The following is a 54309-nucleotide window of genomic DNA, read 5'->3' as shown; positions in this document are numbered from 1 at the left end:
AGAACCGGACCGATCCAGCACGAAATACATGGACAGGGCCGCAATTTTTTTTGCCGAAACGGTCGTTCCGCCCTTTGCTGTGCTGCTGGTTTGTATTTGTGTCGACGCAGGGCCGAACAGACCGGTTGAGGCCGTTGTATAACTGCCGGTTATTTCTACCGTGTCTGGCCCGTCGGTTCCCGTCCTGACGGAAATGGTGACAAGATCAGGCGAGATGCCCAGAAGTTCGGCAAACTGTGCCTTGGCTGCAGCCTGTACAGCGTTCGAATTCTCGCCATCCATCAACTTCTTTGCGGTTGCCAGCGCTACGGCGTCCGTCGCGGCCTGCGCGTCACTGCGTTTCACATAGGCTGAGGCGAATTCCAGAGCAAACACACCGCCTGACAGCAGCAGCGGCATAATAAGCGCCGTCAAAACGGCAAAATTCCCAACTTGATCTCGCCAGAAGCGCAACAAAATAGCCATTTGGAACTCGCAAGAAACCTGCGTTTTCCAAAAAAGTTAGGGCTGTATTTACAATTTCAAGGTGTATTTTAACAAAAATACACGTAAAGATTATTTCGTGAGGCGCGTGGTTGGTTTGACAGTCAATGTTCCGATGACATTGATAGCATCGATAAAATTGCTACCGCTTGTTGCTTCGAAATATGTGTCCTGCGAGTAAGCGCACCCTTTCATCAATTTTTTCGCTCTGGCTTCACTTTGTGCGGTATTGGGGTTTTGGTAGACGTTTGTCATAAAGATTGTGTAAACCTTAATTCCTAGCGCATAGGCTTCCTTGCAGCTCCGTAAAGTTTTTGGATCGTCATCCTTGCCGGAGTTTGCACCATCAGAGACGAAGATTATGTATTTCTGTGGATCAACGAGGTTGCCCTCGCGATCCTTAAATTTTTCGAGCGACCTGAACTGGTGAACTGCATAGCTGAAAGCTTCGCTCGAACTTGTGCCTCCTTCATCTCTGAGTTCGCCGACGTACGATTTTACGAGTTCGATATCATGAGTGAAATTTAGTGGTGTATCCATCTGATCATTGTAAGAAACTGCGCCCACCTTCGCGATCAACGCCTCTTCAGCAGATTGCATTTTTTCCAACTGTTTGATCAAAGTATCTTTTAAAATCCACATCCTATTTCGAAAGCATCTTTTACGATACATGTAGATGTGGTCGGTATTAGCGTTACTTGGATCAAGGCAGTAACTGTCCTCGTTATTTCGTACCTCTGTGTTATCGAACATCGACCCTGATCTATCCATAACGAAATACATGGCCAAATAAATCGGTTTTCCGATACTTGCGAGGCTGGTCTTGGAAGTGCTTTTTGCTTGGATATCGATGGTTGGATTTATTAAACCCAACGTCCACCCGATCGTACTGGCCTTTGTGGTGGCAACCAGCTGAACGCTTATGCTCTTGCCGGCAAGGGCCAGCTCGTCCTGCAGAACAAAATCCGTTGTAATATCTGCAAGGTCAACGTTTAATATCGTCGCTAGCAGTTGCTTTGCGGCGGTCTCTGCTTCTTTTTGACTCAAGCGTCCGGCCATGTCGGCAGACATTCTGGTTGCAACGATATCAGTTGCATTTTGCAGTTCTGCCCTACGAATGACGATTGTAGCGTAGTCCATAGCCAAAACCGTGCCGACCAGAAGAATGGGCATGATTAGGGCGAGCACCACAGCGTATGCTCCGCTACGATCCCTTAGGAAGTCCAAAAGGATACTTCGGAATGTGTTCATCGCAAACTCATTAATTTAAAATATGAGAATGTCCGAATATCACGAGATCTGGTGATTGACCACTGTGCCTTGGCGGATGTGAGTAGATTGCACACCATATAAAATGAGCGAACTGGCTAAGCAACCAACAACACATCCACCGCCTGATCGGTCGTGTGGCTGCCATAACCCCGCACGCGGCCAATGACAGGTGCCACGTCGGCGTAGTCGCGGCCGTAGCCGACGACGATGTGGTCCGTACCGGAGGGGATGTTGTTGGTGGGGTCGAGCTCTACCCAGCCGAGCGCCGGGCCGCACCACACCCGCACCCAGGCGTGCATGGCGTCCGCCCCCTCTAGCCTGGGTTTGCCCGGTGGCGGTATGGTGCGCAGAAAACCGCTGACATAGCCCGCGGGAATAGCCAGCGCGCGTAGCGCCGTAATCATGATGTGGGTGAAATCCTGACACACGCCGCGCTTGAGGTGAAAGGCCGCCGAGGGCGTGGTATCGACCTCCGTGGCGTCTGCGTCGTATTTGAAATCTTTATAGATACGGGTGCAGAGCGCCCACGCAATTTCATAGGCAGTCATTCCCGGCGCCACGGTTTCGCGCGCATACTTGGCAATATCGGCGTCGGTGGGCAAAAGCGGGCTGGGGCTGAGGAAATGATGCGGGGAGTTTCGGTCGACCGACCAGCAGCCAATGAGCGCCTCGGCCAGCCCGGGCAGTTCGGGGGAGAGATCGGCATCCAGCTCTACGGCATCCACCTGTACGCGGGCCTGCATACGCATAACCAGCTCTTCGTGGTGGTTGCGAAACAGAAAATAGGTGGTGGCATTGCCGAAGAAATCCACGCTGTCGCTGCGTTCAGTGGCATCCGGTGTTGCCGTCACCGTACCCGCAATCAGCCGCTGACGGCCCGGAATGGACAGCGGCAGCACACGCACCAGTTGCCGACCGCCCGAAACCGGCACTTCATAGGCATAGGTCAGTTTCAACGAAATATCATAGAGCAAGGGCGTCACGTTCTTTCATCTCAACCCAGGTAAGCTTGGGCCAGCAGGTTGGAGAGCATTTCCAGATCGCTTTCCAGCCCGGCATAAACAGAGGGCGTCAGTTCCTCAGGCGTCATGACGGCAAGGCGGGCCTGAAGCCGGTAGGTGGCCCGGTAGAACTCCGACATCTGGCTGTGGACGATGCTGCCGGGTAAAAGCTCCGCCTCCCGTTTGATTTCGTTGAGCTGGTACAGCACCGAGCGCGGGTTGAGCGGGTCCAGTGCCAGAAGATCGGTCACGGTCAGGTGCGCTGTGCTGACATTGTAGCGGCGACGATGGGTCATGACACTATCGCCAATTTCCAGCAGCATATCCAGCGCGCCATCGGGCGCACCGGGCTTTGACAGGTGGCCGAGGAGGCGGGTCATATGCAGGCCGCGCTCCAGCGTGCGGCCAATGGTCAAAAACCGCCAGCCGGTGAAGCGGTACATGTTTTCATGCACGAGACCCGCAAAGCCTGCCAGCTTGCGCAGCAATATTGTCATGGCCTGCGTGGCATCGTCGCCCGCTTTTACATCCGCCCTGAATTTCTTCGCCGTGGTCGAAAGGTCGTTCAGCGCCATCCAGCCATCGGGCGAAAACCGGTCTCGAATATTGCCGGCGCTGTAGAGAGCGCTGCCGATGCTGGCGACAAGGCTTTCCGGCACGGCCTGCGTGGAGTCGATATCAACTTCGTGCAGATAGTTGCTGACGTCTTTCAACAGGGGCTCGCTGGCGTCAGCGGCTTCCGCGTAGCGTGAATGCCACGCCCGCAGAATGCGCAACGCGCCCTCTGCGCGCTCGATATAGCGGCCAAGCCAGTAGAGATTATCGGCGGCACGGCTGGGCAGACTGCCGGGCATGGCGCGGGCAAAGCTGTCCTCGGTCGCCAGAAGCGTGGTGCGGGCGACAGGCTTGCTGTTGACGATCCAGACATCGGCTGCCGAGCCGCCCGCCTGCATGGCCATGGCGGCGGCATCCCGCCCGGTGCCGATGCGGGCAAAACCGCCGGGCATGATGGTCCAGCCGTCTCTGGTGCGGGCAGCAAACACGCGCAGGCTGATCGGGCGCGGTTGCAGACGTCCATCCACCCAGGCGGGTGTGGTGGACAGCGTAACGGCTTCTTGAGCGACCAGATTTGGCCCCTGCGATGCCAGATAATTAACGATATCGGCGTGGCTTTTGCGCAAGTCCGTGCCGCGTTGCGACTGGTCCTTATCGTCAAAAAACGGTGTTGTGGAAAAAGCCCGCCCTATGATCATACGGTCGAGATGGCGGGCCACATGCTCACGCTCGCTTTTCTGCCCACACCACCATGTGGCGATGGACGGCAGAATTTGCTTTTCCCCTAACAGATGGCGGCAGATCGCGGGCATGAAGGCAAGAAAGGCACGGGTTTCGACAATGCCCGCACCCATGGCATTGACCACAGACACGGAACCTGCGCGCAGTGCCTCCACCATGCCCGGCGTGCCAATGCGGGAGCGGTCGTTCAGTTCCAGGGGGTCGGCAAAGGCAGCATCCATGCGCCGCCATAACACGCCCACGGGTTTGAGGCCGGAGACGGTGCGCACCATCACCTTGCCGCCCACAACACTCAGGTCTTCCCCTTCCAGCAGCATGAAGCCGAGATAACGGGCAATATAGGCGTGCTCGAAATAGGTTTCGTTGGCAATGCCGGGGGTGAGAACAGCTATGCGGTCCTCCGGGCTTTGGCGGGATGCCTGCAACGTATCGCGAAAATCCCGGAAGAAGCCCGCCAGCCGCTCCACATGGGTTTCGCCGTAGATTTCGGAAAAGGCGCGGGCGGTCGCCACACGGTTTTCCAAAGCAAAGCCTGCGCCGGATGGTGCCTGAGTGCGGTCCGCCAGCACCCACCATTTGCCATCCGGCCCGCGCCCGATTTCAAAGGAGCAGAAGTGCAGGAAATGGCCGCCCGCCGGTTTGACACCCACCAGCGGGCGCAGAAATTCCGGGTTGCCAGCCACCAGACCGGGCGGCAGAAAGCCCTGTTTCACCAGTTCGTTCTCGCCGTAGATATCGGCGGTGATGTGTTCCAGAAGTTCGGCGCGCTGCACCAGCCCGCGCGACAGCGCCTGCCATTCCGCATCGTCGATCAGCACGGGAATGTGCGAGAGTGGCCAACTGCGTTCGGTATTTCCGTCCTTGTCATAGGCGCGAAAATAGACACCGGCATCACGCAGATAGCGGTCAGCGCGGGCAAAACGATTGGCAAGCTCTGCCTCATCCATTCTGTTCAAAGCCGCAAGCAGCGGCTTCCAGACGGGACGCACGGAGCCATCGGCGGCCACCATTTCATCGGCAATGCCGGTGAGCGGCTGATAGCCGGATGAATCGGACCCGGTTCCCCCCGACCTGTTGCCCTTTTGGGACTGACTTTGATTTGCGATGGTCATTTACACTCCTGCCGGACGCCTGAGATCGAGCGTCAGGGGAAATTCTGGCGAGGGTCGTTCCTCCACCGGATCATACTGGCCTGCTGTGTGGCCTGCATGTTCGAATCGCGCAAGGCGTCTTGCCTCCGCTTCGTTACCATTGACCGGGAATGTTTCGTAATTACGACCGCCGGGGTGGGCAACGTGGTAAATACACCCACCAATGGCGCGCGATGACCACGTGTCATAGATATCGAAGGTCAGCGGTGCATTGACCGGCAAACGGGGATGCAGGCCGGAGGCGGGTTGCCATGCCTTGAAGCGGACACCGGCGACGGACACGCCTTGGGTCTCGGTGGCCCGCAGCGGCACGGTGCGGCCATTGCACAATACCTTGTAGCGGCCGGGATTGTCCGTCTCCAGCAGCACCTGCAGGCGCTCCACCGAGGAATCGACAAAGCGCACGGTGCCGCCGATGGCCCCTTGCTCGCCCATCACGTGCCATGGTTCCAGGGCCTGGCGCAGCTCCAGCCGGTTGCCCTCGTAAGAGACTTCGCCGCAGAAGGGGAAGCGGAACTCCAGTTGCGCGGCAAACCATTCGGCACGCACATCGAAACCGTTGTGCTTCAGGTCCGACAAGACGTCCATGAAATCGCGCCAGACGTAGTGCGGCAGCATGAAACGATCATGCAGGGTTGTGCCCCAGCGGGTAAAACTGCCATCGGCTGGCTGGTTCCAGAACCGTGCGATCAGCGCCCGCACCAGCAGTTGCTGGGCAAGGCTCATGCGGGCATTGGGCGGCATTTCAAAGCCGCGAAACTCCACCAGACCCAGACGTCCCGTCGGCCCATCGGGGGAGAACAGCTTGTCGATGCAGATTTCAGCGCGATGCGTATTGCCGGTGACATCCACCAGAAGGTTGCGAAACAGCCGGTCCGTCAGCCATGGCAGCGGAGCCTCCCCCTTGGCGGGATGCGGCACCTGCGCCATGGCAATTTCCAGCTCATAGAGGCTGTCATGGCGGGCTTCGTCCAACCTCGGTGCCTGGCTGGTGGGGCCGATGAACATGCCGGAGAACAGATAGGAGAGCGACGGGTGACGCTGCCAATGCAGCACAAGGCTTTTCAAAAGGTCCGGGCGGCGCAGAAACGGGCTGTCGCCGGGGTTCTTGCCGCCCACAACCACATGGTTGCCCCCGCCGGTGCCGGTATGGCGTCCGTCGATCATGAATTTATCGGCACCCAGCCGCGTCTGGCGCGCCTCCTCGTAGACGGCGGTGGTGATATCGACACACTCCTGCCAGTTGGAGGCGGGGTGAATGTTGACCTCGATGACGCCGGGGTCGGGTGCCACGCGGATGACGTTGATGCGCTCATCCTGCGGTGGAGAATAACCCTCGATATGCACGGTGAGACCGTGTTTGGCGGCGGCGGCTTCTGCGGCGGCGATCAGTTCGAGGTAATCCTCGATGCGCTCCACCGGCGGCATGAACACGGTCAGGCGACCGTCACGCGGCTCCACGCTGATTGCCGTGCGCACGGTGCCTTCAATATCGCTGATCGCCTGTTCCACGCGGGTCTGCTGGCCTTCCACAGCGGTGAAGGAGGCTTCTCCCAGCGTGCGACCTTGCTCGGATGCCGGCGCACCATCAGGGGATGCAGGCGCGAAATCAGGCAGCGGACCGCGCGGCTCGGAGGGGTCTGCGGTGTGGATATAGGGATACTTGGCGGGGGGCACGTAGGGCAAAGTGCCAAGGGGTAGACGATAGCCGACGGGACTATCTCCCGGCACCAGAAACAGGCGCCCGCGGCGGGTACGCCATTTCTCGCTGATCCAGCGCACACCCTCTGTTCGCCCGTTCCCTGCCCGCGCATTCCACGCCTGTACGGGCAGCACGTAGCCGCTCGGCTCGGTCAATCCCCGGCCAAAGACACGGGCAATGCGGCTACGCTCCTCCGGGTCTTCCAGTTTGGAATTGGATGGATCGACATTTTCAGGCAGGTTGCCTTCCTTCAAAATCCACTCAGCGGGATCCTCATAGGCCGGTGCCACCATGTCGGCCCCAAGGCCGAGTTCTTCAGCGATTGTGCTCAGCAGTGTCTGCGCGTGCGCGTGCGTTACCGGCGCGGTGCTATCGGCCACTTCGGGGGCGACCAGATCGGCATTGTGCCAGATCGGCTTGCCGTCCTTGCGCCAGTAGAGCGAAAAGGTCCAGCGCGGCAGGCTTTCGCCGGGATACCATTTGCCCTGTCCGTAGTGCAGAAAGCCGCCGGGGGCGAAGCGGGCGCGCAGGCGGCGGATCAGCTTGTCGGCCTTTTCGCGCTTGGTCGGGCCAACTGCATCGGTGTTCCATTCACCGGCCTCAAAATCATCGATGGAGACGAAGGTGGGTTCACCGCCCATCGTCAGGCGCACGTCTCCCGCGTCCAGCGCAGCGTCGACAGCCAAGCCCAGCGCATCAAGCGCCATCCATGATTCCTCGGAGAACGGCTTGGTGATGCGCGGATGCTCGGCCACGCGCGATACCTTCATGTCGAAGGCAAAGGTCGTCTCTGCAAAGTCGAATATACTGCCGGAGATCGGCGCAGCATTGCGGTAATGCGGGGTGGCGGCCAGCGGCACATGGCTTTCGCCGGTCAACAGGCCGGAGGTGGGATCAAGCCCGATCCAGCCCGCGCCGGGAAGGTAGACTTCTGCCCAGGCGTGCAGATCGGTAAAATCGTGCTCTGTTCCAGCGGGGCCGTCCAGTGCCTTCAAGTCCGGTTTCAACTGGATCAGATAGCCGGACACGAAACGGGCGGCGAGGCCGAGGTGACGCAGCACCTGCACCAGCAGCCAGCTCGAATCCCGGCAGGAACCGCTTTTCAGGCCCAGTGTTTCTTCCGGTGTCTGTACGCCCGGCTCCATGCGGATAAGGTAGCCGGTTTCTGCCTGAATGCGGGCATTCAGGCCCACCACCATATCCACCGTGCGCTGCGGCGACTTGGGAAGCGTGGCAAGGAAGGCAGTGAGATGCGGCCCCGCAGATTCTGGTGTGCGGTAGATGGCCAGATCGTCGCGAATATCCTCCGGATAGTCGAACGGCCAGACCTCTGCACTCTCCTCCACGAAAAAATCGAAGGGGTTGTAGACCGTCATGTCCGCCAGCAGATCAACCTCGATCTTCAGCTCCGTAACCGGGTCCGGGAAGACGAATCGCGCCAGATAATTGCCGTAGGGATCCTGCTGGAGATTGACGAAGTGGTTGGTAGGGGAAACTTTCAGCGCGTGGCTGATGACGTGGGTTTTGGAGTGGGCGGCGGGCTTCAGCCGAATGATTTGCGGACCCAGCCGCACGGGACGATCATATTGATAATGCGTCAGATGGTAGACGCTGGCCTTGATTGACATGCTGTTCCCGGTCCCTTTGCGGCTTTTTTGCAAGTGTGTGCAATGGGGCCGGAGAAAGCAAGCACTTTACGATTCTACGCGGACAGCCTTGATGATGTTGCCCAAAAGGGCGTGAAGACTATCGCGGTAGCCGGTTGCAGCCGATGGGCTGCCTTCATCGGATGTCATGACCACGGTAAGGTCGCGGGCGGGAACGATGTAGAGCATTTGCCCGCCATAGCCCCAGCCGTAATGCACGGTTTCGCCTTCAATATCGCGCTCGAACCAGCCATAGCCGTAGCCATCGCCACTGTGGATGGAGTGCGTGCGGGCTTTGAACGATTCTGCCACCCACGCAGCCGACACCAGCCGTTTTCCATCCGGCAACAGGCCGCCCATGCGGTAGAGCTCGCCGAAGGACAAGAGGCCGCGCGGCGTCAACGCCATCTGATTACCGCCCATGTAGATGCCCTGAGGATCACGCTCCCAGCCGCCAATGCGGAAATCCTGCAAGGGGCCAAGCCACTCCTTCGCGAGAGCCAGCGTCGGCTTGCCCGTGGCGCGTGTCAGGATGGCCGAGAGCAGATGGGTGGAGGCGGTGGAGTACAACATGCCGCCGCCGGGCTGATCCACAAACGGTGCGGCAAGCGCTTCGCGCACCCAGTTGCGGCTGGAAATCCAGCGCCCGTAATTTGGCCCGGACATGGGCTGTATGCCCGATTGCATGGAGAGGAGATTGCCGATGGTGACCGTGTTGAGACGCGGATCCGGATTGGCGGGCAGATCCCGCGCCAGCAGCGGCGCAATCGGCTGGTCCACCCCGGTCAGCACACCCTTGTCAATCGCAATACCGACGAGCGCTGACATGACTGACTTGGACGCGGATTTGATATTGGTGGAGCGATCCGTGCGGTTGCCATGATAGCCGCGCTCGGCCACGACAGTGCCCTTGTGGGCGACCATCACAACTTTCAGATTGTCGAGTGCGGCAGCCTCGGTCAACAGCCTGTCGATTGGCTTCGGCGGTGCGGGCGGGCCGAACGGCTCACCAGCGCTGACCGCAAACGATGGCGCTGCAAAAGGGAGGGCGGCGAGGAGGAGGAAGTGGCGACGGTTCATGGGGCATCAGTTAAGGTGCCGCACGGCAAATGTCACCGGGTGCTGATCGATTTCAAAAGGAAAAGGCCAAGCACGGTATGCCTGGCCCTCTGCCTGTTCACCGCTTCCCTGCCAGTACATCCGTGGTCCGGGCTCAAGGTGAATGGTAAGAGTATGCGGGCCTCAACCTTGCGCGAAGCTTGAGCCTCACGCTGAGGAATGCCGCCCAAAAGAAGATTCCAGTGCCTCAGTTTCCCCGCTTTAGCAACCGCTGATATTTTTGAATGAGAGAAAACCGCACGAAGGCAGAAAACTTCGCTTGACTCCGTATAGGAATTATTACCTACTACAGTAACGAGATAGGATTTTGAGGATAGTAACATGGAAATGCAGGAATGGTGTGTAACAGCGCAGATCAAACGAAAGGGGCGGCGGCACCGCGTGTCCTTTGGAGGGAGTGAAGCGGCCCATGCGCTTGCCATGGAAGCTGCAGACTGGAAGCACCGTCGCAAACGATTGAACGCGCAAACACCAGCTGCGCCGAAAGGCAATGCGCTCGATGCATTGTGCCAGGCGGGGGAGGCGTTTCGGGCAGACCACCCGGACAAGCCCAATCCCTATCAACTGGCGCTGGCGGAAAAGCGGGCCCTGCTGGAATTTGCGGACCTGCATCGTTCGACGCGGGACCCCGCAAACGGCCAGTGCAAAAAGGCGCTTTATAATCTCTATCGCCGGCGGATGCTGGAGGCGGGGCAACTGTGCCTGTTCGCGGTTGAAACCATTGTGCTGGAAAACCGACCAACGGCTGGCTTGATCGGGGATCTGCGCCTTGCTGCCAATGCCATTCTGGCTGTTCAGAGCGCCACGCGTTCGCTGCAAACTCTCCGTTAAACCGGATATGACCAAAGGAGCATTGTGATGAATGTAAGCACGCAAGGGCTGATCGCGCTGATCGGGCATGAGGGCATCGTGCTCAGCCGCTACAAGGATTCGGTTGGCGTGTGGACCATCGGGGTCGGCCACACTTCGGCGGCGGGTGGTATCGACCCACGGACATTCACCAGCCAACTGACCATGAGGCAGGCGCTCGAACTGCTGCGCACGGACATTGCCAAATATGAAGCCGATGTACGCCGCGCCGTCACCGTGGCGGTGGAGCAGCATCAGTTCGATGCGCTCGTCTCGTTTCATTACAACACCGGCGCCATTGCGCGCGCCGAGCTCACGGCATCTCTGAACGCAGGCAACCGGCAAAAGGCAGGCCAGCAATTCCTAAACTATATGAAGCCGCCGGAAATCGGCAAGCGACGACGCGCCGAGAGCGCGCTGTTTCTGACCGGCCAGTATCCGCCTGCGTCCATCACTGTTTATCCCGCGAGCAGGGACGGCAAGGTTCTGTGGAGCCAGGGCAAGGCGCTGGATGCCACTGAACTGTTGCGGGACCTGCAACGGCCAAGCGACCAAGGCTTTCCATCGGCGCTCAGCAACGGCGTGCGCCGCTTCCTCAACGGTTTGAGAGGACTGAAACCATGAACGGGCATCTCACAATTCCGCTGTTGCGGCATGTACTGCAGGTCTGCGGCGGGGCCTTGCTGGCGCGGGGTTATCTCGATCAGGCTGCGCTGGATGCGTTGACTGGCCTGATCATCAACGGCGCAACGTTGTTCTGGTGGCTGTACGATCACCGCAAGAACAGCCCTGTCAAAAAGGAAACCGGCTGATGTCTTTTTCGGACTTCCTGAACTCGGCAGGCATCAACACCAATATCGTGTTGGCAGGCTTGGGCGGCGGCTTGCTCAGGGTCCTGTCTCGGCAGGACTATAAGTTGCGGGAGATCATCGTTTCCCCGCTGTGCGGCACGCTGGCAGCGGTCAACCTGACCGCTGTCGGCATCCACGTCATTACAAAGGCCGTGGAAGTCGTGGGCTGGGACATGCCGGAGGATAGTATGTCCACCGAACGCGCGGTTGCATTTCTGATCGGCGTCAGCGCCATGTGGATATCGGATATGGTGTTTGATCTGCTGGCACGAAGGCTGCGGCAGGCGTGAAAGGAGTACCAGCCCTGTGGCCAATTCAGCCGCAGGGCTGCCAAATCAAACGCATAGAAGATGCTCTCTTTCAATCTTTTGCAGATTCTCCCATCTGTCTTTCACAAGACTGTCGAATAAGACCAACGACATATGAGAGATCTTCAATCTTTGAGAGCGCTACCTCGACATCACCGTTGCCCCAACGCCCTACATGTACCCCGCAATTACGTATGGCGATAACCGGGAATGTCCGGGAATATCTGGGAACACGCGAAAACTAAATGTAATCAATGCGGTAGGGTGGAAAACTTTGAGCGTTGCCGGAAAGGGTGCGCAAAATCGGTTGGCAGTGGAACGGCGAGAACCGGATTTGGGTTTTTTGCTAAGTGATTGACATTCAAGATATGCCGGGTCGAAAGTGGAAAGAGAGTTTGGCGATAATTTTCATACTTTCCACTTCGGTTTTTATCTTTTAAAAACAATAACTTAAACAGAAATCTGTATGCTCGAACCTCTAGGAAAATGGAAAGTTTCATTCTTGCGTTCTGACTTGTTTCGGAGGATATTTAGGTCGCTGTGACGCAGTAGCAAATCCTGTTTACGCCAGGTGTTAACGATGTTCGCTTTGATAGGTTTGAGAACGAAATTTTTGCGTTCTCAAACTCGCATGTTTCAGCAGGCGAAATTATTTCGTTTGCTGATTGATGACGGTCGCGATTTTGAAAAGGAGAAATCTCCGTTTCAAACAGCACTGGCAATCGGTGTGACGCATTTTCGGACGGTGGGAAGCTAGCCTACTGCCCCACAACGGACGGTGGGAAGCTAGCCTACTGCCCCACAACGGACTGTGACCAACTGTGATGCGCCAATTCAAGCATCGGAGGTGAAAATGCAGCCTCGCAAATATCAGTTTTTCCTTGCCAAAGACGGCGGATCAACGGTAAACAGTATTCAGAGCTTCAAAACTCTGTACGTGGTGGGATGCGCCACCAAGGTTCGGTGCAATGTCTGGTTTGCCAGAACGGAAAAATTTCGTTCTGCCTCCTTCCCCAGCCCGCGCCTGAACGGCGCTTTTTTTATGCCCGATTTTCGGGTGTCGGTCGTCTTTATAGCAAGGGAAAACATTTCCGTTGCTCATTGCGGCCGGGAGGGTGTGGCGCATGTCCAGGGCGAAAGCCTAAAGGCCCCACTGCCGTCCACGTACGGTTTTGAACTCCCGGCTCCTGCGCCGCCCGCAGGATCAAACTGCCTTCAAAAGCAGACGTGGAGACCGACATGGCTACAAAGCTCAACCGTACTTTTAACGATATGTCTGAAATTTTCGACTCCTTCGAGGATACCATATCGGCGCTCAAAGGTTTTAGGCAACTCTTATGTTTCGCTCTGGGTGAAGCCGGGGGTGATTTGAAAAGAGACGCTTACGGCATATCCCTGCTTATCGAACAAAACATTTTCGACCTTGAGCAAGTTTTTGAAGGCATACACGAGCAGGTCAAAATAGAAAACGCGCCCGAATTTGAGATAGCGGATTTGGAGTTTATCTCCCGCTGGGCTGGGACATCGACCGCTAACGTTGCCCGCGTATTATGGGTGACCTCGGGTTACAAGCCAGCTTCCATCGAAAATTTAAAATGCAATCTCGCCCCAACAGTTCCAGCTGACACAAGAGCTCGTTACCTCCTCAAGATCCTATATGACGGGCTTGATCTTCAACCCATTGCCGAAAAGGCGGCTGTTTCCGTGGAAGCGGCTCAAACCGTTCTGAATGCAGTGTTCACGCAAGACACCGGTGACACCACAGTGCCGTATAACTCTTTTTACTCCCAACCGATTGATGAAGACGAGCAGGGCAGCGAGGTTAGCGCCACCCGCGCCGATCCGAGGCAACTACGCGCCCAGTTTATTGCGGAGCGCATTAACGAGGGTGTTGACGCTGGCGATATAGCCGGGGCGCTGAACCTCAAGCGAACGACTGTAGAGAAGGTCATTGCCCGCCTTCTTGCTGGGAAGGATGGGGACCCGCAGCCGGTTGCAACTTTGGAAACGCAACCACCAGCCAGCATCGCCAGCTAGTAACCCGTAGGGTGCGGCCATCAATGCCGCGCCCATTCTATTTATGGAGTTGCATAAATGCGTAAGGACGAAAACTACCGCTTAAAAACACAACAGGTTCCGGAAAGCCTCTTTTCGCTTGCGGCTGAAACGGGGATAAAGGTTGGGAAATCCGCACTGACCACAGTAGCCATTGCAGACCGACAGGCTATTGCGTCGCGAAAGGTTTTGACTGAGGCTCAGTCAAATACGCTGTTAAATTGGATCAAAACCACACTGCATGATTACCCCGGTCTTTCAAACTCCGGCGTTCGTGAACGGTATATCCAGCATTATTACAATCAAAATCTGAAACATCAGGTTCCGCCTCATGCTGATTTTCAACGTGTCATTCGGTCTTTAAAGAAGGATGGATCGATATGACGAACAGCTTTGACTTTACAGTTTCGGTTTCATCTGAGGAATGGGCGTACACACAACGCCGCCTAATCTACTTGGAAAGCGTATTGCTGCGCGTGGTACGGGATGAGAGCAAAGTGCAGGAATGGTTTTCCGCTGCTGATCTTGCTCGCAAGGCGCTTCCTGGTTTGCCACCAACGAAAGCCGCGATAACCAGAAAGGCAAAAGCGGAGCAATGGAGGCGGTTACACAACTGCAAGAATGGCCGCTGGCAACTGGCCTATCATGTGTCCAGCCTTCCAGCCCGCGCTTTTGATGATCTCGTTGCCCGTATTCTGGACCTGCCTGAAATTGATGTCGTCGTTCCTGATTTACCGGATTTGCCCAATGTTGAACCGCTGCCGGTTGCCGATCCCGGCAAAACAGCACCGCCATGGGTATTGCCGCTCATGCGGATCATGAAGGTTGAAACCGCAGGCGACATAGGACAGGCGTGGGACATTCTACCCGAACGCCTTCCTGCCGGTGTGCTATTACCCAGTGTCGAGGAAGCGGCAAATGTGCTTGTCCAGCTTGGTTTGGCCGGAAAATAAAAAGAGAATGGTGGAGCGGCTTACAAAATCGATTTCAAAGCCGCTTCAAAGCCCGTGTAACGCGATTTGCGACTGCATGGCGAACGGGACAAGTGAAACGGATTTGCAACGTGGCGGGGCTTCTGAGCGTTGCCTTAATCTGAAAATGCTGTTATTCATATTGTTGCGTGGTGGTGCAATCCGTTGGCCTAGATGCCCGATGCGAGGATGCCCGGTGAAAGTCCGGGAACGCGGCCCTCCCTGCCACGCACCTTTTCCCGGTTCAAACTGCAACCGATTTACCCCTTTCCCCCTGACTGCCGTCAGGGGCTGACATGTGTCAGTCGGATGTAAAGTGCCTGCATCATCCGATTGAACGGGACGGCAGGCATGAATAAGCGGCTTCATATCCTTTTTGTATTCCAGCACTCGCCACGACACATCGCTTAACGGTGAAGGTCGATGGCCCATCAGCGTGAACAATCATTCATTGAGTTTGCAGAAGACCTTATCGGTCCTGAGGCCATTGATCGGCTAAAGGCATCATTTGGTGGCAGAGAGATACACATTCCGCGCCCTGCCGGACTGAGCGAAGACCATGAACTGGTCGCCTGCCTTGGCTGGGACACCGCGTACAAGCTCGTAAGAGAGTATTGCCTGCCGAGCATCGGCTTCAAGATTTATGTGCCGGTCGGAGAACGTTCCCCTTTGTTTGTGGCACGACAGAACCAGCGGGACGCCGTTGAAGCTCTTTTGCGAGATGGCAAAAGTACCCCGGAAATCGCGTCTATCGTTGGTTGTTCTGAGCGAACCATATGGCGGCGCAAAGCTGCAATGCGTCGGGACGAGGAAGCACTTGCCCGCAAGGCCAAGGCTCTCTCCAACCGTATCCGCACACTTTTGCTAAGCGGATGTTCGGTTGCTGAGGTTGCCGCTGAAACCAAAGCAAAAACAATCCTGATTCTTTTCCATAAACAAAACTTGATCAAGGAAGGTAAACTGAATGCTGATTAACGACCCCAATCTTGAGCTTGTCGCCAAGGGCTTTCAAACCGTCTACAACGAGGCTTTCGATGCGACCGTGACGCATAAGGACACCATTGCCATGGTTGTCGGAAGCACGGCGGCAGAGGAAAATTACGGCTGGCTGGGGCAGTTCCCGGCCTTGCGCGAATGGATTGGCGACCGACACGTCAAGGAACTGTCGTCGCATGGTTTTAAAATATCCAACCGCAAGTTTGAGAGCACAGTTCGCGTCAAAGCCGATGATATTGCAGATGACCGCTACGGCGTTTACAAGCCAATGTTTTCGGAGATGGGCCGGGTTGCGCGGCAACATCCTGACACGATGATATTTGAGCTTCTGGCAAAAGGTTTTGAGACTGATTGCTACGATGGGCAGAATTTTTTCGACAGCGACCATGCGGGCGACAAAAACAAACTGGATGGCACCGCAACGTCTGTATCCAATATGCAGCAAGGCAAGGGCTCACCGTGGTTTTTGCTGGATTTGTCCAAGGCCGTGAAGCCGATCATCTGGCAAGAACGGGAAAAGTACCAGTTTAAAAGCCTGAACAATCCGAACGATACCCATGTGTTTATGCGCGATGAGTTCATTTACGGGATCAAGGCGCGGGTCAATTGCGGCTTTGGGCTTTGGCAGCTTGCGTTTGGCTCCAGGGCAGAATTAAACGCCGCCAACTACGCCGCCGCTCGTAAGGCGATGATGAACTTTGCAGGCGATCAGGGGCAACTTTTGGGTATCATGCCGACACATCTTGTCGTGCCGGGAAATCTGGAAAGCGATGCCCGCAGCCTGTTGAAAGCAGACCAGACAGGCGGAACAACCAATATCTGGAAAGACTCCGCCGATCTTATTATCACGCCGTTTCTGAGATGAGACCAGTTATGAAACCCTCATTAACGTGCACATTGTCAAGTGAGCTGCCGGAACTAAAAGCAGGCGGCAAGGTCCAGACAGTCCAGCTTACACCATCAGGCGAAGGCTTGGCCCGCGACGGTCGCCGATTCATTTTCGATAACCTTGAGCAGATCGTTGCCCGCTCACTGGAATATGCCGGCACGACAGAGCCGGTCATCGACTTCGACCACCAGACCGAAAGAGCCAAGGAGAACGGCAAGCCAGCACCCGCCGCAGGCTGGATCAAGGCGTTTGAGGTTCGCAGTTCCGGCATTTGGGCAACTGTGGAATGGACAGAAGCAGCCGCGCAAATGATCGAAAAACGGCACTATCGCTATATCAGCCCTGTTATCAAAACGACCCGCGACGGGCGTGTCGAGCTGATTGCTCATGCCGGACTTGTCAACAATCCTGCGCTCGACATGGCAGCGCTTGCCTCTACCGAAGAAGGAACACACGACATGCTTCCCAAAGCCTTGTTGACCGCATTGGAGCTTGATGATGCGGCGGAACTGGATGACGTTATCGCCGCGATCCTTGCTATGAAAACCGCCATTGCCAACCGTACAAAGGAAGAGCAGCTTTCCAGTGTGTTCTCCGAGCTTGCCACAAATCTTGCGAAAGAGCGACTTGAACTGCATGGCGAACGGCAGGCGGCCAAGGTGGAGGAAGCCATCCGGCAAGGTGTTATTCCGCCAGCCATGCGTGACTGGGGCCTGCAGCTGGCAAGTACAGATGAAGCCAGCTTCGACACTTTCTGCACCAAAGTCGGCAAACCCTTGGCACACCTGTTTACGCCCGCCATTCGTGAAGAAACGCTGGCTACCATTACCCGAAACGACCCTTACAGCGTGGCTTTGAAGTCCGAGGCCGCGAACGTGGCCCGGAATTTGGGCCTTGATGCAGTTCACTTGATCGATGGGACAAAATAAATGACCGACCTTGATGTTGCCCTGCGCCTGCGCCTCGTTAATCAACTTTCCAAGCCCGCCGAGGAAGCCGAACGCGACCTGAAAGACCTTGCCAAGGCCGCGCATCAACTTGGTGTCGTGCGTGGCGGTGATAGCCTTGCTGCCGACATGCGAAAGCTTGGCATTCAGGCCGGGGACGCAAAGGGTAAACTTCAAGGTGTTTCAAAAGAGGCTGACGATCTGCGCCAAGCCATTGGCATGGTCAACAAGGAGGGATTTGACGGTCTTAAAACCGATGCCGAACAAGCCAGACTGGCAATCGGTTCGGTTTCATCCGAGACCAGAGAGGTAAAGGCATCATTGTCCGCGCTGGACAGCGGTAACTTGCGGACCATTCACGCAGATGCAGCAAAGGCGGAGGCCGCAATTCGGGGTATTGGCGGCGCTGCCACCGATGCGCATCAAAGATTGGGCAGAGTACAAGTGCCATCCGCCGCCTACAGGAAAGCAGAACGTGTCTTAGGCACAACGGTGCCTGGTCAAACAGGCGGCGGGTTTATGGCGGCAGCGGATGGTGCGTTCGACCAGTTCGGCGTTCCCATTGCATTGGGTGCGGGCGCTGCCTATGCCGCGGGTGCGGTTCCGGCCGCCGCACTGGCGATTAGCGGCGCTGCTATCCATTCGTCCGCTATTGACGAGCGTCGTTCTGATTTTCTGCGCAATATGGGAAGCTACGGTGCGGAGGAACAGGCCGCGATCTTGAAACGAATGCGTGATGTGGGCGCAAAGCGAGGGATTGGCACACAGGGCGCTATGGATGCGTTTGCGGGCCTACTTGCCGGTGGTATGGACTACACGGACGCGCTCGCAATCTTTGATGATGCGATTGTCTTTTCCACCGCCGCCGATGCCACGCCAGCCGCAGCCGCCGATACGACTGTTGCCCTTGCAGACAATATGGGCATATCACCCAAGGATATGCCAAAAGCCTATGATGCGATGGCGCTTGGCGGCAAGGACGGCAAGTTTGAACCCAAACACATGGCCGCGAACTATCCGTCCATGCTGGCACAAATGGGCAGTATCGGGGATGGTGGGCTACGCGGGGTACGGTTTACCACCGCTGCCGCGCAAGCTATTCGCAGGCAGACCGGTACGGCGTCCGAAACCGCAACGCGGTTTGAAAATATGATCAAATATCTCAGTTCAACGGAAGGGCTGACAAACTTCAAGGAAGCCGGGATCGATCCAAGCGCGATCATGAAAGCCGCTGTTGCAAAAGGCGACAGCCCTATTCTGGCGATCCTTGACCTGATGAAACGCAAAGTCGGAACAACACCTGAGGACGTTGGCAAGGTCGTTGGCGAAGATGATGCGAAAGCAGGCTTTGTTGCGGTCTTGAACAGCCTTCCAAAGATTGTGGAAGCCATGGAGAAGATGGAGAACGCTGACGGTACAGTCGCCAAGGACTATCAGGCTGCGATCGACAACGTGTTATCCTCGACAGACAGGCTGTCAGCCAATATCGGGGCGGGCGTCAAGAACATCGCCGATCCTGTTCTACCGTTTCTGAACAAGGTCATCGGCGGTCTTGCCAATATGATGGAGGCAAATCGCGCGTCAAATGACTGGCAGGAAGAAACCCGCGAATTGGCTGCAAAGCTGGCATCGGAAGGCAAGACCAATGCAGAAATCCGCGACCGGCTGATAAAGCGTGAAACTGAGGCAGGCGGAGCGCCGCAGGATGGTTTTGGCTGGCTTATGTCCGACACAGCCGACGGTAATCCAAGCACTATGCGGCGTATCCTGTTCGGTGACGCAGCAGATAAGAACTTCGACGTGCAAAAGCATTTCGCTATTCAGCTCGGGTTGCCACGAACGCCGAATGCCCACGCCGCCATCACTGGGACAGCCAGCGGGAATCTTGGAAAGAGCAGCGGGCCGGATTTTGTCCCGACACCGTTGTCTCGTCCAGGACCGATGCCGCTGGGAAAGCCTTTGTCGCTTATGACGTTCGAGGCGGATAAAGTCGCTCAGGACAACATGGCCGCTTATGTCAACGGCTTGCAACAAGGTGGCGACAAGGCGGAAGCAGAGGCCGATAGCATTGCAGACCGCATCAAAGCGGTTTTGGGTTTCACAGTCTCTCCGACGATCTCTCCCACATTCGTGCCACCGACATTCTTGCCGCCTGCGCCAGCCGGTGCGCCAGCGGGACCCGGCTCTGGAATTGGCAGGCAATCCTCACTTGGAACGACGAGCAACACCAAAGTGACGCAATACATATCCAGCCCGAATTCGAGGCTTGCAGCGATGAAGGCCAAACGGGAACTCAACCGCGAGGTTCGCCTTGCTCAGGCACGCAGCTATGGCGATGTGGGTGGACGGTTGGCATAGAACGATTACAACTAAGTTTGCGGCGACAGTATTGAATATTGCTAAAAATCTGTTGCCAAACGACCTTGCGCGAAATGCCAACCGAAATTGCGCGCTACACTACATTCGTCATGTCCACACAAAGGCCCAGGGGATCATCAATATCATGATACGGCATGTTGAGATAAAGTTTTAACCGTCTCGCTTGTGGGACAACGTCGACGAAATTCGTTTCAGCCTTGTATACAACGTAGCGCTTCAGAAACTCTTCACTCACGCATGCGTCAAGGGCAAGAACAGCCTTTCGGACAGCATCAAATATCGCCCAAACCTGGCTATTTGCCAGATGCGGATGATCGTCCACACCGTAGACTGTACTGTCCCGCCCGCATCAAGTCTGCCCAAAGCTGCTTGCACTGCTCCGCCGTCCACGAATAATTGCGCTGGTATATGGGATAAGGAACTGCGGAGACTTGCGGATGAATTTCAGTAGGTTCGCTTCAGTTGCCTTCATATGTCCCGCTCCTCGAAGGTTGCATCCTGACCAATTTTCAGGATAATCGGCAATCTGTGGTTTATTTAGCGAAGCATAAAGGTTTCGTCGAGTGAAGAGATGCAGGCTGGTAATGGAGGTTTGATTGATCCCGGAAACGAAAACGGCTTTTGCGGCCGGCCGCTAGCAGTTGGAAACAATGGTGGTCGTGACAGGGATTGAACCTGTGACCCCTACGATGTCAACGAATGGCCCGTACGCGCAATGCCTGCAATACAAGGAAGCGGGCGCTTCGTAAACGGCATTTTCGGAGCTGCGTTTACCCTGTGTTCTTGTTTGCAGGTTCAAGTGAACCGGAGGGAACTACGTATAGGCCAAATTCCAGCGCAGATGCCGCTTTGCGCAGATGGTCAGGCGAGTAGCGGGCATAAACGCGGCGGGTAATCTCCACTGTGCTATGCCCGAGATACTGGCTTATCTCTTCCATCGGTACACCTGCCTCTGCCATCCATACCGCGGCAGTGTGTCGGAACACATGGGCTGAAACATCATCGACCCGCGCTTCACGCGCGGCGGTGGCAATACCACGTTTGAGGCTCTTGACTGGCTGGCCTGCCCACTCGACTACGTAATCAGTCATCGCGCCAGCCTTTGCGTCACGCAAGGCCGACAGCAACGTGGTATTGATCGGGACAATAGCGCGACCCTTGCGCTTAACCTTGTCGGTTGGGTCGCGCAGGTAGATAAGCTTCCTGTCGAAATCAACCCGATCCCATCTCAATTCCAATAGGGCTGTAACGCGGGCAGCCGTGCCAAGCATCAAGTGAATGGCTACCTTTAAATGGGGTGTCTTGGCTGCGGCAAGAATGCGCTGCGCTTCGTCGCGAGTAAGGTGCCGGTCCTTTGGGTCTGGCTTGGTTGGTCGCTCGATGTCTGGCGCTTTCGCTATCAGCTTATTGGTTTCAGCCCACTTTAACACAGTTCGCAAATGGCCTAATTCGGTGTGGATGGTGCCGTCCGAAATGCCTTTATCTCGACGTTGCGCGGTGTGGGCGCGGCAATCCTCTTTGACGATGCTTTCACCGTCACGATTACCGAACCGCTCTTTAAGAGCCTTCCATGTGTGTTCCATTGTGATCATAACGGCCTTGCCTGCGTTATCCAGGCAATAGGCCTTCCATAGGTCATCTACGGTTCGGCCCTGGGGCCGGGTTATCTCTGCATAGACTGCTGGCGCAATGAGGTGAGCTTGGCGCGCATCATCGGTTCCGAGCGAATAGCGATGTCGCTTACCATCGCGGTCGAAGGTGAGGGCGAACTTGCCTCTGAGTCTGGTAATTCGCCATTCTTGCATTCGAAGCTCTCCACATCGCTCTCTTTTATTCTTACCAGTTTCCCGCCCAGACGGAAGCAGCCAAGTTCGCCTTTCGCAATCAGATTGCGGACGTGCCGCTCTGAGCATTCCCATCGTTTTGCAAGGGTGGCCGGGGTGTATATTCTTTGTCCTGTCATCCCTCTTTCCTTTCCCTGCTGCTGGCGTGTGTCTGGATATGATCGTTGGCATTCTCGACCGCTTCATAGGTGCCGAAATGGCAGGGGTCAGACAGGCCGTAAGGATTGATCTCAATGAGAAGAAGACCCTCAACACCGATCATTGCGACGTCGAAAACAACGGTATCAAGATGAAGCGCTGGCCTAATTTTCTCCGCAAAGTAGCAATCAATGGCATTTCGAATAGTCTGCTTGCTTTCAACGATCCATGTCGGCGCGGGCTTGGTGTAGTCGTAGTGTGTGACTGCAATCAAATGTCCGTCCTTCACAAAGCATCTGAACTCCATGTCAGGTCGGATGGATGGCACATATTGACGTAGGCAAACGTATGCTGGCTGCTCTGGTACCCAGCGAAACTCCATAAGATCATCCATAACGCGCATGGAGCCTACAAGCATATGAACAGCTTCTTTGCCTGAAATGGTTGCAGGTACTTCGAACGGCCATGGGGCATCTTTTGGGGATCGGCTATTGAGACGAATGAATTTCCGATCCCATCGAATTTGCTGGTCAAGTTCAGCCGCCAAATCCTTAAGGTAATCCGAAATCCCCCTTTGGTCGTGCAGGTCACAAAGGCTTTGCCAAGCGGCATCTACGTCGATCTTGACCATATTTGTAGGAACTGACAGTGCCATTAATTCACTTGGCCATTGATCAATCAATGTTGGCTGGACCCGCTGCAACCATTGCAGTGAGGCCTTTCTGTGCTGTTCTGGCGTTGGCATAACAGGCTCGGGTATCTGGAACGCGCTCATTCCCCTCCCTCCGCTCTGTCTGTCTGGCTGGGTGCTTGCCTGCCAAGCGCGCCATGTATGGCGCTTATCGTCCATTCATCACACCCAGCAGTTTCACAATCTTCGAGCGTGTAACCGCTTTCCTCCCACATGTTCATCGCAATATCTTCTTTAGGAGAGAAGGATATTAGCCACGCGATTGCAGACGCTTTTCCGGCAATGCAACCTTTCTGATACTGCGACATTCTCATGCTTCACCCCCTGCGATGACGGGCCACTCAAGACCAGCATTACGGATGGCTATCTTAAAAGCGTCATCAAGACTTACATCGCTTTCGCCATGCCCAATTTCAGTGCCTGACGCGGTTGCGATTATTGCCCCATAAAGGGGTTCGCCCGCTGATACTTTTCCTCTCCCAACATGCCAAAATAATTCAGGGTAAGCCTTCTCGAAGGCGTCCAGCACCTTCTCTCTATCCGTAGGCTGTGGTGCTGGTGGGGCTATTGCTAGCGCTATTTCGTCGGTCATGATAACGAGCTCATACTCACCGTCGGCGATGCTCACTCCTTCACCGTCCCGTGATACGAGATCAACGAGTGGGTAACCTCCGCCATATTCATCTATCATGTTGCTCATGCTGTAATGGCGTAGAGTGTCGAATATTTTACACCATTGTTCTCCGCGCTCTACTCTGTATTTCTCTGCTTCTTCCCCCACGGTGGTCAAAGGCCGGGGCTGTGGTGCTGGCGGGGTGGTGAGGGAGAGCCAGATATGGCGCAACACCCTCTTTTGGAAACCGTGGGTTTGCCCCGTCTGGTCGTTTGTAGGAACACCGAACAACGTCAACAGCTTTAAACGATGTTCGTCAAGAATATCGCGGAAAAACCACAACTCAAATCGTTGCTTCGCGATATCGTTGCCCGGCTCGACTTCCTCCCCCTGCGCTCTGGCAGGCTCAATACGCTCCAACCATTCAATATCACCCCATCCACCCATGCTTGACATATCAGCCGGTCGTATCCAGTTTGTCGGCGCTATCCATCGGTCGCCATTGCTGCCCATGCCTATAGCAGCGAGAGAATTTCCTCCTGATTTCCAGTGAACCCGATAAAGACCAAGCGGCGCAACATTAGGGCTTCCAAATTTTTCAAGTGGGTGTAATTCCGCCCCCTGCGCTCTGGCAGCGTCGGCGCGAAGTGATACGACTGCCGTTTTTAAAATCGCTTTGTTGCCGATTGACACGTTGGACCAATCCGCCGCTTCAATTGCATCGGCTATTCTTTCGGGCCGCTCAATCGCTTCCGCCCCCTGCGCTCTGACATCGTTGGCAATGAATGAATGGCCTCGATACACAAGCACAGGCATCTCGCCATTCTTGCCGTAAGATGCGATTTTTGCTGCTTGGACACAGGCTTTATCGAAATCTGGTTCCCGCTTAATGGTAACGCCTTCGGCCATGAGGACGCCATTGATGTAGCGATCAAATTCAAATTTTGGCGGGTTACTCATGACTGGTCCCCCGGCACATCAATTGCATAGCGTTCGGCAATTTCCCGTACCCGTTCATCTTGCCAAGGTATGTCGTGCATCGCGTCGCCTGTTCGGTCAGGACCAGCTTGAAACCAGTATTCAATTTGGCTTAAATAACATTTTGAGGCCATACTTTTGGTAGGAGTTCGGAGCATTAGTCTCAAATCTTCCTGATCAACATACCCCCCGGTCATGTCATGCGCGGGCGCTATATCCCAAAGGTATTCATGGTCGGAGCGGACTTGCTCATAAGGTATCTTGCTCATGACTGTGTTCCTTCATGCGGAGAGGCGGGGAGAGGCATCCAGTGGGTTGGCTCATCTTCGGAGTATTCCCAATCTTCACGCCAGTGGATGCTCGTAGCCGTGTATTCATTGATGCGGCCGGAACCTCCAAACACCAGAACCGCCTGCATCAGTGGAATTGTCTCTATAGGCTGCCACTGGCGCTCTGCTTCAAGCTCTGCGATGCGCTGCTTGGCTGCTGACAACTCCAGCGTTAGTGTCGTAAATTCTCGGTCAATGGTCTGCATGTTATAGGGATCGCAGCGGGCAATGTGTTCTGCCATGTCAGGAGAGCAATATTGCGCTACATAGCATCGGTATTGCTTACCAAGCCTATTGGTTTTGTGCGGGCTAACCACGCCCCTAAACCCGCCCTCTGGATCGCCATTCTGATGCGATACTTCCCACGGAGCTTGATCTAATCTCTCAAGCCCTGCCGTGATATCCGCCAGCAATTGGCGGGCGTCTTTGTAGACGGTCATTGATTGGAGAGAGGCGGGGATGTCTACGGCATCTGCTTCTCCTAATTCCGCTTCATTGTCTGACTGACACCGACGATATCCAGCCTTGAAGCCTTCTTCATACATTTGCATTTCGCAACCGGGGCGAAAGCCAAAGGCCTGCCAGCCTATGGCTTCGGCGATGTGGTGACGAAAGCATTCCGTCAGTTCGTCGCTGGCACATCTGCCATTGGTCATGGCAGCAGATCGGCGGTTCCATTCTTCTATTGCCTCACAATCAGTGGCGTATCCGCTGACAACGGCATCACAGCCAACAGCAAAACAGCGAACGACACCAGGGCCAGGATCACCTAAGTATGTGCTGGCCTCGTCAGCACCACAGACAGGGCAGGGAAGAATATGGAAGCTTTCCTGTTTCGTCTCTGCCGCTTCCACAGCAACAACGCCGTTGTGCTCAATCTCGGTCATGTGTTTACCCCTTCGGATTGATTGGGCTTGAAGAGAGGGCGGGCGAGGCGCAGCGCATTGAGGCAGAACGGCTCCGCATCGTGGCGCAGATCGCACCACAGGCCCCACAGGACGAGGCACAGCTCGTGCGGATCGATGCCGACTGACCGCCAGTATTCCTGCTCGTTCATGCTGTGCTGCTTGCGGTGTTCCTCTGGCGACAAGGGCAGTACCCACCGGTCATGGGCCTTGGTTCCCTTGCCGCGTCCGGTGTGACCCTTTGCCAGATTGGCGAAGGATACGTGTGCAGCCTCAACTCCAGCTCTAGCGGTAACGACGCACGGCAGGCGACGGATGAAGTCCAGGTATGCTGGTTTCTTCTGTGCTTTGACCTTTGCCACCGGCTGGGAGGCTTCATAGGCGAAACGATAGGCTGCCATCATGCACCGCCAATCTGATCAATGTTGCCGCGCATCACAGTGAAGGTGTAGGCGACCACCCACGGGTTAGCGTCCCATGCGCCGGGGCCGTTGATGTGGTTCCAGAGGTTCCGGTACCGGAGTTTCGATGTCTCGCATTCAGCGCAGTCGACTTCAATCACGCCGTAGTTTTGGCCGAAAGCTCCGTGCAGGCCAGATCCACCGCAACGATGGCAATACTCCTTGGCGAACGAACCCGCATAATTATCGTCACTTGGGACGCCTTCCGCCGCCGCATCTTCCTCGCTGATATCCTGCAACCGCTCTACCCGAACGTCCGTGACAATCAGCGTGAGGCGTGATGCCCAGCGAGGCATGTGAATGCCGGGGCGGGGCTTTTCCCAATCTCCAAAATCGGGGGTGCCGTCAGCCCAATACCAGATTTCATCGCGGAGCACGGGGCCAACGGGCGTCGTGTAGCTTTGACGTTCTGATGGCGGAGTTTCCCCAAAATCATGAACTCCGCTCCATCTCTCGCGGACCCACAGGCGGTCACCCTTATAGGCGTGAAGACGGACAATATGCCATTTGCATGTAGGGATAGGTTGTCGGGTGAACCCGTAAAGCGGAGCATCATACCAGCAATGGCGATCAAAGCCTTCTGGCGGCTGCGGCTTGATGATGCGTCTCGTCTGTGTCTTGCTGCCGTCAAACAAAGCGCGAACGATCGGCGCTGAGAATAGGATTGGTTTGTCAGCCATCACGCACCGCCGATCTGCGAACGGCTGCATTCCAGCGCCTCCGCGAAGAAGTCCGCGGCTTCCTCCAAGGTGATCTTGCCGTTGGCAATTGAGCGCATCGACGCGCTGATGCTGCGAGCCTTGGCCATGTTGTCTTCGGACAGGTTCACCAGTTCGCTCGCGAGCCAACGTTTTTCGATGGCTGTCAGTGCTGCGGGCGGGACTGTTTGATCCGCCGCCTTCGGCAGAATGTCAGCCGCATACCGGATCAGGATTTCGCGCTCTGAATTTGATGAGGGCGACAGCGCGGGGGATTCACCATCGCCCTCTACCGATGACGCAGGGGATTCGTCATCGGTCTTTGGCTCACTCGATACATTCGAGCCGGTAGCTGTGTTGTCCATGATTTCGCCCGTCAGCGCGGTTTCCACCTCGTTCTGGACGTGGGCGCGGCTAAAGCCTTCCTGCGTGTCAGAGGCTTCCCCTTGCGATATTTGAGCGGCTTTTAAGCGCTCTGCCAGCGATGGTGCCATCTGCTGGTGAAGCGCATCGGTATCAGCTCGCTTCCCCTGAAAATCGTAAAGATCATCATCGCGACGGATCAGATCATCCAAATCGCTTGATGTAGGCAGGCGCTTGGCCAGACGGCGGATAACCGTCTTTTTAGCCATTTCGTCCCACCAGTCTTTCCAAGGGCCGGAGTTGCCGGTCTTTGAAACGCCGCGAACCTTCTCAACTTCCTTGAATGTCATGATCTCGCGGTAAACGCCGCCGTCTTTTGTTTTTGCTACGGCATAGACAAGGCGAGGCCGACCGCGATCATCATCCAAGCAAGGCTTGTGCACGATGCTTTCATCATCGCCTAGCGTGTAGTTGAACTCGTCATTTTCATAGGCGACATAGGCAGAAATGGTCAGGAGTTCGCCAGAGTTGCGGACCTTCTTGAGAATGCCGCCAACCATGGGCATCCACTGGACCTTCTTGATCCATATCTCTTTGCCCTTGTCGTCTTTGACCTTGGCATTGAAAATAACCAGAGCGCCATCACGACCATCCGGCAGCAAGCCATCCTGCGCCGCCTTCATTGACGCTTCAAACAACGAGCGACGATCAGCAGCGAGCAAATCAGGCGATGCGTTTACGGCAGTCATAACCACGCGCATAAAGCGCTCGACCGGGATGTGTGGGGGCAAGGCAGCCATGATCTGCTGCTCTTGCTTTTTCCACTGGTCGTGAAACTTCTCAGGTGGTGGGTTGTTGTTTTCGACTACGGTTACTTGGTTCATCATGCAGCCCTTTGCGATTTGTCAGACGGCGGCGGGACTTGCCCTTCAACACCGGTGAGGAAGTCCAGGATTTTGTTCTTCTGGAATGGGAGCATTGTGATTTTGCGCTCCCCAGACTGGAAAGGCTCACGGCCCGGCCAGCGCTTTTCATCCAGGCACTTGCGGATCGTGCGCAGACCCCAGCGGATCATTTCTTCACCGGCATCCAATTCGCTTGGAAGTTCCGTACCGCCTGGCAGAACCGTTGACTGGTCGTTGATCTCGACGTGCGCGGTATCGGTGATCTCGTCTTTCAGGACGTACACCAGCACGAAGGTTTCAAACGGGATTTTCAGGAGCCTGCAAACCATGCGGGTCATTGCCGCTTGCAGGTAATAGCCAGCGTCGAACAGTTGGCGGGACATGAAGTCCTCATCAAACGAGCCGATTGTTTTCAGGTCTGCAAACACACCGTCAGCGTTAGGCATGGCGTCGGGACGGACCTTAAGCCAAATGCCTGTCTCAGGATCGCGCGCCGCCAATGTTCGCTCTACACGACCGTTCAGAATGCCATCGCGGATCAGCGGGTACTCGGAGGCGTCTTCCGACATCTTCTCGACTACCTTTATCTGGTCTTGCGTCAGCACCAGCCGTCCGGCTTCCTTCTGTTCGACCAGCCACTTTTTGCAGTAGTTGTTCGAACCATGCCAATCGCGCTTCTGTGGATCGCCTGGGGCTTTCGCCGGCCGCACAATGAAGTTTCGGTCGAACACCTCATCGCCCAATAGGAGGCAGTGCGCCGCCTTGCCGAAGATCAACGCGTCGGTCGGGTCACCCGGCTCAATGTGGTTCTCGTTCCAATTCCAGCGGCCCCAGAACTGCTTAGGGCTGCCGCCATGCACAGGCAGCACGTGCTTGAGGCTGGACTTCGAAACAGCCGGTCCGTCAAACAAATCACGGTCATGGTGATAGGCTTCAATCGGCACGTTGCGGTAAACACCATCCTCGGTGATAGCGCCGCCGGTGTAGATGCGCTCATCGGACTTCTTCGCGATCTGCTCACTAGCCTTTGAAACAATGCTGGACGCGAGCGAACCAATGGATTCTTCTGTGCCTTCAATTTCAATCAGGTCGCCCACGTTGGCCTCCTAGATGTTGGTGATTTAAATCTGCGCGACCATCGCCGCAGCGAGCGCAACCACGGTCACAATCAGCGCCGCCAGTTCAAATGCGCTATATGTCGGGGTGCGGGTGGATAGGGTTTTGTGAAGACCGAGGAATGTGCCGAGGTGGGTCATGGCGAACGGCCTTCGGCTTTGGCGATGGCCTCATCTATCAATTGGTCTGGATGCTGGATTTGATTGCGGGCATGTTTCAGCGCTTCCAGCAGTTCCGGAGCGGCGGCGAAAAGTTCTGGCCCGTAGCTGCCAAAGTAGCCAGAAAAGGACACGTAAATGTCTTCCCATTCGCCATCGAGCCCATGAGTGTTATTTTCAATTCGGAAATTTCCCGGATATTTTGGGGACGTGTCCACTACGAAAAGCGGCCCCGGCGTGTGCTTTGCTTCGCTCATACCGATGCACTCCCGTCGCGCGCGGCAAGCATGGCGTCGGCGAAAATGTAACGGTAACGTGCTTCCGCATCGGCCCAGAACGCCAGCACTTGTAAAATTTCGTCCGAGCCCAGCGCGCCAATAGTCTTATGCGGATGTTGACGTCCACAAAGTGCTTCAGCGTACTCAACCGAGAGCTGGCTCGGTACTGTTTGGTTACCGGCGAACCAGTCCCGCATGCTCATGCCGGTGGAATATGCTATACCGTCTACAGCAACAGGAAACGCCGTTCCGCCATCGTTGATCTTGGTCATACCGATGCACTCCGGCTTTCCATTCTCGCCGCATGGCTAGGGTTAGGATTGACGCCGGTGGCGGGGATGAAGGACGGGCCGGGGATATGAGCGGCCTGCTCGAATGGCCGGTTGCTGATCATGCGCCGGTGGCTTGAATGAATATCGCCAACCATCTCGGATACGATTCGGTCAATCTGATCGTCTGTGAAGAACGACAAGCCTTCGTCTGTCATGATGTTTGCCAGCGCCATATTCATCAGGCTTTGGCGACCGCGCACATCGTTCTGCGCAATCCAGTTCTCTTTTTTCTGGCGAGTGGCCATGATTAAAACCCCTGCTGTGCGTGGTTGAGGGTGCCGTGGGCAATCTGCGGGTTGAATGGAGCGCTACGCGCTGCAACGGCCTCGGCGTGATTGGTGTCGATTTCGATCTCGTCCACCGTGCGGACGTCAAAGCGATCGGTCATGTCTTCTGGAGCGGTGGGAACGCCATTCTTGTCGAGTTCCACCATCCACACCGCTGTGACGACTTCCCGGTCATCAACAAAGCTGTCGATGATGTTCTGAATGTCGGCCTGAGTGCGTGGCTTCTGCTCTAGCGAGTGGGTCCAGACCCGACCGCAAGACAGCTTGGATTTGATAATCAGCGTGTCGGTCGAACCGACGATGAATGCTTCTGCTCTGCCCATTGCTCAACCCTCACGCCGCTTTGCCGGGGTTGATCTGGATTACGCCAGACTTGATGATTTCCAGAGCTTCGCGCTTGCTGAGGTTGCCAATGCAGGATCTGACTTTGGCTTCGATCAACTGACGATTGGCTACAACCGCGTTCATTAGGGTCGTAAATGCGGGCGTCGGACGACGATCCCACACGTCTGGTCCTTTGAACACGGTGAATTCAGACAGGGTGTCGATCAGGCTGATAGCTTTGGCCTTGATCTTCTCATTTGCATCATCGCCAAGCGCTTCCGCGACCATGTCCGTAACAACGGTATGAGCAATGTTCCCGATGATGCGCTCGCTATGCCCGTTGCATGCCTCACGGCAAACCTTCCGCCATTCTTCAATGGCAATCTCGCGCAAGTCAGCTTCTGATAGGTAATCTGTAACGTTGATTTCCATTGCTTATGCTCCGGTTGATCTCTTTGGATATCCGCCGCAGACGGGCGGATGCCGAAGGAGGTCAGGCGGTTTTTGGGGTTCCATCGCACCAGACAGACAAGGCCCATGCGACAGTCGCTTCTTTGATTTCGTGTTTGGGAGCGAATGAGCAAAGAAGTGCGCGGATCGCAGTCATCGCTTGCCCTTGGTCAATTTCAGCTTTGAACTTCAATCCAAAGCTTTCCAGGCTGCCACCGCGAAAAAACAGAGCAGAAACAACGGCATTGTAGGGTGTACGGCCTCGGTAAAAGTCGTCGGGAATAATGTCGCGTGCAGGGTAATCACGAATGTCGGCACCAAACGCTGCTGCTAGGCCATCAAAAGACGGGAACTGATGGCTGCCAAGCGACAAGCCTTTTGCAGGGAGATCTCTCGTAACAAGGGTACCGTTCAGTTTTTTCTGCTTCCCCATCTCATCCTCCGTTGGACTGACAGTCGCTCGTGGCCCGGTTGTCAGTCCTGTTGCCGGGCATCGCGGTTACATCGCTATCTCCGGGGTTTGGTTGATCCCGGCAGATCAGCAGTGCGTCTTCGTGCCGGGTTGATGACAGCAACATGTCACGCAACACGCATCGTGTCAACACAAGGCGTGTCGAATTATACGCAAAACAACACAAATCGTGTTGACGTATGACGAATCAAAGGCGTATTCGTTGCGCTATGGAAAAGAAGAGATCACCCGCAGAAGAGCGCTATTACATCGACCGGGAACGGTGGATTGAGCAGATTTTCGAATATCCCGACATCTCGCATGCCGAGTTCAAAGTACTGTATTTTATCGCTAAAAGAAGCAGTTACGAGAAGCTTGGGAGCTATTGGACTGTCGCACGAATTGCTGACAAATGCCGCTGCAGTACGAAGACAGTCAGCGAGGCTACGGGGAAGGCCTCACGTTCAGGATTTCTCCGAGTGAAGCATACTTTGGGTAGGGAAAACTTTTACGCGCCGCTATTTTTTTGGCTGTAAGGCTGCGTACTCACTACGTAGGTACCCACGTACTCACTACGCACAAATACATAAAGCTAATCCATAAACGTTTTATTTGTTTTTAAGATTCTGCTCTTGAGATAGTAGTAATAGGATACAGGAGGTAGGTGGAACTCGTTATCCACCGTTCCCAGCTAGAGCGATGTAGTGGACCGAAACCACAGATTCCGCTTCGAACCGCAGCTCTTTCGGCGGATTGAACTGCTCTAAAATCAACTCTGCAGCGTTATGCCGGATGAATTTTTTCACGAACGCCAACAGCGGCCCGTGCTCATCCGTCTTGATTTGAGCAATAACGTAATCGCCTTTTTTCACCCGACGCTTTGGATCAACGAACGCCAGCTCGCCGTCCTCGTAACGAGGCGACATCGAGTCACCAGCTATGCTAACCCCGTATGCGTTTGATACGTGGGATAGTACCGGAGGCGCCATGACCTCGTACAAGATGTTCCCGTTCATTTCGAACTCACCGTCAACGCCACCAACGGCCTGACCGTACACAGGGATCAGGCGTCCATCGCCGACGATCCTATCAAGCACTTTGGCGTTTGGCGAATCAATGGGAGGTTTTATTCCGTTGGTTTTTTGGGGCTGTTCGGTCGGCTCGCTGCCGGTCATCAGCCACAATGGACTCACGTTGAAGCGCTTGCCGTAAACTTCCGCCTCTTCCAGTTCGAATTTGTTCTGCCCATTTTCGTGAGCACGGTAGGTCGATGCTGTAATGCCGAGCGCGTTGGCAGCAGCAGCGGCGGTTTTATACCCTGCATCGATGCGCGCCTGGCGCAGTCTATCGTGTTTTTCCATCATAAAAACAATCATATATCAACTTACAACACGATGCATGTTGACAACACGACACGTATGGTGTTGAGTGCGTGTTATGGAAACGATCAACGCAATCAACAACATTCCCGATGTCTTCGACATCTTCACGACGAACGTGAAGCTGGCCGCCGTTTTAAGCGTTGGCCCTTCTGCAGTATCTGAAATGAAACGCCGAAATAGCATCCCGGTTGAGTACTGGCCGACCTTGGTTGATGCGGCGCGTGAAATCGGCGGCAACGATCTGACCATTGAGAAGCTTGCAATCATCAGCGCAGAGGCGGCCCGCCAGCGCTCGGCATCAAAGGTATCAGCATGAAGCCTTGGCTTTCCGAACCCCGCGGGCGTCAGCTCGAAGCATTTGTTGGTGTCTGGGGCATCAAGACGAGCCGCTATGAATCGACTTCTGACTTGGTTCTTGATGCACGCCTTTTGTTCGGTCTGGCACAAGCTGGAGATGAAGGATTTTGGAGCGTTGAGGAAACGGCGGAGGCCATTGAAGCACTTGGCAAAAAAGAGCGCGTTAGTCGTGCTTGGAAAAATCTCTGCTTGGTTGCAATCGACACAGATGATGCACCAACAGTCAGCGCCGTAGATGCCCCAATCACTTCGGAAGCTCTCGAAAAGATGATGGCCGACAGCAAGCCAAAGTTGATTGATGGGGCTGACATGGATTGCTCTGGGGAGCTTGATATTGATCCAGCCAAGCTGCTCCGCAAGGTCGTGTCGGCGGTCATAAGCGGCGGTCAGGGGCATATCCTTTATGACTTCCCGGAAGTGTTGGCATTCTTTGGTTCGCGTATTCCAAGCCGATCAGAGTTGTCCGGGCATACCGCTGTTGATGAGCGGATGTTCGAAGCTAAGGCCAACTGGCCCAACCTTAAACCGGGAGCGCTGATATGACCCCAGTCGAGCAAGTCCTGACCCGTGCGCGTGATTTGATCGGACGCGCTGACCGTTGGTCGCAAGAGGCATTGGCCCGCGATGAGCACGGTAACGAATGCAAACCAGAAGACGACAAGGCAACGTGCTTCTGCATGGTCGGTGCGCTCGTAAGAGCTTCTGCGGAGCTGCACAGCCAGGAAGCATTCCATCAAGGGGTCAAGGCGTTGAAAGCCGTTTGTGCCCCCATGCCATGCTTCATTTTCAACGACAGCCACGGTCACCGAGATGTGGTGCGCGTATTTGACCAAGCGATTGCGCAGGTGGCGGCATGAGTCCGACAAACTTCATTCTCCTATCGTTGATCTGGATGTTTTTCTTCGGAACGATCTTTCGGATTCTGGTTCAGAAAATCCGCGATGATCGTGAAGCTGATGCCCGGTTAACGGGCAAGGATGATCGTGACTCCGAGCGGGGTGGTTCCCGTGATTGGTGATCATTCCAATGCTTTGCGGCTATTCCGCCGAGGTTTGAACACCTCCGAGATAGCCAACGAATTACAAATTAGTGAGAGCTTGGCGCTTTCCCTTGTGACCAAACAACGAAGCGCCTCTCTCCAATTACCCAATCCCTATCCTTCCGATGCCAGCCGGGCTTCCAACCCGGATGTGCTGCGGAGAGGTGCGGCTTAACTCGGTCTGTTCTTTCCAATTTCGCGCCGCGTTCTGCCGATGGGTTCAACCTATCAGCAGCGGCGGACAAAAAATGGAAAACCTCAGACCAATTTTGGCAAACGACAACAAGGCGAAAGCAAAGAGCATGCATTCGATAGACGCATTCAGTCCAGAACTAACCGCCGCATATGCGCGGAAGATGGTTGAGCGTGAAAGCCGTGGGAACGGCGATCAGTTGAACGCACTGGAGCGGGTAGGGCGCCGATGCGGCCTGACCTCCCGTTCGCTCCGCCGATTGATCAATGGAGAGGTGAAAGACCCTGGCGTGTCGGTCTTCGCGAAGGTCCGTATGGCCTACCTCGAATACTGCGCACGCCAGATTGCAGAACTGAAACACGAAATAGAGGCGGATAAAGCGAGGTTCGGTAATGCCGCTGTTCTTAAGGATTTTGATCACGAGGTGGAAGCGCTGGAGAGCAAGCTCCGCGCTGCGAAAGGAGAGTTGCGACCATGACGACAGGGCATAACAGTGGAGATTTGACGGAGAACGAGGAGAAAGCTCTATTCTTCCATCATACCCGAAAGAACATGGCCACGAAGGCCAAGATTAAAGCGCTACAAGCGGAAATGAAGCAGGACCGGAAGCTTGCTCAAGCCGATGGAATCGTTCTGTCACGCATTGATTTCGCTGAAAAAGCACTTGCAGCCGAAGACAAGTCCACGATCACACAGAAGGTCAACGACCAACTGAAAATCATGGAATGGCTGCACATCATCCCGGCCTACAACGAAGACCTTCTTGCCGACCGCGCGCCGCGTGAAGAAAAGATCGAAGGGCAGGGCGAGATTGCCGGTCTGGCTGCCGTGGACCGTGTGTCAACATATGCCGCAAATTCCGAAGATGATCGCGCATGGCTGCGCGGGTACGACCGTGGCCAAGCCATCATGCGCGACAATCTGGAAAAAGCGCTGACCAAAAAGCAGGCCAACCGGACCAATGAAGAACCGGAAGGCGACGGCTCCGATCCATTCCCGCAGGACGAGGAATAGGCCATGGGTTTCGAGCGCGCAAAAATCATTGTCAAAGCCGCATCGGTTGGCACCGGCCTCAAGGTTACGGTATCCAAGCGCGGCAGCAACCCAGCCACTATCCGGTTCGTGGCGTCTAAGCCGGTAGCAACGTCATTCGGCTGGTCGGACGGCGATAAGCTGGAAGTACTCATCGGCACAGAAGGCGATCATGGCCTTATCCGCCTGCGCAAGAACAACAGCATCGGTGACGTACCGGTCCAGTTCAAGCGCACTGCCAAGGGCGAATGGGTTTCGCTCTCACTTGGCCATCAGCCAATGTTCATCGACCAAGCCCAGGAACAAGCTTGGTGCCGCTTTGAGCAGTTCGAAGACGGGTATGTCGAGATTGTCTTGCCACGGTGGGCTGATCTGACCGCACCGAAGAAGGCTCTCGTTCCGCCGGTAGTTGCCAAGCAGACTGCGCCAGCAACGACCCAACGAGGCACGAACGTAACGGCGAGCATTATGGGCGATCCGCCAGCCAACCGGCGCGAGATGATGGCCAAGGTTGCCGATCTGAAAATCTAAGTTCCCTCCCACGACTGCCCAGCCGCGAATGGCTGGGGCTTTTTCAAAGCGAGGCGCTGATGCGAATTCTCTCTCTCGACATTTCCAAGACCGCCGGCTTCGCATGTTACGACAGCGACCGGCACATATCGGCCATCAAATGCGATGTGCTGGAGTTCCCTGAGAAGGCGACAATCGAATACTGCGCCGACCAGATGGGCAACAAGGTCAAGGCCCTGATCCGCGAGTTCAAACCTGACTTCGTGGTGGTTGAAACGGCGCTTAAGATGAGCCCAGGCGGCACTAAAGCAACCATTGTTTCATGCATGCTTCATGGGGCAGTCTTGGCGACGGTCGGCAATTTCAGCATCCCGTGGGGCACAATCGCACCTAGCACGTGGAGAAGCATTTTCTTTGCCCAAGGGTTCAAGCCAGCTTTCAAAATCGTGAAGCTTAAAAAGCCGGACAAGCTCGGGCGGACGGAGAAGAAGGAATACCTCTGGAAAGAGGCTGTCGTTGCCCAGTGCGAATTGGACGGCATCAAGTTGCCTTCGCGCAAGACAGTCAGCCACAACGCCGCAGAAGCCGCAGCTATCGCTATTTGCTGGCACAAGTCGGAAATCCATGCAGGTCGATACCGGCCCGCGTTCCAAGGCTTTCTGGAGCGCCGCAACAGCCGCGCCGTGCCTTCTGCTTACGCCGATTTGTTCACAGGAGCAAGCGCATGAAGAAAAGCAAAATCAGTTCACCCAACTTCGCCAATGCAAACCGGATCAAGCTTCCCGAATGCCATGCGACCGCTGACACCATCGTTCAGATGATGGTTGAAGGTTACCGTGATGGGTTCACCGCAAACCAGCGGGCAAAGCAGGCTGATCGGCGTGAATCAGGGGTGAAGGTATGACAGCAGCATCTGCACGCGGCCTTTTCCGCGCCACTGGAAAACAAAGCAAGCCCGTTGCCACGCGGTTGCTTGATGGCACGTACACGAAGATCGATGCGCTGGAACGTGAGCCTGATGAGTTCTACCCAACGCCTGTAGAGCCGATCCGTGCATTCATCCATGCCGAGATGGACCACCTTCGCGCTTTTCCCACTATTTGGGGGCCAGCTTGCGGGACCGGCGTAATTGGCCGTGAATTGCGCACCAATGCGTTCGACACCATCGACAGCGATTTAATTGATCGGGGTTGTGGGGCCGAAATCCGCAGCTTCTACGATTTCGATAAAGCACCGGCGACGGCCATTGTTGAAAATCCTCCCTTTGCTGAATGTGGATGGGGAAATGGCAAAGCGCGCTGGCTGTATCACGCGCTTGATACGCTCGGCGTCGAATACATGGCGCTACTGCTGAATTGGGGCTTCCCCGGCGCGGGAGGCTTGGCACCATTCTGGGCAAAGTACCCACCAGCTCGCGTATACCTGATGCGGTGGAAGATCGATTTCACCGGGCAGGGCGCGCCGCCAATGCTGAACGGCTGGTTCGTTTGGGACAAGCGCCACGTTGGTGAAACCGTCTTGCGGATGCTTGACCGCCACCAGGACGCCAGACAAGGGGAGTTGCTTCCATGAACGCCCACGCCGCCCCACTCTCTGCCTATGAGCAGGACATGCACTCCGGGCCGCAGCGTGAACTGCCCGCCAACATCGAAGCCGAGCAGGCATTGCTTGGCGCGATGATCATCAACAACGACGCACTGGAAGCTGTCCGCAGCAAGGTTGTTTTAACCGGCGCTCATTTCTACGAACCGATCCACCGGGAAATATACGAGGCGATCACGTCAATGGTCGATGCTGGTCGCCATGCCACCATGATCACGATCCGCGACCGCGTAACCGAGGGCCGGATCGGTGACATGACCGTATCGCAATATCTGGCGCGGTTGGCGTCAAGTGCGGTGTCTATCGTCAATGCCCCAGACTATGCCCGCGCCATCCTGGAAGCCTCTGCGCAGCGGGCAATCATCTCTCTTAGCTATCGCATGGAAGATGTGGGGTTCTCGAAAGAACTCGACATCATTGACAGCTTTGATTCCCTGCGAGCGGTGTTTGATGACGTATCGAATGCACTGCGCGGACATGACAACGAGGGCGTTTCATTCGCAGACGCTGTAGACGGCGCGCTAGACCAGACGCAAGCAGCCTACAAGAGTGCAGCGCCAACCGGGTTTGATTGCGGCTTCACGCCACTGTCGAGCATGATCGGCCCGCTCGGTCCCGGACAGCTTATCATCATCGGCGGCGCTACCAAGCAGGGCAAGACAGCTCTCACAGGCCAAATCGTTGCCGGTGTGGCGCGGTCGGGTAAACCAGTCTGGTTCTACTCGGGCGAGATGTCAGCAAAGGAACTGGCCATGCGTCAGATTTCCACGGTTGCCGATGTTCCTGTCTGGCGCCAGAAGCGCGGCAAGGTCAACGACCACGACTATGAGCGCATGATGATCACATCAAACCCAATGAAGTCGTGGAACGTCCGGGTGCAGGAAAAGCGCATGACGCTTGAGCAATTGCGCCGGGCAGCCACAACGTTCGTTAAGCGCTACGGCCCATCGCTTATTGTGGTTGACCATATCGGCCTCATAGAGCGCGACAAAGAAACCCGTAGGCTGGCGGAATGGGAGTTCGGGCAAGAAGTTACCCGAGCACTGAAAATGCTCGCCAGAGACCTTGAGAGCCCGGTTCTTGCCTGTGCCCAGTTGAAGAAGAACACGCTTACGGCGGAAAGCGGACGGCTGAACGATGCAGCCTTCTTCCAGGCTATCAGCCGCAAGCCTCGCTACTCGGATCTGATTGGAGCATGTGAGCGCGATGCGGACCACGTGATCATTCCATTCCGCGCCGAACCAATCCTACAGGAACTGGAGCCGCCGGAAACAAGTGACCTGCACATCAAGTGGGAAGGCGTCATGGAGAACCAGCGCAACAAGGGTGAGATTATCCTGGCGCTCTCGCGTGAAAACCAATGGCCGCAGCGCCGTGATGTGGGTTGGAACGGACCCAAGACGGTCTTTGTAGACCAGAGCGCTACCGATCAGGGGAGGATGCTTTGATGCGGTACGGTTCTGTATGCTCCGGCATTGAAGCCGCAAGCCAAGCTTGGGTGCCGCTCGGATGGACACCGGCATTCTTCTCCGAGATCGAGGCGTTTCCAAGCGCCGTTCTCGCCCACCATCACGGCTCCAATCTGCCAGGCAAACCGCTGTCAAAGAACGGCGTACCCAACCATGGCGACATGACCAATTTCGAGGAGTGGCCCGACTATGCAATTGACCTTCTTGTCGGCGGACCCCCCTGCCAGAGCTATTCCGTCGCAGGTCTCAGAAAGGGACTGGATGACGCGCGTGGCAACCTCATGCTTACCTATGGTGCAATTGCTCGCAGATATAGGCCCCGATGGCTGGTCTGGGAGAACGTCCCCGGCGTCCTTTCAAGCGATGGAGGACGAGACTTTGCAAGCCTTCTGGGATTGCTCTCAGGAAGACGGGTCGAAGTCCCATCAACAGGATGGCGAAATGCGGGAATTGTCGAGGGCTACAAAGGCGCATACGGCCTCGCATGGCGCGTGCTTGACGCTCAATATGTCCGAGTGGACGGCTTTGCCCGTGCCGTTCCCCAGCGACGGCGGCGTGTGTTCGTTGTCGGATATCTTGGAGACTGGCGACGTGCCGCAGCGGTTCTTTTTGAGCGCGAAGGCTTGTGCGGGAATTCTGCGCCGCGCCGGGAAGCGGGGCAAGACTTTACCCGGGATGTTGCACAGTGCCTTGTCAGCAGTGGCCGGGGAGTTGAGCGGACCGGAGACACCAGAGGGCAAGACAACGTAGCTGCTCATGCGTTTAGTGGGGGAAACACATCCGGTCCTATCGAAGCCGCCGCCTGTTTAACGGCGAAGGGGCAGCGAATTGATTTCGAAGTCGAGACGTTCGTTGCGCAGGGATTCGCGCCTATCGCATTTGACTGTAAAGCATCCGGCCGCAACGGCTTTGGTGTTGGCGAAATCGCGCCCACCCTACGTGCGATGTCCAGCGCCAAGAGCAATCAGAACGCTGGCGGTCAAATCGCGTTTGCCACGCAATGCGCCGTCCGCCGACTGACACCAACAGAGTGCGCCCGCCTTCAAGGCTTTCCAGATGACCATTGCCGCATCCCATGGCGAGGCAAGCCGGCAGAGCTTTGCCCGGATGGGCCGCAGTACAAGGGGTTTGGAAACTCAATGTCCGTCAATGTCATGCGCTGGATCGGGCAGCGGATACTGGCGGTGGATGAAATCTATGCAGAGGAAGCAGCATGAGCAACGGTTTTGATTGCGGTGTAATGGAGCGGCCGACCGGCTGGATAGCATGGTATCGTCGGCTGACCGATGCCCAGAACATTGTGTTACGTGATGGTAAGTTGGATATCATTTACGCGACAGAAGGCGAGGCATGGGCAGCAGCAAAGGACAAGCTGTGCTCGACTGTCAATTCGCCTTGTGAAAGCTTCCAAGCCAAGCCGCCGAGCGTCAAAAGCCTAAAGGCAGCGGCTGCGAACCGGGCGTTTAAGTCTGGCATGGTGGAAACGATTAAGCAGAAGAATTCCGAACGGCGGGTTATCATCGAGAGACGAGGGGTGCGGTAGCATGAGCAAGCGACCGAACGTATACTTAGACCTCGATGGCGTGATGGCCGACTTTGACGCGCATTTCCCGGCGCTGTTTGGTGTCGATCACAAGTCTATGCTGGATGATGACATGTGGTCCACGATCAATGGGCATCCAAGCTATTTCCGCGATATGCCACCATGCCCAGGCGCCAAAGAGTTCTACCGTGGCATTGAGTGGTTGAACCCGATCATTCTCACGGCTTGCCCGAAGTCGAACTATCCCCATGTGGCGCGCCAGAAGCGTGAATGGGTGCGCGAGCATCTATCGATCACGTGCCAAGTCTTGCCGGTAGCGGGCGGTAGCAGCAAGCCGCTATTCATGCAGTCGCCGGGTGACATCCTGATTGACGATTTCGAGCGCAACACGAAGGCGTGGCAGCTTGAGGGTGGATTCGCGATCCTGCACAAGGACTTCAAGACCACCACTAAAGCGCTGGAAGATGAAATCGTTCGGAGTGTGCTCGTATGAACACCGATCTACTCCCCGTTCACACACCCACGTCAGAAGCCGCGCTACGGGCAGGATATGCCGACAGCCGCCGCCGGTTGATGAATGGGGTCAAGCGAACACCGGCCGCGACCGTCCAGATCGAGACACTTGAGCCGGCTCCAAAGCCGAAAGGCATCTGGACCGGCTTCGATCATAACTTCCATATCATCGCTTGGAGAGAGCATAAGCTCCATCTGGAACGTGTGGCAGCTCACAAGGGCGAGCCAATAGAAACGCTCTACCAGCAGATCACTCTCAAGCCACGGCTACGCCCGTCGAAGTTGATTATCATGGAGGTGCTGGAGCGCTACCCCGGCGTAACACACGCGGATGTTGTCAGCCCGAGCCGCGCCCGCCGCATTACACCCGCACGGCAGGAGGCGATGTACTGGATACACAAGGAGCGTGGCGACTCCTACGGGACTATCGGTCGGCTATTTGGCAGACGCGATCACACGACCGTTATGTGGGCTGTGAAGCAGGTCGAAAAGAGGATGGCCGGATGACCAGCGACGTTGACGCCCGCGTCTACCAGATCAGCCATGAATACGGCGTTCGGATTATCGACAAGCAACGGTATCCAGAGCTTGGAGAGACGCGCGCATTAGCAACGCTGGACCGGATATTGAAGCACTATGGTGAAGATCATTTCCGCATGGTTCTCTCCACCTTGGCAGAGACGGAAAACAACAAAGCCTGTCTGGATGAAACGGCATGGTGGTGCGTGTCCGACCTGATCCGCGCCTTTCCCGATCTGGTTGAGAAAAGACCGTCTGAATGGCTGGAATGCTGGGATAAAATGCCAGTGGGAGAGCTGATGTTTGTGAACCAGAACCTATCGGGTGTGGTAAAGCTTAGGCACTCACTGGCGGGCATGTTGGCCGAGCGCATTATCAAGCGCATGGGGCCGGGAGCCGGTCAACTCGATTTCTTTGATGATAGAAAGCGGCCATGAGCAACGAACCGATTAACGAGGAAGCATATCTGCACGGCACAACTGTTGTCGATATTGGAGACCTGCGCGTGGCGCGTGGTCTGACCCGCAGACCGGTATCATCCTGTCATCATCTTCGAATGAATTATGATCCGCGTGAGCGCCGCGTATGGTGCAAGGACTGCGAACAAGACGTGGATCCGTTCGATGCATTCAAGGGCTTAGTTGAACACATTGGCAGCGCTCGTAAGAGCATGGAGAAGCGCATACAGGAACTGCGAGAGGCAGAAACATTCCAATGCAGGTCTGTAGCGGCAAAGAACCTCGATAAGGCTTGGCGTAGCCGTAATCGAGTTCCCGCCTGTCCACACTGCCACCAAGGCTTGTTTCCAGAGGATTTCTCTAAGAGCGTGAACACGCTTGGCCGTGACTACGCTTTAGCCAGAAGGAAGGCGGCAATCAAATGACGTTTGATGAGATCAAAGAGCGCTTCATCCTCGCCGCTGAGACGGAACGGAAGATGCCCAAGGTAGGCGAGAAGCCAGCCCAGCCCAAGTCTGTGGCGTTGCCGTTCATCCGGGAGGAAGACCCGAAGGATGAAGAACCGGCGCAGCGTGTAGCATCGGCAGCCGAGGTAACAGCCTGGGAAGAGTGCCGGACGTGGACCAACGTGCTTGTCCCTGATGCAAAGAACCGGCGTGCACTCTGGGCATGGGCAAGCGCCAAGGCAGGTGGTAAGCCTCTCAAGCACTGGTGCGACCGTGAGGGCATCAACGTCGAGACCGGCAGACGCCGGAAAGACCGCGCTATTTCATTCATTGAGAGAGGTTTAGACAGTAACGTATTGCAAAAGAACGAAAATGTGCATTTTGCAGTGTTGCTTGATAACCCGGATTTAGGGCATATTCCAGATACAGTCAGCAACGTTGCGCAGAATACGAAGCAGTCAAATTCATGGATGGATGAGACATGTTTCAGTCCAGTCGGCGTGTTGCAAGACAGAGATTTCACATGGGCCGAAGCACGCAATAAGCGCCGCAGTCAGCGCCGCGAGCAGAAGGCCAAGGCGCAAGGTGAGCAGATAGCCCGGTAGGGCGAAAGAATCCCGTGCGAAAGCGTTCGTTGAAGCCAAGGGCAAGGCCTGACAGTAGAGAGCGTGAGTAGGTGGCGCGGCACGGCCCCGCGATGACACGGCGGAAAGATACGCTGACAGGTGGATGACGGTGCAAACCGGTGGCACAGGATGCCTTTATTGAAGCCGATGTTAAGCCCGAAAGGGTAAACGGGGCGGAAGTAGGGACAGGCGAACAGAGATAATCGTCTGCGACTGAATACGCCGTTGGTGAACGGTTCAGCGGTGTCTCTGACTGCTGCACTGATAGCCATCGGAGGATCGCTGGTTAAAATCCAACGCGCCCCGCCATTTTATCCAGCCGTCCTGTTAACCGCAGGGCGGCTTTGTCGTTTCAGGAGAGTGCAATGGGAAAGCTCAACACCGAGCAAAGACTAATTTTGGTCGTTTTGTTTCTGGTCTGGGCAGGGCACTTCATCGCAGTGCTATCCTTAGCCGGGGCTATGATCTGCTTTGTACTGTCCCTAGTGATCAGCGTTTACCTGCTATTGAGGCGAGTTCAGATTACATTTGGTCGCTTCACAATCGGACGCCGGCCATAGGCTTCCAATTTCCAATTGCGGCATTCTTCCACCGGCCCAACCCGCGACCGGATGACAAGGCTTTCACTCGTGCCAGATCGCTGGCTATCAGCGCCGCAATCCCTGACAGGGGCATATGAGGCTGATGAAGTGGGCAGGCGGGATCAATCAACGCGAGGCACCCGATGATCAAGTTGACCGGCAAGCGACGCTACCGTGCCGCACCTGATGGCACTGTGGTGCTGCAAGTGCAGGAAGCTACATACCACACCGATTTTCTTGGCCCGTCGCGTTACACGAAAACCCCGACAACTTGGCGAGACGCTCGTGTTGAAGATCTGACGGAGCATGTGTTTACGGCCGGGGAGTAAGCCTATGCCAATCCACTGGCGTATCCCCGCAGCTTCCGAGACCACCGACACCACCCGATGCAACCGCAACCATTTCAGGCTTAACGGTAGTGAGCCGTGGCTCTTTTGGGTGTGTGGTCTAGGAGATACCTTGCGATGAGCTTTACCCCACGAACCGCAATCAGTCCCTGCCCGGGATGCGGTGACGCCCCTGAGGTTCGTTCGCGTGGCTTCCTCTGGCAGTATGTTCGTCTTGAGTGTAGGTGCGGGGTTGCGGGCAGATGGAAGAATTACACAGGCCCGGGAGAGCCTTGGCATGACGCGGCTTCCGGATGGCATGAGATCTTTCCATACGTGTCGTCAAGTGAGCCGCCTAAGCCTTTGAAGCGCTGAAAGCGGACGGGGCTCGTGTGCTGCTAACACAGCCCGTTGAAAGAGCCGGTGCTTAATTGCCCTTGCTTACTCGGAGACTCCTCTTGCTCTTTCTATCAGTGTTTTCATATTTCTGGCTCTTATGCCGTAGCTGCTATTACAGGCAGCGCAAGACCATGTCCGCAAATTTACATTCAGATCTGGGCTTTGGTGTAAGATGGATTTTTTATTTGCTTCGAAACAATTTGGGCACAGAGCAAAGTACGGCTGTTGCCCGCGCTCTTCGTCTTTCAACACGAACCCGTAAAAGCCTGGATCGAGCTCAAGTAAATCGTATTTGGCTTTCTCCGCATCCCAGTTTTTTAAACTGGTGACCTCGGCACTCAAAGCTTCAATTTGCCTTCTGAGTTGATCGTCACGCTCGTTAGCGCTTAAAGCTGAAGACTGAGCCTCAAGTATTTTCTGCTGTAAACCCATGACAGCGGCTTGAACCTCTGCGTTTTTCACTAAATCGTTGATGCTTTTTGCAATATCAAAAGCCGTTTTCAGCGACGTTATTGCTGCACCGATTTCGCCAACCAAATGAACATCCTTCCGTAGGTTCCACCATGCCAGTCCTGAAAAACGCCCGGCACGAGAAGTTCGCTCAGGCGCTCGCTAAAGGCAAGACGGCAGAGAAAGCTTATGTGGAGTCCGGGTACAAGGCGAACCGGCATAACGCCGCTGCATTAGCCCGAGAGCAACACATTTCAACACGCGTTCAAGAGTTCCAGATGAAAGCCGCTGAAAAGGCCGGTGTGACCCTACAGAGCCTCACAGACGAGCTTGAAGAGGCGAGGGCCATCGCAATAGCCGAAAAGCAATCAAGCGCTGCTGTAGCCGCTACGCTGGGTAAGGCCAAGCTGCATGGATTGCTCATAGACAAAAAGCAACACGCGGGCGCCAACGGCGGACCGATACAAATCGCAGACATTACTCGCCTAAAGGGCATGACGACAGAGGAGCTAGAAGTCCTTGAACGTGCACTTGTCCAGATCGGGCTTGCTGAAGGCGATCCGGCAGGAGAAGGAGAGCCGGAAGACTGAGGCGGATAGGCTTGTAGAGCGGAAAGACCTGCTCTCGTCTCATTTGGCCTTCACCAAACGGTTCTTTGTCGAGAAAGAAGGGCAGCCTCTATCGGTCGCGCCGTTTCATCCCGTCATGTGCGCGACGCTGGACCGGGTGTTCACCGGTGAAATCAAGCGGCTGATCATCAACATCCCGCCAGGGTACGGTAAGACCGAACTCGCGGTGATCAACTTCATCGCACGCGGCTTTGCAATCAATCCTCGGTCACGCTGGATACACGCAAGCTACGCCCAGCCCTTGGCGCTGGATAACTCGACCAAGGTCAAGGATATCATCAACCTTGAAGGCTATCAGGCCCACTGGCCTGTGCGCATGCGGATGGATACCAACGCCAAAGGCTTGTGGCGTACCACTGATGGCGGACATCTACGGGCTGCGGCGTCTGGTGAGCCTATTACGGGCTTTCGTGCGGGTATTCTGGCAGAGCCGGGCTTTACCGGCGCACTGGTGATCGATGACCCGCTAAAGCCTGATGATGCATCGTCCGACACGACGCGCAAGTTCATCAATGCTCGATGGGAGAACACATTCAAGTCTCGACTGGCTCATGAAGATGTGCCGGTGATCGTGGTCATGCAGCGCCTGCATGTGGATGACTTCGCTGCGCACCTTATGGAGAACAGTGGCGAGCATTGGCACCTGCTGCAGCTTCCCGTGCTGGTAGACGGCGAGAGTGATGCGCCAGCCGGTGACGTGGAGATGATACCACACGGCCTTCCTGATGGCCCTCTGTGGGAACAGAAGCACAATCGAGCCCAGATCAAGATACTCGAAACCTCGCCGCAGGTGTTCGCAGGGCAGTATCAGCAAAACCCGGTGGTCGCCGGGGGCAATCTGTTCAAGACTGAATGGCTACAGGAATACGACGAACTGCCAAACTTGGCATGGCGTGCGATCTATGTGGACACAGCGCAAAAGACCAAAGAGCGCAACGACTACACGGTGTTTGAGCATTGGGGCGCTGGCAGGGATGGTAAGGCTTATCTGATCGAATTGATCAGGGGACGGTTTGAAGCGCCTGAACTGGAAAGCACGGCTCTTTCGCTGTGGTCTAAAGCGAAGGCAATGGACCCGGAGCGTTACGGTCACCTGCGAAAGATGGTTGTCGAAGACAAGGTTTCAGGGACCGGTCTTATCCAGGCTGTAAAGCGCAAATCAGTGCCTGTGATCGCCCTACAGCGTGACAAGGACAAATACACCCGCGCGCTTGATGCGGTGCCTTCTGTAGCTTCTGGCTTGGTTGTGCTGCCGAAGACAGCGACATGGAAAGCCACCTTCATATCGGAATACGCCGCGTTCCCTGATGGGTCGTTCGATGACCAGATAGACCCGTTCATTGATGCGGTGGTGGAGATGTGCGGAGGCGGGACTTACACGCTCGACAACATTTAAGGACAAAGCATGGCATGTGGCCCGTGTGAAAAGCGCCGTCAGATGCTGGCCGAAGCCAAGCGGAAGGATGGCACCAAGGGCGTTGTGAACGCCATACCAAAGGTCATGCGTGACCTCATCAAGAACCCACCGAACATCAGAAAGGGCGTCAGGCATGGCTAAGGCTCAGTTGAATTTGATGATCCGCCTGACTTGGTTTGCCCGAATCCTCAGCGCATGGCCTACTATTGGGTTCGCGGTGCTGTTCTTGTTCGAGGAAGTCATACCGGACAAATGGCTGTTCGTGATTGAAGATGAGGCAGTCGAGCATGGTTGATGTCAACGACAGCCTAAGCTCGGTGGTTGCCGGTCTGGGCGACCCTATGCGGGACAAGATGAGCACCGCCAGCTATGGCATGCAGATCATTGATGATTTCCAGTTGCTCAACATCTACCGGTCGAACTGGCTGGGGCGTAAGATTGTCGATATCCCGGCCATGGATGCAATCCGCAAGGGCAGGGACTGGCAGGCAGGGCAAGATCAGATTGAGGCGATAGAGGCCGAACAGAACCGTTTGGGCTTCTGGACCAAACTGCTTGAAACCAAGACCAAGGCACGTCTTTGGGGTGGTGCAGCGCTGTATATTGGCACTGGCGACAGTGATGTGAATGAGCCGCTGGATCCTGCCAAGGTAGGGAAAGCCGGTATCAAATACCTCACGGTGCTGACGCGCAAGGACATGACGGCAGGGCCAATCGAACAGGACGTTCTATCCGAGTTCCACGGCAAGCCAGCCTATTACGAGGTAACCGGCCAAAACGAGATGGTGCGAATCCATCCGTCGCGTTTGGCGGTGCTGATTGGTGCTCAACACCCGGAGCCGCTGATGATCAGCGGGAGCACGCAAGGCTGGGGTGATAGCGTCATTGAGGCGGTCTATACCGCTATGAAGCATGCAGATGCCACGGCAGCCAATATCGCCAGTTTGGTGTTTGAGGCTAACGTGGATGTTTTCGGCGTACCGGACTTCATGGCGAATCTGTCGAGCCCTGAATATTCGCAAAAGATCCTTACCCGCTTCATGCTCGCTGCCACGGCCAAGGGTATCAACCGCGCATTGCTCATGGACGCAAACGAGACCTACGAACGCAAGGCTGTTACCTTCGCCACGCTGCCCGAAGTCATGCAGACGTTCTTGCAGATGGTGGCCGGGGCCGCTGATATCCCGCTGACCCGCCTCATGGGTGTGTCTGCATCGGGTATGAACGCCACCGGTGAAGGCGACATGAAGAACTACTACGACCGGGTGTCTTCCATCCAGTCGCTTGAGTTGACGCCTGCACTATACCGGCTGGATGAATGCTTGATCCGGTCTGCGCTCGGTACACGCCCGGCAGAGGTCTATTACACATGGTCGCCGCTTGAGCAGATGAGCGAGAAGGAACTGGCTGAGATCGGCAAGATGAACGCCGAGACAGCCCAGACGCTGGCTACCACTGGCATCTACACGCCGGATGAACTGCGTAAGGTTGTCACGAACCAAATGGTTGAGAGCGGGTTTTATCCGGGGCTTGATCAAGTGGTGAGCGACACCGAGGCGGCATTTGATCCGGCGCTTGAGGGTGAAGAAGACGACATCACGCCGGCCAACAGCAACAATGTGACGCGCATGCAGCGGGCAGCCAATGACGCCGCACCACACACGCTGTATGTGAGCCGTAAGGTTGTCAACGCTGCCGATCTGATTGCATGGGCCAAGGGGCAGGGGTTCACTACCATACTCCCAGCCGAAGACCTCCATGTCACCATTGCATACAGCCGCCAGCCGGTGGATTGGATGAAGGTGGGTGAGGCATGGCAGAGCGAGATCAAAATCGCTGCTGGCGGTCCACGTTTGATGGAACGGTTCGGCGAGGCGCGTGTGCTTCTCTTCAAGTCAAGTGAGCTTGAATGGCGGCATGAGGGCATCATCGCAATCGGCGCATCATGGGATCACCCTGAGTATCAACCGCACATCACCATATCCTACGACCCGGACGCGCCGGACCTGAGCACCATTGAACCGTATCAAGGTGAGATTGTCTTGGGGCCTGAGCTATTTGCCGAGGTAAAGGAAGATTGGGCAGTAGAGGAGACGTAGTTTGATGCTCCGCTACTCCCTCGCCAAGATCGCCAAAAGGCCGAAGGGCACGGTGGTCGAACTGCCACCGATTGAAGAGCGCCTATCCACTGTCAAGCAATATCACGCCGCGTTGCGGGTAATGCTGGCTGGAATAGCCGCAGAGACGCGGGAGACGATCATTCCGCTATATCGGGCCGAACTGGAGCACAAACGCGCTGTGTCGGGCTTAATGGCCGATGCAGACCGGTCATGGTTCCAACGGGTGGCCGCATTGGCCACGTCATTGCAGCGGTCGGCGTCCGAAACGGTCAATCGTATCCTTGGATTGGAAGCACAGCGCCACACAGCCGGGTTTATGGCGGCGGCAAAGAAGGCGCTGGGGATCGATCTGCGGGCAGTGGTTCGGGATGAAGACCTAGAAGAGTATCTGCGGGACGTAGCGGGCCGCAATGCTTCGCTCATCCAAGGTCTGGCCGATGATGTGATCAAACGGATTGAGCAGACGGTCTACGAAAACAGCATCGCCGGCAACTCGGTCACGACCCTGCGCAAGGCACTCACTGAGCAGTTCGGCATAGCTGACCGGCGGGCAGGGCTTATAGCGCGCGACCAGTCGGCAAAGCTTAATTCTGACCTCAACCGCATCCGGCAGCAGCAGGCGGGTATCACGACCTACAAGTGGCTGACCAGCCGTGATGAGCGCGTGAGAGCGCGGCATAAGAAGCTGGAAGGCAAGGAATACAAGTGGGGTGAGCCTACAGGGGCCGAGAATGGCTTACCGCCGGGGCAGCCTATTCAGTGCCGCTGCTTGGCCCGCGCGATTGTCGAGTTTTAAGAAGTTCGGTTAGCTGATCAGTGTCAAGACGGTCTTCGTCTTCCACGTAGATGACCTCAGTCGTCGTCATAGCCTCTTTGAGCCGACGAAATTCAAACGTCAGTTCAGCGATTTTGACATTCTGCTCCAGCAGCATTTTCCGAAGGGCTCGAAATTGTTCGTCGGTCATGCGGCTACATAAACCGATGTCAACCGCTTTATCAAGAAGGACGTACATGCCCCGCTTAGAACCCTATACGGCGGCTGGCATCAAGCGTGTGCCGTGTACCCGCTGCGGTTCAAAGCCGGGTCATGCGCAGTGGAATGTTTGCGCTGACAAGGTCGGCGGGCGCACGCAATACCGGGCGCTTTGCGTGGACTGCGACATCGGAATTAATGCGCTAGCGATGCGCTACGTGTTCGGCTCTGGTCGAGAAGACGACATCAGCCGCTATGAAGCGGCGACAAGGGTGCAAGAGGCTTAACCAATGAATTTCACCGACGCTGTAGCGGTGTCCGGCACGCGTCGGACCACCGAAGGATACCTTATTGCCGACGCCAAGGCGGTGCGGACAGGCATCCAGCTTTATACCGGCATTGAGGTAGGCAAGCCCGAACTTCCAGTCGTTCGCGTCTACCGTAGCGAAGCAGAGGTTCGCAATACTGACAGCCTGCGCTCTTTCAGCCATGCGCCGGTGACTGTTGACCATCCATCCGTGGCCGTAACCTCCGAGAATTGGAAGGATCTGGCCGTTGGTGAAGTCAGCACCGCTGCGACGTGGGATGGCAATCGAATATCACTGCCCCTGATCCTTAAGGATGCGGCAGCAATCGCCGCAGTTCACGCAGGTAAGCGCGAATTATCCGCTGGCTATACCTGCGATCTGGCTTTCGAGAGCGGGGTCACAGCAGATGGCCAGCCCTACGACGCTGTTCAGAAAAACATCCGAGCAAACCACGTCGCGATAGTCGAGCGTGGACGTGCCGGGACCGAATGCAGGATCGGCGATGCCGAGCCGCATAGTTGGGGCGCCGCCCCTATTTCAACCACCGACAAGGAGACAGTCACCATGACTGAAGCACTTCGGACTGTGGTCGTGGACGGACTGTCGGTTCAGACAACCGACCAGGGCGCCCAGGCCATTTCCAAGCTACAGAAGGACCTCGAGTCCTCTGCGGCGAAACTGATTGATGCCGACAACAAGCATCAGACCGCTCTTGCGACCAAAGACGCCGAACTGGCGAAGAAGGACGCCGAGATTGACGATCTTAAGGCCAAGGTGGTTGACGGCGCTGCACTCGACAAGCTGGTCGCAGATCGCGCCGGCCTGATCGCTATTGCCACCAAGATCGCCAAGGATGTGAAGGTGGACGGCCTGTCCGACGCCGCCATTCGCCGCGCTGTGGTGACTGCAAAGCTGGGTGACGCTGCTCTTGCTGGCAAGCCAGACGCCTACATCGACGCCCGTTTCGACATCCTTGCCGAAGACGCTCAGAAGGCCGCTGGTGCTGATCCATTCGCCCGTGTCGTAGCAGATGGTGTGAAGCAAGCTGATACCGCGCCTGCGTCAACCGCTCACAACGCAATGGTCACTGACATGGCTTCGGCCTGGATGACCCAGAACAAGGGAGCCGCATAATGCCGACTATCCAGACCAATTATGTCGCCACTCACCTTCGCTGGGTTGAGGGCATGATCCCAAACATGGAGCCGAATGTTGTCGTCACGCGCCTTGCAGAAGACGTCGAGGGCATTGGCTTCGGCAAGGTTTGTGTTCAGGGCACCGCCGACAATCAGGTTGTTGACTCCGAACCAACCGTCAAGTTCGCAGGCATTGCCGTGCTCGATACAACGCGCCCAACTGGCAAGTACGAGCAGTACGACAATGTCGCCGTCATCAAAAAAGGCCCGATTGTCGTTCTGACATCGGAAGCCGTCGCGGTAGGCGATCCCGTCTACTACACCCCAGCGACCGGCGCCCTTTGGAAGACAGCGACCGCAAACACACTCATCGCAAATGCGCAATGGGACACAAGCACCGCCGGTGCTGGCCTCGCCGTGCTGCGTCTCGGCTAATAGGAGCGACCAAATGAACATGCATATCAATGACGCTCAGCAGGTCGCGATGAGCTTTCTCATCCGTCAGGCTGCGTTGATCGAGCCTACCGTCTACGCGATCCGCTATCAGGATATCCAGTATCCCCAGTTGATCCCTGTGGACACGTCAGCGCCGGAATGGATTCAGTCTGTTACCTACTTCTCCATGGACGGCGTCGGACAGGCGCAGTGGTTCCACGGTGAAGCGCAGGACGTTCCAAAGGTCGGCTTGACCCGTGAGAAGTTCGAAACCGGCGTCTCCATGGCGGCGATTGGCTACGGCTACAATCTCGAAGAACTCGGGACAGCCCAACTGCTCGGCATGAACCTCACCAACGATAAGGCTTCTTTGGCCCGACGCATTGCTGAGGAAAAGATTGATCAGGTTGCGTTCGTTGGTGACGCTGGCAAGGGCTTTACTGGCCTCGTGAATGCCTCATCGCCAACAGCCACCACGGCTCCGGCTGACGGCACGGGTTCATCGACTACCTTCGCCAGCAAAACGCCTGATCAGGTTCTTCGCGACATCAATGGCCAGTTGACCGGGATGTTTACCGGCACCTTGGGCGGCGAAATCGCGGATACGCTTCTGATGCCGTATTCGGTGATGCTGGACCTGTCCACGCGCCGGATCGACGCGGTAAACCAGACCACAATTCTGGAATGGATCGAGCGGAACAACATTTACACCCGGACAACGGGCCAAGCGCTCACAATCCGTGGCGTGTTCGGCTTCTTGGATACTGCTGGCGCTGGCGGCACAAAGCGCATGGTCGCTTACCGCCGCTCGCCTGACGTGCTGAAAATGCACATTCCGATGCCGTTCCGGTTCCTTCCGGCTTGGCAGACTGGTCCGATGCGCTTTGACGTCCCCGGCATCTTCCGTCTGGGTGGCGTGGACATCCGCCGTCCGAAGGCTGTTCGCTATCTCGATGGCATCTAAGGAGGACTGACTATGAAGGTCACCAACACACAAGCCGGACCACGCGGCGTCAATACCATCAAAGGTCCGGTTCTGGTGGAGCCGGGCGAAACGGCGGATGTGGAAATCTTTGAACGTGAAAAGGAGCATCTGGAAGCAACCGGATGGTTCACGGTTGAAGGCGATTACACACCCGACCGTAAAACAGACAAATTGTCTGATTTGAACTCTGCCGCCCCCGAGGCAAGCGCAAAGATCACCGAGCTTGAAAGTCACATTGAGGTGCTTCAAGAGCGCGTCGAGTGGCAGTCCAATGCTCTTGTGACCCTTCGTAGCGACTCAGACGCCAAGGCGTTTGGCTTTGAAACCGAAAAGCGCTCGCTTATGTCCAAGGTAACCGAACTGGAAAGCGAAAAGATTGCTCTGGCAAGTGAGCTGGAAAGTCTTCGTGCTTCATCCCAGAAACAGCCAGCACCGGACCGTGAAGCACTGAAAAAGCAGGCGGCTGACCTCGGTGTGTCCTACGCGCACAACGTCACTGACGCCAAGCTGAAAGAGCTGGTCGACGCAAAGCTGGCGTCAAATTCCGGCTCGGCCTCCTAACAAAACAGGCCCCGGTTCGCCGGGGTCTCTTACCCCAACAGGAGCCACGACAATGGCCAAAGTCACGTCCAAACATGATGCTGTTCTGCATCTGCCGAGCGGTCCGTCTATCCGTCCCGGCGCTACCGTTAACGTTCCGGAATGGGACACTGTAAAGGACTCCGACATTGTAAAAGCTTGGCTGGCAGCCGAGGTGATCACCGTCGAAGAAGCCGAAGACGAAAAGCCGAAAGACACCAAGACCGAGAAGTGATCACGATGGCCTATGTTCAGCCCACACCAGCAACGTTCAAGGCGCGGTTCCCGCAATTCATTCCGGTCAACGACACGCTTGTTCAACTGGTGCTGGATGAGGCCATCGGTAAGGTCGGTGAAAGCTGGCTGGAGCGCGACCGCGTACCTGCGCAGCTCTACCTTACGGCGCATTTGCTGACCATTGAAGGCGAACCAGATCGGGCCATGGGCAAGGCGGGCAACATCGCACTCACAGGCCCTATGAAAAGCCGCAAGGTGGGCGATGTCGAGGTGACGTATGCCGGCGTTTCTGGATCGGGCAGTTCGGCTACTGGCGTTGACGCCCTCTATGGTGGCACCACCTACGGGCAACAGTTTCTAGCCTTGATGCGCATGAACTTCGCCGGGCCGCTGGTGGTCTGATGGGGTTCACGGTCAAGGTTAAGCGGGTCCAGCATGTAAAGCTCCCCGCCAAGGTGCCGGGACCGCGACAAATCAAGGTAGGCTTCCCAGCCGGTGAAGCCGATAGCGACAACATCCAGAAGGCCGTCTGGAATGAGTTTGGCACGAAGGGCGGCGCATCAGGCGGCGGCTGGGGTGGACCAATTCCAGAGCGGCCATTCATGCGCAACTCCATGCGTGAAAACCAGAGCAAGTATGGATCGGCGCTGAAAGCATCGGCTGCGAAGATCCTGCGCGGCGAAACCAACACAAAGCAGGTGCTGTCGAAGCTCGGCATTCTGGCACAAGGCGACATTCAAGAGGAAATCACCTCGCTCGCAAGCCCGCCAAACAGCCCGGTCACGATAGCGCTTAAGGGATCGTCAAAC

The 54309-nt window shown here is 55.9% G+C and carries 69 protein-coding genes and 2 pseudogenes (2 of these 71 only partly in view); 45 read left to right on the top strand and 26 right to left on the bottom strand.

Annotation, left to right across the window (positions count from 1 at the left end):
* The 6 genes and pseudogenes from IFT84_RS17795 to IFT84_RS17770 form a co-directional block, all read right to left on the bottom strand.
* Positions 1-465: the 5' end (the start) of a vWA domain-containing protein gene (locus IFT84_RS17795; protein ID WP_192121847.1), read on the bottom strand. The gene continues 666 nt to the left of window position 1, outside the view; 465 of the gene's 1131 nt are visible here — the first part of the coding sequence; its start codon is at positions 463-465; the stop codon falls past the left edge of the window.
* 90 nt (positions 466-555) lie between these two features.
* A complete protein-coding gene (locus tag IFT84_RS17790) occupies positions 556-1656 on the bottom strand; it encodes a vWA domain-containing protein (RefSeq protein WP_192122041.1) in 1101 nt (366 codons plus the stop codon).
* A gap of 194 nt (positions 1657-1850) precedes the next feature.
* Positions 1851-2729 (bottom strand): transglutaminase family protein, encoded by an 879-nt coding sequence (locus tag IFT84_RS17785; RefSeq protein WP_192122039.1) that lies wholly within the window; start codon positions 2727-2729, stop codon positions 1851-1853.
* A gap of 20 nt (positions 2730-2749) precedes the next feature.
* Positions 2750-5095 (bottom strand): annotated as a pseudogene (locus tag IFT84_RS17780) (circularly permuted type 2 ATP-grasp protein); the annotation flags it as partial.
* Between the two features lie 69 nt (positions 5096-5164).
* Entirely contained in the window at positions 5165-8533 is a 3369-nt protein-coding gene (locus tag IFT84_RS17775; RefSeq protein WP_192121843.1) for a transglutaminase family protein, read from the bottom strand.
* 66 nt (positions 8534-8599) lie between these two features.
* On the bottom strand, positions 8600-9631 hold the full coding sequence (locus IFT84_RS17770) for a serine hydrolase domain-containing protein (RefSeq protein WP_192121841.1): 1032 nt from the start codon (positions 9629-9631) through the stop codon (positions 8600-8602).
* 360 nt (positions 9632-9991) lie between these two features.
* Between IFT84_RS17770 and IFT84_RS17765 the strand changes: the two genes are divergently transcribed.
* The 12 genes from IFT84_RS17765 (at position 9992) to IFT84_RS17710 (ending at position 19894) form a co-directional block, all read left to right on the top strand.
* A complete protein-coding gene (locus tag IFT84_RS17765; protein ID WP_192121840.1) occupies positions 9992-10501 on the top strand; it encodes a hypothetical protein in 510 nt (169 codons plus the stop codon).
* A 27-nt stretch (positions 10502-10528) separates the two neighbouring features.
* Positions 10529-11143, top strand: coding sequence for a lysozyme (locus IFT84_RS17760; protein WP_192121838.1), 615 nt, complete (start codon positions 10529-10531; stop codon positions 11141-11143).
* Complete coding sequence (locus IFT84_RS17755; protein WP_192121836.1) at positions 11140-11331, top strand: Pam3-gp28 family putative phage holin; 192 nt, start codon at positions 11140-11142, stop codon at positions 11329-11331. Before IFT84_RS17760 ends, IFT84_RS17755 begins: the two co-directional genes overlap by 4 nt.
* Positions 11331-11660, top strand: coding sequence for a hypothetical protein (locus tag IFT84_RS17750; RefSeq protein WP_192121833.1), 330 nt, complete (start codon positions 11331-11333; stop codon positions 11658-11660). Before IFT84_RS17755 ends, IFT84_RS17750 begins: the two co-directional genes overlap by 1 nt.
* Positions 11661-12258: 598 nt before the next feature.
* Positions 12259-12435, top strand: coding sequence for a hypothetical protein (locus IFT84_RS17745; RefSeq protein WP_192121831.1), 177 nt, complete (start codon positions 12259-12261; stop codon positions 12433-12435).
* A 482-nt stretch (positions 12436-12917) separates the two neighbouring features.
* Entirely contained in the window at positions 12918-13715 is a 798-nt protein-coding gene (locus IFT84_RS17740) for a hypothetical protein (RefSeq protein WP_192121829.1), read from the top strand.
* Positions 13716-13772: 57 nt separating this feature from the next.
* Positions 13773-14117 (top strand): hypothetical protein, encoded by a 345-nt coding sequence (locus IFT84_RS17735; RefSeq protein ID WP_192121827.1) that lies wholly within the window; start codon positions 13773-13775, stop codon positions 14115-14117.
* The gene (locus IFT84_RS17730; RefSeq protein WP_192121825.1) at positions 14114-14686 is read left to right on the top strand and encodes a DNA-binding protein; all 573 of its coding nucleotides are present in this window, start codon (positions 14114-14116) and stop codon (positions 14684-14686) included. The genes IFT84_RS17735 and IFT84_RS17730 overlap by 4 nt, the downstream gene beginning before the upstream one ends.
* 441 nt (positions 14687-15127) lie before the next feature.
* The gene (locus tag IFT84_RS17725) at positions 15128-15679 is read left to right on the top strand and encodes a helix-turn-helix domain-containing protein (protein WP_192121824.1); all 552 of its coding nucleotides are present in this window, start codon (positions 15128-15130) and stop codon (positions 15677-15679) included.
* Positions 15669-16565: a Mu-like prophage major head subunit gpT family protein gene (locus tag IFT84_RS17720; RefSeq protein WP_192121822.1), complete on the top strand. Its 897-nt coding sequence runs from the start codon at positions 15669-15671 to the stop codon at positions 16563-16565. Before IFT84_RS17725 ends, IFT84_RS17720 begins: the two co-directional genes overlap by 11 nt.
* 8 nt (positions 16566-16573) lie before the next feature.
* The gene (locus IFT84_RS17715; protein ID WP_192121820.1) at positions 16574-17518 is read left to right on the top strand and encodes a phage protease; all 945 of its coding nucleotides are present in this window, start codon (positions 16574-16576) and stop codon (positions 17516-17518) included.
* Positions 17519-19894, top strand: a complete 2376-nt coding sequence (locus tag IFT84_RS17710) for a phage tail tape measure protein (protein ID WP_192121818.1) — start codon at positions 17519-17521, stop codon at positions 19892-19894.
* 94 nt (positions 19895-19988) lie between these two features.
* Here IFT84_RS17710 and IFT84_RS21535 read toward each other — a convergent pair whose 3' ends face one another.
* The 19 genes and pseudogenes from IFT84_RS21535 to IFT84_RS17625 all read right to left on the bottom strand — a co-directional run bounded on the left by IFT84_RS21535 (position 19989) and on the right by IFT84_RS17625 (position 32600).
* Positions 19989-20237, bottom strand: coding sequence for a DUF5655 domain-containing protein (locus tag IFT84_RS21535; RefSeq protein WP_342212888.1), 249 nt, complete (start codon positions 20235-20237; stop codon positions 19989-19991).
* A gap of 448 nt (positions 20238-20685) precedes the next feature.
* The gene (locus IFT84_RS17705; protein WP_244651266.1) at positions 20686-21720 is read right to left on the bottom strand and encodes a tyrosine-type recombinase/integrase; all 1035 of its coding nucleotides are present in this window, start codon (positions 21718-21720) and stop codon (positions 20686-20688) included.
* A 14-nt stretch (positions 21721-21734) separates the two neighbouring features.
* A pseudogene (locus IFT84_RS21810) lies at positions 21735-21878 on the bottom strand (helix-turn-helix domain-containing protein); the annotation flags it as partial.
* A complete protein-coding gene (locus IFT84_RS17695; RefSeq protein ID WP_192121812.1) occupies positions 21875-22672 on the bottom strand; it encodes an ATP-grasp domain-containing protein in 798 nt (265 codons plus the stop codon). The gene IFT84_RS17695 and the pseudogene IFT84_RS21810, both read right to left, overlap by 4 nt.
* A gap of 226 nt (positions 22673-22898) precedes the next feature.
* On the bottom strand, positions 22899-24161 hold the full coding sequence (locus tag IFT84_RS17690) for a hypothetical protein (RefSeq protein WP_192121810.1): 1263 nt from the start codon (positions 24159-24161) through the stop codon (positions 22899-22901).
* Positions 24158-24448, bottom strand: a complete 291-nt coding sequence (locus tag IFT84_RS17685) for a hypothetical protein (protein ID WP_192121808.1) — start codon at positions 24446-24448, stop codon at positions 24158-24160. Before IFT84_RS17685 ends, IFT84_RS17690 begins: the two co-directional genes overlap by 4 nt.
* Complete coding sequence (locus tag IFT84_RS17680; RefSeq protein WP_192121806.1) at positions 24445-25395, bottom strand: hypothetical protein; 951 nt, start codon at positions 25393-25395, stop codon at positions 24445-24447. Before IFT84_RS17680 ends, IFT84_RS17685 begins: the two co-directional genes overlap by 4 nt.
* Positions 25392-25814: a DUF968 domain-containing protein gene (locus IFT84_RS17675; RefSeq protein ID WP_192121804.1), complete on the bottom strand. Its 423-nt coding sequence runs from the start codon at positions 25812-25814 to the stop codon at positions 25392-25394. The genes IFT84_RS17680 and IFT84_RS17675 overlap by 4 nt, the downstream gene beginning before the upstream one ends.
* Positions 25814-26554 (bottom strand): hypothetical protein, encoded by a 741-nt coding sequence (locus tag IFT84_RS17670; RefSeq protein WP_192121802.1) that lies wholly within the window; start codon positions 26552-26554, stop codon positions 25814-25816. The genes IFT84_RS17675 and IFT84_RS17670 overlap by 1 nt, the downstream gene beginning before the upstream one ends.
* Positions 26554-27819, bottom strand: a complete 1266-nt coding sequence (locus IFT84_RS17665; RefSeq protein WP_244651265.1) for a recombinase RecT — start codon at positions 27817-27819, stop codon at positions 26554-26556. Before IFT84_RS17665 ends, IFT84_RS17670 begins: the two co-directional genes overlap by 1 nt.
* A complete protein-coding gene (locus tag IFT84_RS17660; RefSeq protein ID WP_192121798.1) occupies positions 27819-28937 on the bottom strand; it encodes a PD-(D/E)XK nuclease-like domain-containing protein in 1119 nt (372 codons plus the stop codon). Before IFT84_RS17660 ends, IFT84_RS17665 begins: the two co-directional genes overlap by 1 nt.
* Positions 28938-28961: 24 nt before the next feature.
* Complete coding sequence (locus IFT84_RS21645) at positions 28962-29096, bottom strand: hypothetical protein (RefSeq protein ID WP_274603618.1); 135 nt, start codon at positions 29094-29096, stop codon at positions 28962-28964.
* Positions 29093-29371 carry a hypothetical protein gene (locus IFT84_RS17655; RefSeq protein WP_192121796.1) on the bottom strand — a complete coding sequence of 93 codons (279 nt, stop codon included), beginning with the start codon at positions 29369-29371 and terminating at the stop codon, positions 29093-29095. Before IFT84_RS17655 ends, IFT84_RS21645 begins: the two co-directional genes overlap by 4 nt.
* Positions 29368-29664, bottom strand: coding sequence for a hypothetical protein (locus IFT84_RS17650; RefSeq protein ID WP_192121794.1), 297 nt, complete (start codon positions 29662-29664; stop codon positions 29368-29370). Before IFT84_RS17650 ends, IFT84_RS17655 begins: the two co-directional genes overlap by 4 nt.
* Positions 29661-29969, bottom strand: a complete 309-nt coding sequence (locus IFT84_RS17645; RefSeq protein WP_192121792.1) for a hypothetical protein — start codon at positions 29967-29969, stop codon at positions 29661-29663. The genes IFT84_RS17650 and IFT84_RS17645 overlap by 4 nt, the downstream gene beginning before the upstream one ends.
* Before the next feature lie 2 nt (positions 29970-29971).
* Positions 29972-30334 carry a hypothetical protein gene (locus IFT84_RS17640; RefSeq protein WP_192121790.1) on the bottom strand — a complete coding sequence of 121 codons (363 nt, stop codon included), beginning with the start codon at positions 30332-30334 and terminating at the stop codon, positions 29972-29974.
* Positions 30335-30344: 10 nt separating this feature from the next.
* Positions 30345-30767 carry a hypothetical protein gene (locus IFT84_RS17635; protein ID WP_192121788.1) on the bottom strand — a complete coding sequence of 141 codons (423 nt, stop codon included), beginning with the start codon at positions 30765-30767 and terminating at the stop codon, positions 30345-30347.
* Between the two features lie 61 nt (positions 30768-30828).
* The gene (locus IFT84_RS17630) at positions 30829-31218 is read right to left on the bottom strand and encodes a hypothetical protein (protein WP_192121786.1); all 390 of its coding nucleotides are present in this window, start codon (positions 31216-31218) and stop codon (positions 30829-30831) included.
* A 692-nt stretch (positions 31219-31910) separates the two neighbouring features.
* Entirely contained in the window at positions 31911-32600 is a 690-nt protein-coding gene (locus IFT84_RS17625; RefSeq protein ID WP_192122038.1) for a S24 family peptidase, read from the bottom strand.
* Between the two features lie 73 nt (positions 32601-32673).
* Between IFT84_RS17625 and IFT84_RS17620 the strand changes: the two genes are divergently transcribed.
* The 19 genes from IFT84_RS17620 to IFT84_RS17530 all read left to right on the top strand — a co-directional run bounded on the left by IFT84_RS17620 (position 32674) and on the right by IFT84_RS17530 (position 43835).
* Positions 32674-32934, top strand: coding sequence for a hypothetical protein (locus IFT84_RS17620; protein WP_192121784.1), 261 nt, complete (start codon positions 32674-32676; stop codon positions 32932-32934).
* Positions 32931-33518, top strand: coding sequence for a hypothetical protein (locus tag IFT84_RS17615; protein ID WP_192121782.1), 588 nt, complete (start codon positions 32931-32933; stop codon positions 33516-33518). Before IFT84_RS17620 ends, IFT84_RS17615 begins: the two co-directional genes overlap by 4 nt.
* On the top strand, positions 33515-33832 hold the full coding sequence (locus IFT84_RS17610) for a DUF6197 family protein (RefSeq protein ID WP_192121780.1): 318 nt from the start codon (positions 33515-33517) through the stop codon (positions 33830-33832). Before IFT84_RS17615 ends, IFT84_RS17610 begins: the two co-directional genes overlap by 4 nt.
* On the top strand, positions 33829-33993 hold the full coding sequence (locus tag IFT84_RS17605) for a hypothetical protein (protein ID WP_192121778.1): 165 nt from the start codon (positions 33829-33831) through the stop codon (positions 33991-33993). Before IFT84_RS17610 ends, IFT84_RS17605 begins: the two co-directional genes overlap by 4 nt.
* Positions 33994-34262: 269 nt before the next feature.
* Positions 34263-34685 carry a hypothetical protein gene (locus tag IFT84_RS17600; RefSeq protein WP_192121777.1) on the top strand — a complete coding sequence of 141 codons (423 nt, stop codon included), beginning with the start codon at positions 34263-34265 and terminating at the stop codon, positions 34683-34685.
* The gene (locus tag IFT84_RS17595; protein WP_192121775.1) at positions 34682-35221 is read left to right on the top strand and encodes a hypothetical protein; all 540 of its coding nucleotides are present in this window, start codon (positions 34682-34684) and stop codon (positions 35219-35221) included. Before IFT84_RS17600 ends, IFT84_RS17595 begins: the two co-directional genes overlap by 4 nt.
* Before the next feature lie 3 nt (positions 35222-35224).
* A complete protein-coding gene (locus IFT84_RS17590) occupies positions 35225-35770 on the top strand; it encodes a hypothetical protein (protein ID WP_192121773.1) in 546 nt (181 codons plus the stop codon).
* A gap of 59 nt (positions 35771-35829) precedes the next feature.
* Positions 35830-36477 (top strand): hypothetical protein, encoded by a 648-nt coding sequence (locus tag IFT84_RS17585; RefSeq protein ID WP_192121772.1) that lies wholly within the window; start codon positions 35830-35832, stop codon positions 36475-36477.
* Positions 36474-36653, top strand: a complete 180-nt coding sequence (locus tag IFT84_RS17580) for a hypothetical protein (protein ID WP_192121770.1) — start codon at positions 36474-36476, stop codon at positions 36651-36653. Before IFT84_RS17585 ends, IFT84_RS17580 begins: the two co-directional genes overlap by 4 nt.
* A complete protein-coding gene (locus IFT84_RS17575; protein ID WP_192121768.1) occupies positions 36650-37321 on the top strand; it encodes a hypothetical protein in 672 nt (223 codons plus the stop codon). Before IFT84_RS17580 ends, IFT84_RS17575 begins: the two co-directional genes overlap by 4 nt.
* Positions 37318-38799, top strand: a complete 1482-nt coding sequence (locus tag IFT84_RS17570; protein WP_192121766.1) for a replicative DNA helicase — start codon at positions 37318-37320, stop codon at positions 38797-38799. Before IFT84_RS17575 ends, IFT84_RS17570 begins: the two co-directional genes overlap by 4 nt.
* The gene (locus IFT84_RS17565; protein ID WP_192121764.1) at positions 38799-40037 is read left to right on the top strand and encodes a DNA cytosine methyltransferase; all 1239 of its coding nucleotides are present in this window, start codon (positions 38799-38801) and stop codon (positions 40035-40037) included. The genes IFT84_RS17570 and IFT84_RS17565 overlap by 1 nt, the downstream gene beginning before the upstream one ends.
* Complete coding sequence (locus IFT84_RS17560) at positions 40034-40363, top strand: hypothetical protein (protein WP_192121762.1); 330 nt, start codon at positions 40034-40036, stop codon at positions 40361-40363. The genes IFT84_RS17565 and IFT84_RS17560 overlap by 4 nt, the downstream gene beginning before the upstream one ends.
* A 1-nt stretch (position 40364) precedes the next feature.
* A complete protein-coding gene (locus IFT84_RS17555; RefSeq protein WP_192121760.1) occupies positions 40365-40856 on the top strand; it encodes a 5' nucleotidase, NT5C type in 492 nt (163 codons plus the stop codon).
* Entirely contained in the window at positions 40853-41383 is a 531-nt protein-coding gene (locus IFT84_RS17550) for a helix-turn-helix domain-containing protein (RefSeq protein WP_192121759.1), read from the top strand. Before IFT84_RS17555 ends, IFT84_RS17550 begins: the two co-directional genes overlap by 4 nt.
* Positions 41380-41832 carry a hypothetical protein gene (locus IFT84_RS17545; RefSeq protein ID WP_192121757.1) on the top strand — a complete coding sequence of 151 codons (453 nt, stop codon included), beginning with the start codon at positions 41380-41382 and terminating at the stop codon, positions 41830-41832. Before IFT84_RS17550 ends, IFT84_RS17545 begins: the two co-directional genes overlap by 4 nt.
* Positions 41829-42278: a hypothetical protein gene (locus IFT84_RS17540; RefSeq protein ID WP_192121755.1), complete on the top strand. Its 450-nt coding sequence runs from the start codon at positions 41829-41831 to the stop codon at positions 42276-42278. Before IFT84_RS17545 ends, IFT84_RS17540 begins: the two co-directional genes overlap by 4 nt.
* A complete protein-coding gene (locus IFT84_RS17535) occupies positions 42275-42904 on the top strand; it encodes a hypothetical protein (protein WP_192121753.1) in 630 nt (209 codons plus the stop codon). The genes IFT84_RS17540 and IFT84_RS17535 overlap by 4 nt, the downstream gene beginning before the upstream one ends.
* A gap of 745 nt (positions 42905-43649) precedes the next feature.
* Positions 43650-43835 (top strand): hypothetical protein, encoded by a 186-nt coding sequence (locus tag IFT84_RS17530; RefSeq protein WP_192121751.1) that lies wholly within the window; start codon positions 43650-43652, stop codon positions 43833-43835.
* Positions 43836-44273: 438 nt separating this feature from the next.
* Here the strand turns inward: IFT84_RS17530 and IFT84_RS17525 are convergent, their stop codons facing one another.
* On the bottom strand, positions 44274-44768 hold the full coding sequence (locus IFT84_RS17525) for a hypothetical protein (RefSeq protein ID WP_192121749.1): 495 nt from the start codon (positions 44766-44768) through the stop codon (positions 44274-44276).
* 26 nt (positions 44769-44794) lie between these two features.
* On the opposite strand from IFT84_RS17525, the gene IFT84_RS17520 reads away from it, so the two are divergent.
* The 14 genes from IFT84_RS17520 to IFT84_RS17455 all read left to right on the top strand — a co-directional run.
* Complete coding sequence (locus IFT84_RS17520) at positions 44795-45271, top strand: terminase (RefSeq protein ID WP_192121747.1); 477 nt, start codon at positions 44795-44797, stop codon at positions 45269-45271.
* Positions 45207-46706 carry a phage terminase large subunit gene (gene terL, locus IFT84_RS17515; protein WP_342212889.1) on the top strand — a complete coding sequence of 500 codons (1500 nt, stop codon included), beginning with the start codon at positions 45207-45209 and terminating at the stop codon, positions 46704-46706. The genes IFT84_RS17520 and terL overlap by 65 nt, the downstream gene beginning before the upstream one ends.
* Before the next feature lie 9 nt (positions 46707-46715).
* A complete protein-coding gene (locus tag IFT84_RS17510; protein WP_192121745.1) occupies positions 46716-46868 on the top strand; it encodes a hypothetical protein in 153 nt (50 codons plus the stop codon).
* A complete protein-coding gene (locus IFT84_RS17505; protein WP_192121743.1) occupies positions 46861-47022 on the top strand; it encodes a hypothetical protein in 162 nt (53 codons plus the stop codon). Before IFT84_RS17510 ends, IFT84_RS17505 begins: the two co-directional genes overlap by 8 nt.
* Entirely contained in the window at positions 47015-48826 is a 1812-nt protein-coding gene (locus IFT84_RS17500) for an anti-CBASS protein Acb1 family protein (RefSeq protein ID WP_192121741.1), read from the top strand. Before IFT84_RS17505 ends, IFT84_RS17500 begins: the two co-directional genes overlap by 8 nt.
* A gap of 4 nt (positions 48827-48830) precedes the next feature.
* Positions 48831-49643: a phage head morphogenesis protein gene (locus IFT84_RS17495; protein ID WP_192121739.1), complete on the top strand. Its 813-nt coding sequence runs from the start codon at positions 48831-48833 to the stop codon at positions 49641-49643.
* 215 nt (positions 49644-49858) lie between these two features.
* Positions 49859-50107: a hypothetical protein gene (locus IFT84_RS17490; RefSeq protein ID WP_192121737.1), complete on the top strand. Its 249-nt coding sequence runs from the start codon at positions 49859-49861 to the stop codon at positions 50105-50107.
* Between the two features lie 3 nt (positions 50108-50110).
* Positions 50111-51262, top strand: a complete 1152-nt coding sequence (locus tag IFT84_RS17485) for a DUF2213 domain-containing protein (protein WP_192121735.1) — start codon at positions 50111-50113, stop codon at positions 51260-51262.
* On the top strand, positions 51262-51699 hold the full coding sequence (locus IFT84_RS17480; RefSeq protein WP_192121733.1) for a structural cement protein Gp24: 438 nt from the start codon (positions 51262-51264) through the stop codon (positions 51697-51699). The genes IFT84_RS17485 and IFT84_RS17480 overlap by 1 nt, the downstream gene beginning before the upstream one ends.
* 13 nt (positions 51700-51712) lie before the next feature.
* Positions 51713-52663, top strand: a complete 951-nt coding sequence (locus IFT84_RS17475) for a DUF2184 domain-containing protein (protein ID WP_192121731.1) — start codon at positions 51713-51715, stop codon at positions 52661-52663.
* A 12-nt stretch (positions 52664-52675) separates the two neighbouring features.
* Entirely contained in the window at positions 52676-53245 is a 570-nt protein-coding gene (locus tag IFT84_RS17470) for a hypothetical protein (RefSeq protein ID WP_192121729.1), read from the top strand.
* 52 nt (positions 53246-53297) lie between these two features.
* Positions 53298-53498, top strand: coding sequence for a hypothetical protein (locus IFT84_RS17465; protein WP_192121726.1), 201 nt, complete (start codon positions 53298-53300; stop codon positions 53496-53498).
* A gap of 5 nt (positions 53499-53503) precedes the next feature.
* Positions 53504-53902 (top strand): DUF4054 domain-containing protein, encoded by a 399-nt coding sequence (locus IFT84_RS17460; protein ID WP_192121724.1) that lies wholly within the window; start codon positions 53504-53506, stop codon positions 53900-53902.
* On the top strand, positions 53902-54309 hold the 5' portion of the coding sequence (locus IFT84_RS17455) for a hypothetical protein (protein WP_244651263.1). Its footprint extends 57 nt past the window's final position; only the first 408 of its 465 coding nucleotides appear in the window; it begins with the start codon at positions 53902-53904; its stop codon lies beyond the right edge, outside the window. Before IFT84_RS17460 ends, IFT84_RS17455 begins: the two co-directional genes overlap by 1 nt.

Origin of the sequence: Rhizobium sp. CFBP 8762 (genome assembly GCF_014841565.1) — a bacterium.
GTDB lineage: Bacteria > Pseudomonadota > Alphaproteobacteria > Rhizobiales > Rhizobiaceae > CFBP-8762.
Note: the sequence above shows the minus strand (reverse complement) of the source record. Positions and strands in the feature narration are given on the sequence as shown.

Bases quoted from the DNA above. Each gene is read 5' to 3' on its own strand.
- IFT84_RS17770 (WP_192121841.1), bottom strand. From the start codon at position 9,631: ATGAACCGTCGCCACTTCCTCCTCCTCGCCGCCCTCCCTTTTGCAGCG.
- IFT84_RS17600 (WP_192121777.1), top strand. From the start codon at position 34,263: ATGGAAAACCTCAGACCAATTTTGGCAAACGACAACAAGGCGAAAGCA.
- IFT84_RS17775 (WP_192121843.1), bottom strand. From the start codon at position 8,533: ATGTCAATCAAGGCCAGCGTCTACCATCTGACGCATTATCAATATGAT.
- IFT84_RS17475 (WP_192121731.1), top strand. From the start codon at position 51,713: ATGAACATGCATATCAATGACGCTCAGCAGGTCGCGATGAGCTTTCTC.
- IFT84_RS17540 (WP_192121755.1), top strand. From the start codon at position 41,829: ATGAGCAACGAACCGATTAACGAGGAAGCATATCTGCACGGCACAACT.
- IFT84_RS17505 (WP_192121743.1), top strand. From the start codon at position 46,861: ATGGCTAAGGCTCAGTTGAATTTGATGATCCGCCTGACTTGGTTTGCC.
- IFT84_RS17570 (WP_192121766.1), top strand. From the start codon at position 37,318: ATGAACGCCCACGCCGCCCCACTCTCTGCCTATGAGCAGGACATGCAC.
- IFT84_RS17665 (WP_244651265.1), bottom strand. From the start codon at position 27,819: ATGAACCAAGTAACCGTAGTCGAAAACAACAACCCACCACCTGAGAAG.
- IFT84_RS17635 (WP_192121788.1), bottom strand. From the start codon at position 30,767: ATGGAAATCAACGTTACAGATTACCTATCAGAAGCTGACTTGCGCGAG.
- IFT84_RS17590 (WP_192121773.1), top strand. From the start codon at position 35,225: ATGGGTTTCGAGCGCGCAAAAATCATTGTCAAAGCCGCATCGGTTGGC.
- IFT84_RS17495 (WP_192121739.1), top strand. From the start codon at position 48,831: ATGCTCCGCTACTCCCTCGCCAAGATCGCCAAAAGGCCGAAGGGCACG.
- IFT84_RS17485 (WP_192121735.1), top strand. From the start codon at position 50,111: ATGAATTTCACCGACGCTGTAGCGGTGTCCGGCACGCGTCGGACCACC.
- IFT84_RS17535 (WP_192121753.1), top strand. From the start codon at position 42,275: ATGACGTTTGATGAGATCAAAGAGCGCTTCATCCTCGCCGCTGAGACG.
- IFT84_RS17705 (WP_244651266.1), bottom strand. From the start codon at position 21,720: ATGCAAGAATGGCGAATTACCAGACTCAGAGGCAAGTTCGCCCTCACC.
- IFT84_RS17640 (WP_192121790.1), bottom strand. From the start codon at position 30,334: ATGGGCAGAGCAGAAGCATTCATCGTCGGTTCGACCGACACGCTGATT.
- IFT84_RS17650 (WP_192121794.1), bottom strand. From the start codon at position 29,664: ATGACCAAGATCAACGATGGCGGAACGGCGTTTCCTGTTGCTGTAGAC.
- IFT84_RS17490 (WP_192121737.1), top strand. From the start codon at position 49,859: ATGCCCCGCTTAGAACCCTATACGGCGGCTGGCATCAAGCGTGTGCCG.
- IFT84_RS17735 (WP_192121827.1), top strand. From the start codon at position 13,773: ATGCGTAAGGACGAAAACTACCGCTTAAAAACACAACAGGTTCCGGAA.
- IFT84_RS17520 (WP_192121747.1), top strand. From the start codon at position 44,795: ATGCCAGTCCTGAAAAACGCCCGGCACGAGAAGTTCGCTCAGGCGCTC.
- IFT84_RS17720 (WP_192121822.1), top strand. From the start codon at position 15,669: ATGCTGATTAACGACCCCAATCTTGAGCTTGTCGCCAAGGGCTTTCAA.
- IFT84_RS17530 (WP_192121751.1), top strand. From the start codon at position 43,650: ATGATCAAGTTGACCGGCAAGCGACGCTACCGTGCCGCACCTGATGGC.
- IFT84_RS17630 (WP_192121786.1), bottom strand. From the start codon at position 31,218: ATGGGGAAGCAGAAAAAACTGAACGGTACCCTTGTTACGAGAGATCTC.
- IFT84_RS17470 (WP_192121729.1), top strand. From the start codon at position 52,676: ATGAAGGTCACCAACACACAAGCCGGACCACGCGGCGTCAATACCATC.
- IFT84_RS17760 (WP_192121838.1), top strand. From the start codon at position 10,529: ATGAATGTAAGCACGCAAGGGCTGATCGCGCTGATCGGGCATGAGGGC.
- IFT84_RS17680 (WP_192121806.1), bottom strand. From the start codon at position 25,395: ATGACCGAGATTGAGCACAACGGCGTTGTTGCTGTGGAAGCGGCAGAG.
- IFT84_RS17500 (WP_192121741.1), top strand. From the start codon at position 47,015: ATGGTTGATGTCAACGACAGCCTAAGCTCGGTGGTTGCCGGTCTGGGC.
- IFT84_RS17725 (WP_192121824.1), top strand. From the start codon at position 15,128: ATGGCCCATCAGCGTGAACAATCATTCATTGAGTTTGCAGAAGACCTT.
- IFT84_RS17740 (WP_192121829.1), top strand. From the start codon at position 12,918: ATGGCTACAAAGCTCAACCGTACTTTTAACGATATGTCTGAAATTTTC.
- IFT84_RS17715 (WP_192121820.1), top strand. From the start codon at position 16,574: ATGAAACCCTCATTAACGTGCACATTGTCAAGTGAGCTGCCGGAACTA.
- IFT84_RS17480 (WP_192121733.1), top strand. From the start codon at position 51,262: ATGCCGACTATCCAGACCAATTATGTCGCCACTCACCTTCGCTGGGTT.
- IFT84_RS17610 (WP_192121780.1), top strand. From the start codon at position 33,515: ATGACCCCAGTCGAGCAAGTCCTGACCCGTGCGCGTGATTTGATCGGA.
- IFT84_RS17755 (WP_192121836.1), top strand. From the start codon at position 11,140: ATGAACGGGCATCTCACAATTCCGCTGTTGCGGCATGTACTGCAGGTC.
- IFT84_RS17685 (WP_192121808.1), bottom strand. From the start codon at position 24,448: ATGAGCAAGATACCTTATGAGCAAGTCCGCTCCGACCATGAATACCTT.
- IFT84_RS17625 (WP_192122038.1), bottom strand. From the start codon at position 32,600: ATGATGGAAAAACACGATAGACTGCGCCAGGCGCGCATCGATGCAGGG.
- IFT84_RS17655 (WP_192121796.1), bottom strand. From the start codon at position 29,371: ATGAGCGAAGCAAAGCACACGCCGGGGCCGCTTTTCGTAGTGGACACG.
- IFT84_RS17510 (WP_192121745.1), top strand. From the start codon at position 46,716: ATGGCATGTGGCCCGTGTGAAAAGCGCCGTCAGATGCTGGCCGAAGCC.
- IFT84_RS21645 (WP_274603618.1), bottom strand. From the start codon at position 29,096: ATGACCCACCTCGGCACATTCCTCGGTCTTCACAAAACCCTATCCACC.
- IFT84_RS17710 (WP_192121818.1), top strand. From the start codon at position 17,519: ATGACCGACCTTGATGTTGCCCTGCGCCTGCGCCTCGTTAATCAACTT.
- IFT84_RS17580 (WP_192121770.1), top strand. From the start codon at position 36,474: ATGAAGAAAAGCAAAATCAGTTCACCCAACTTCGCCAATGCAAACCGG.
- IFT84_RS17465 (WP_192121726.1), top strand. From the start codon at position 53,298: ATGGCCAAAGTCACGTCCAAACATGATGCTGTTCTGCATCTGCCGAGC.
- IFT84_RS17790 (WP_192122041.1), bottom strand. From the start codon at position 1,656: ATGCCCATTCTTCTGGTCGGCACGGTTTTGGCTATGGACTACGCTACA.
- IFT84_RS17645 (WP_192121792.1), bottom strand. From the start codon at position 29,969: ATGGCCACTCGCCAGAAAAAAGAGAACTGGATTGCGCAGAACGATGTG.
- IFT84_RS17675 (WP_192121804.1), bottom strand. From the start codon at position 25,814: ATGGCAGCCTATCGTTTCGCCTATGAAGCCTCCCAGCCGGTGGCAAAG.
- IFT84_RS17620 (WP_192121784.1), top strand. From the start codon at position 32,674: ATGGAAACGATCAACGCAATCAACAACATTCCCGATGTCTTCGACATC.
- IFT84_RS17690 (WP_192121810.1), bottom strand. From the start codon at position 24,161: ATGAGTAACCCGCCAAAATTTGAATTTGATCGCTACATCAATGGCGTC.
- IFT84_RS17605 (WP_192121778.1), top strand. From the start codon at position 33,829: ATGAGTCCGACAAACTTCATTCTCCTATCGTTGATCTGGATGTTTTTC.
- IFT84_RS17595 (WP_192121775.1), top strand. From the start codon at position 34,682: ATGACGACAGGGCATAACAGTGGAGATTTGACGGAGAACGAGGAGAAA.
- IFT84_RS17745 (WP_192121831.1), top strand. From the start codon at position 12,259: ATGTTCGCTTTGATAGGTTTGAGAACGAAATTTTTGCGTTCTCAAACT.
- IFT84_RS17460 (WP_192121724.1), top strand. From the start codon at position 53,504: ATGGCCTATGTTCAGCCCACACCAGCAACGTTCAAGGCGCGGTTCCCG.
- IFT84_RS17730 (WP_192121825.1), top strand. From the start codon at position 14,114: ATGACGAACAGCTTTGACTTTACAGTTTCGGTTTCATCTGAGGAATGG.
- IFT84_RS17765 (WP_192121840.1), top strand. From the start codon at position 9,992: ATGGAAATGCAGGAATGGTGTGTAACAGCGCAGATCAAACGAAAGGGG.
- IFT84_RS17575 (WP_192121768.1), top strand. From the start codon at position 36,650: ATGACAGCAGCATCTGCACGCGGCCTTTTCCGCGCCACTGGAAAACAA.
- IFT84_RS17670 (WP_192121802.1), bottom strand. From the start codon at position 26,554: ATGGCTGACAAACCAATCCTATTCTCAGCGCCGATCGTTCGCGCTTTG.
- IFT84_RS17565 (WP_192121764.1), top strand. From the start codon at position 38,799: ATGCGGTACGGTTCTGTATGCTCCGGCATTGAAGCCGCAAGCCAAGCT.
- IFT84_RS17750 (WP_192121833.1), top strand. From the start codon at position 11,331: ATGTCTTTTTCGGACTTCCTGAACTCGGCAGGCATCAACACCAATATC.
- IFT84_RS17545 (WP_192121757.1), top strand. From the start codon at position 41,380: ATGACCAGCGACGTTGACGCCCGCGTCTACCAGATCAGCCATGAATAC.
- IFT84_RS17695 (WP_192121812.1), bottom strand. From the start codon at position 22,672: ATGAGCGCGTTCCAGATACCCGAGCCTGTTATGCCAACGCCAGAACAG.
- IFT84_RS17615 (WP_192121782.1), top strand. From the start codon at position 32,931: ATGAAGCCTTGGCTTTCCGAACCCCGCGGGCGTCAGCTCGAAGCATTT.
- IFT84_RS17555 (WP_192121760.1), top strand. From the start codon at position 40,365: ATGAGCAAGCGACCGAACGTATACTTAGACCTCGATGGCGTGATGGCC.
- IFT84_RS17560 (WP_192121762.1), top strand. From the start codon at position 40,034: ATGAGCAACGGTTTTGATTGCGGTGTAATGGAGCGGCCGACCGGCTGG.
- IFT84_RS17550 (WP_192121759.1), top strand. From the start codon at position 40,853: ATGAACACCGATCTACTCCCCGTTCACACACCCACGTCAGAAGCCGCG.
- IFT84_RS17585 (WP_192121772.1), top strand. From the start codon at position 35,830: ATGCGAATTCTCTCTCTCGACATTTCCAAGACCGCCGGCTTCGCATGT.